Raw genomic sequence first — 57,671 nt, forward strand, 5'->3', positions numbered from 1 at the left:
GTCGGCAGGTTTGGCCATCATGGCCGACTTCATCTGGTTCTTGAGTAACGTGACCGCAGGAATTGCCCGGCGGTTTCGGGCCGCTCCGGGATTCCAAGGCCCGGAAAACCGGCAATTCCGCCCGCCGCACCTGCCGGGCGGCCCGCCGCACAGGCCGGCTGGCAAACAATTGGCAAACGTCCCGGCGCCGCCGGCGCGCGGATTCTGCCGCCGGATCGCCGGAACGCCCGCCGCGCCGGCAGCGAACGATTGGCAAAAAAACTTATGGAATTGCCTATAATCGTAAAAAATTATTTATATATTTACGCGATTATCCCGTAGCGACAAGTATCTTGTCAAGTCAGCCTGACTCCGCTCTAATGGCGGAATGGCGGATGACAGCGAATTTCGGGCATACCCCTATATCCTGAAGGTTCTGGGGGACCTTGGCTGGGATACCAAGTCGCCGCGCCGCGGCGGGCAAGTCTACACCCAGGGCGAGTTCCGCCGCCACGATAGCCTGCTGACCGACGCGCTGGGCCGGAAGGCCCCGGAGAACGTCGTCGTCATTCCGTGGGACGGCGGGCCGCGCTACTGGATCATCGAAGCGAAGCCGACGCACCGGGGCCTGAACAAGGCCCTAGGCGAGGCGCAGGGCTATGCCGACAGAGTGAACATCGTTGACGACCGCAGTACGGCGCGCTTCGCCACCGGGATCGCCGGGACGCCCGATCAATCCTTCTACGTCAGAACGACCTATTGGGACGGCAGCGCGTGGCAGGAAGTGGCAATCAACAACTTCATGGCGACCGGCTTCCTGACGCTTGAACAATGCCTCAACATTCTCAGCCAGAACAGCCCGCGCATTCTCGATTACGACGTCAATCTCGATCTGTTCCTCGCCAAGGCGAACGACATCAACAAGACGTTGCACGCCAATGCGGTTGCCGCCCGAGACCGGGCGAAACTGGTCGCCGGGCTGCTTCTGGCGCTGGCCGAAGACAGCACGCTAAGGATCAACCGGAGTCCGCGAACGCTGGTCGGAGACGTGAACTCGCGCATCGAGTCGCTGCTGGACAGGCACCGCAAGGTGGATTTCCTGCCAGAGGTCCAACTGAAACTCCCGGCGAACAACGAGAATCACCGCAAGTATTGGTCGGCCATTGTCGAGACGATGCAGCACCTCCGGGAAATGAACATTCGGTCGGCGATCAACAGCGGGACCGATGCGCTGGGCCAGTTCTACGAGACGTTCCTGAAATACGCGAACGACGCGAGCGAAATGGGGATCGTCCTGACGCCGCGGCACATCACCCGGTTCGCGGTGTCCGTGCTGCACATCCAGCATGAGCACGCCATCTACGATCCGACGTGCGGGACCGGCGGGTTCCTGGTAGCCGCGCTCGATACGATCCGGGCGAGCCACCACGGCACGCATCCCGATGTGTACGACCGATTCCGCAACGACTTTCTGCACGGGATAGAGCAAGCCGACGATGTTTTCGGCCTGGCACTGGTCAACATGATCTTCCGGGGCGATGGCAAGAGCCGCATTCACAACGGGAATTGCTTCGACAGCACATTCATTCGCCACAACGGCCGCATCGTCAGACTCCGCAAGGACGATCCGAGGCCGGAAGATGCCGTTCGGCCCTTTGCCCGCGTGCTGATGAATCCGCCCTTCGCGATGCCCGAACCCGAGCATGAGTTCGTCAATCATGCCTTGGAACAAACCCAAGCCGGGGGGCTGCTGTTCGCCATTCTCCCGAACGGCCCTATCACCGGGCAGACCGAAGGGTATCCGCAATGGCGCAAGGAGCTGGTGAAGCGGCACACCGTCAAGGCGGCGATCAAGATGCAGCGCAGCCTGTTTCACCCTTCGGCCGACAAAGTGACCTACGCGCTTATTCTCGAAGCGTGGCGCCCGCACAGGGCCGACGATGCTGTCTTTTTCGCGCATCTGTTCGACAACCTGAGCGCCAGCAGGCTGTCCAAGTGGGTCAACGTCTCGGAACGGCGGGACAACGTGGACAGGCTGACAGCCGAATTGCGGATTTTCATGGCCGGGTCCACGGAGAATGTGTCTGAGATTCCGACCGAAAGCGGCGTCGGGACGCTGGATCTGGAAACCTGCGACTTCGCGCCAGAAGCCTATCTGACCAACCCGCCCGACGCCGGGCCGACGCCACCGGAAGGGCTGTTCGTGGCGCTGACGCGGCGCGCGTTCCGATCCACTCGCGGCCCGATGCCAGTCCCGGAGCGGGTACAGGCATACGGACTCGATGACCTGTTCAACATCAAGCGCGGTGAGGTTGCAGCCGTCAAATACCTGCCGCGCGGAGACGTGCCGATCATTACGACGACCGAACAGGACAACGGCATCGAAGGGTATTACGCACTCGGAAGCACAGGTGTCATTCACCGCGACGCCATCACCATCACCGTCAACGGCTCCGGCGGAAAGGCTTTCTGGCACCCCTATTCGTTTGCCGCGGTCGGCGATGTGCTGGTTTGCCAATGGCGACCGGGCCTGCCGACCGACTCGGCGTTCAAATTGTACGTCTGCGACGCGATCAACCGCAACGCATGGCGCTTCTCTTGGAGCAGGAAGGGCACGTTGGGGCGGCTACTCACCGATGTCCAGGTGGTCTTGCCTATGAAGGGCGATCGGATAGATTTCAGTTACATACGCCGGGCAATGAAGCGCGCGCAGGGATACGACGCTTTGGTCGCGTTGTTGGATGAGGAATGACGATGGCGAGCAAGCCGCAGGCGGTCGCGCCGGACCCCAAACCGGCGAGCGAGGAACCGAGGGCAACCCCCAACAAGGTCGCCCGCGCCCTGCGCCAGACGGCGAGCAAATCGCAACAGGAAAACCGAGTAGATACGGGCTTGACCCGGCCCGACGGGAACCGGGACGCCTTCGCCGCTATGTTGCGGCAGGCCGTGCCCGACGAATCAGTTCCATCAGAAGCGGAAACATCAGATCGGGACGCTTCCTGACGTTGTGCCGAAAATCGAACTCCGCGAGATACTTGGGCAGATGCTTCGCCGACACATGGATGTGCGTTCCCCGGATCGAACGCTTTAGCTGCGCCCAATAGCCTTCGATGCTGTTTGTGTGCGAGCCGCCGCGCACCCATTCCTGCGCTCCGTGATGCACCGTCCGGTGTGTGTAGCCTCGCAGGTGCAGCCCGCGGTAGGCGAACCATTCATCGGTGTGGACGACCGAGCCCTGCCGGACGTTCCTGACAATCTCCGGCTCGATGGTCCGCCGCTTGGCGTCGGGAACCACCTTGCTCTTGACCGGACCCTGCCGCTGTTTCAGCCCGACGACGACCGACTTGCCTTCGGCGCCGCGGCCGCGTTTGCCGGGCCGCTTGCCGCCAACGTAGGTTTCGTCCGCCTCGACCTCGCCGAACAGGCCGGACACGTCCATGCCCGCCATCAGCTTGCGCAGTTCATGGCCTATCCGCCATGCCGTCTTGTAGGTCACGCCCAACTGGCGCTCCAGTTCCTTCGCGGCGACGCCATGCCGAGTCGTTGTGAACAGGTACATGGCAAAGAACCAGTCCCGGAGTGGCGTGCGGCTTTTCTCGAACGGCGTGCCGACGCAGGGGTAGACGTGCGCACCGCAGAACTGGCAGGCATAGGCCCGGCGCTTGGCGATCCGGTGATACTTGGTGTGCCGCTTGCACTCCCGGCAGAACGGGTTGTCGCCGTAGCGCAGTTCCATGATCTTCGCCAGGCAGGCGTCGTTGTCGGGATAATCGGCGTCGAACTGGCGGAAGGTGTAGGTCTGTGGCATGGTGTTTTCTCCCTTGCCACAGATATGGGGATTCGTTATTTACTTGTCAAGAAGGGATAATCGCGAAGAAGAAATGCATCTGATCCGGCGCGCGCCCTTCGATACGCCCCGGCCCAGGGGCCGGGGCTACTCAGGGTGAAGTGAAGGGGAGAGAACTCACTCCAAACCCCTCATCCCGAGCAGGCGCGCCAGCGCCGTATCGAGGGGCCGTATCGAGGGGCCGTATCGAGGGGCCGTATCGAGCAGGCCCGTTTTCACCTGGCACACAAATAGGCGAGACCATTATGAAATTCCTGACGCTTATCGCGCTTCTTTTGCTTTCGGCGACGGCCGGCTGTTCCGGCGGCCGTCCCGAGCCGCCGCCGATCCCGACCCCGACGCTTACGCCCGTCCCCCAACCGTTTCGCACGCAGACGACCTTCGTCGACAAAGTCATCGGCGTCGACGTGCGCTACCATGACGGCCGGACCCGCACACTCGATTCCGTCCGAAACCTGGAGCGGTCGTGGGGGCTTTACCTCCCCCGACCCGCACAACCCAATCATTCCAGCCGCGAATGGTTGCTCACGGAAAACCACTACGACGGCAAAATTCTGCTCTACGCGGTCGTCTCGTGGAACGACGACGACCCTGCCGACTACCTCGCGGCCGGATGGTGGCTTGTCTACCCACCGGGCGTACCCTACTGGGACTTCGAATCCGCCACGCGCGGCGTCTATCTCGACGGCCCGGAACTCGACCCCGCCAGACCTCCCGACCTCCCCCTGGCCGGCACGGCCACCTACGTCGGTGGCGCCGGCGGCCTGTATACCTACAATTACGGCCGCGCCTGGGGCGAGTTGGCCGGATCTTCCCAGATCACCGAATTCCAGGGGCGTCTCTCGTTGACCGCCGACTTCGAGCGCAACCGCCTCACTGGTTGCCTGGGGTGTGCCGCGCCGATAGGGACCGCACCCGGCCGCCACCTCTATCCGATCGTGTCCTGGCGGGACCCCGATGTCACCGCGTCGCCGGCTGACTACGACATCCGCTTTGCCGCCTCCTTCGGCGCCACCGGCGCATTCGAGGATACCGCGATCACCGTTACGCATCCCAAACGCACGGTCACGCGCGCCGCCGGGACGTGGCGCGGCCGGTTCTCGAACGTACCGGATGTCAACGGCCGCCCCCGCCGTGTGGTCGGCTCGACCGATGTTCACTTCGCCGAAGACGACGGCTCGCGCGGACGCTTTACGGGCATCTTCGATGCGCTTACGCCCGCAACGGTCAAGCCCGATGACGGCAACGGGGGCAACGCGGACTGAGTAAGGCAGCGAGGTGAAACGGGGCACCGCTCTCGAAATCTTCAAGCGCGAGAATTGCTTTTGACGCCGGAATCGCGCGTCCGGCCTTTAGCCCCGTTCTTCAAAGGGTGGGGGCCGGACAAGGAGTCGTCCAGCCCCCGGTCTTCCGTTTCGGTGTTCAATCGAAGAAGGAAGATAGATAATGTGAATTGCTGTCCCGATGCAGTCAATAAATTTCCTTCAAAACACAGGCTGCGGTTCTAGTACGTCAGCTGGATCGCGCCGTCCTGGCCGTTGGTCGAGGGCACCCCGGAGGGGCTCGACGGCGCCCCGCCTGCGCCCGCAGTTGATAAAAGGGAACGCGATTATCCCGTAGCGACAAGTAAAATCGGATTGCCCTTATAGCAAGTACCGTAGTCCTCCCGTTCCGCTTCAATGCGGGTATGGCGGGCGACAGCGAGTTTCGGGCCTATCCGTACATCCTTGAGGTGTTCAAGGGTTTGGGGTGTGACACCCGCAATCCGGCGCGGCGGGGGGGGGGGGGGCAGTCTACACCCAAGGCGAGTTCCGCCGCCACGGCGGAGCGGTACTTCATCGAGAAGCGATGGTCGAAGGGCGTCCGGTGCCCGCATTCGGGCTGCGGATCGGACAACGTGCAGAGCGGCGCGAAGCACGCCACCATCCCTTCCGCTGCCGGAAGTGCCGCAAGCGGTTCTCGGTCAAGACCGGGACTGTCATGGAAGCCTCGAACATCGGCTACCAGAACTGGGCGGTCGCCATCTACCTGTTCATGACCAGCCTCAAGAGCGTGTCCAGCATGAAACTGGCGCGGGAGCTCGGCATCACGCAGAAAGCGGCCTGGTTTCTCGCGCACCGCCTGCGCGACGCCTACAGGGCGGATACCGGCCTGTTCGGCGGGCCGGTCGAGGTCGACGAGGCATACATGGGCGGCCGGGAGAGCAACAAGCACGCGGACAAGAAGCTGCAGGCCGGCCGCGGCACGGTCGGCAAGAGCATCGTCGCCGGAGTGCGCGATCGCGTGACCGGGAAGGTCAGCGCCGAAGTCGTGCCGTACAACGACAGGCGGACGCTACAGAGTTTCGTGGAGCAGCGCGCCGTGATCGGCGCGAAGGTCTATACCGACGAGGCCGCGGCCTATCGGGAGATGCCCTATCATCGCCACGGAGCCGTCCGCCACGCCAGCGGCGAGTATGTCCGGGGCGAGGCGCACACCCAGGGCATCGAAGCCTTCTGGGCGATGCTCAAGCGCGCCCACAAAAGCACCTTCCACAAGATCAGCCCGAAGCACCTGCAACGCTATGTGGACGAGTTCGCCGGGCGCCACAACGTGCGCGAACTGGACACCGCGGACCAGATGGGCGATATGGTGGCAGGGATGGTCGGCCGGCGGCTCAAATACGACGAACTGACCGCGGACAACGAGCTGGCGAACGGCGCCCGAGGCTAAAACGTCAACTGAACCAGGGGCGATCATGAACAAATCCCTTGCCACTGCCTCGATCGCAGCGGTCCTCATGTGCGCCGCTTGCAGTGGCAGCGGATCGCCCGGCACGCCCCAGGCCGGCGCCATAGACCGCTCCGGCGCCGCCCGTCTAACCGCTGGCACGGCGCCGGTCGAGACCCCGAACGATCAGGAATCCCGATCCCCGGGGATTATCGCGCGCACGGACTCGCTCGTCGTCTCGACGCTGCACGGCCAGACCAATCATCGCCTCCTACCGACCTTCGAGGCCGCTGCGTCCTGCTCGCGAGTGTCGTGCACCTGGACGGAGCCGACAAGCGGCTACAGCCCGGAGGCCAGCGTCGACGACTCCGTTGCCTCTAGCGTCGATGCGACGGCCGTGGTGACGAAGAACGGCGTCACGATGCTGGAAAGCCGAGACGCCGATTTCCGAAACTACGGCGCATGGCTGAACCACAGCGCATTCGGCGTCACCGCGCTCAATTTCTCCGCTACCATCGCCGGAACCGGGATCAAGGGCATTGCCCGGTTTGCGACCGCGGGCGGCGACCTCAGCAGATCGCGCCCCGGCATCGTCGTGACCTGGAGGGGGTTGATGACCGCGATGCCCGTCTCCGGCGGCGCCAGAGGCAATGTCCTGCAAGGCGACGCGCTGCTCACATACAAGACCGCGGGCAACTTGCTCGATGCCGAGTTCTCGAACATCGTGAACCTCGACCGCGGCCGCGCGCATGACGTGCCCGGCTTCCGGTTCCTCGGCGTGCCTGTCTCGGGCACCGGCACCTTCGCGGCTGGGAGCAAGGGCAACCGGATTCAGGGCGGGATATACGGCCCCGGCCACGCCGAGGCGGCAGGCATCGTTGAGCGAAGCGGGGTGATTGGCGCGTTCGGCGCGAAGCGGCAGTAGACGCAAAAGCGCCCCGCGGTTTGGCGACCGGGCGGGGCGGCGGTGCATCTGGGAAATGTAGCTTTATCCTCAACGTTTATACCCGAGGACAATACCCACGTCTACTGTTTTGTCACGTCGGAAGGCAGGTTCTCCAACCGATTCGGATCGCGATACAAAGCGACAAAGAGCCGGTAATACTACCGCAGTTCCATCCGTTCCTCCCTCGACATCGGATGCCGAGCTGCTGGATGCGAAGCTCGCTTTAGACTTTCCTCCATTTCTTTGGGAATTATGTGGAAAAGTGCCGAAATAGGCTGGATTTCTCGACAGCACCGGCGCTCAATTCGGCTTCGGCCGTTCGACGTACCGGATGCTAACGGGCTTCGTCAGCGCGTCGACCGCTTCCTCGAAGGTCGCGTCCACCAGCACATCTTCTTCCAGTTCAGCCTTGCTCGGCTGATAGGACGACTTCACGATCTCGACTTCGCGGGGCTGGGGCTTTGGCATGGTCTGTCCTCCATCGAGCGCAGTACCTTGCCGTGATGGACTCGCCGCGGCAACCGCAGTAGGGTTGTCCGGCGACCATACCACAGACCCGAATGTCGGGTCGTAGTCGGGGCCGCTCACAATGTGTGGATGGTCGCATGGCTCGGCACCAACCCCATATCCGGGTGCCATGCGAACCACGGGGGATCAACACATGACATCTTCGGATAGACGATTGGCCCGAACGGCGACCCTGGCCGTTGCAGCAACATTCGCCCTGCTGACCCTTGCTGCCTGTGGCGGTGGTGGAGGCGGATCCACCTCGATGATGCCCCCCGGCGACGGGTCCGCAAACCCCCAGCCCACACCTGTAGTGCCGGTTAGCATTCTGGGACGGAGCATCGACGTGATCCACCTAGAACGAACAGACCTACACTCAACGTTGCGAAATTTTCCCGGGGTACTTCCCGTTCAAGGCACCGACCTTAGGGTCGACGGGAATGGTCCCTTGAGACGAAACTTAACTTGTCCAGGAATACCGCCAAGAGGAAACGAATGTACTCTTACGCATTACACATTCGATGCAGCCGGAGGCGCAAGATACGCGGCCCGCGAGCATCCAACCGTCAACCTCGACCGTTCTATCGGCGACGTCATCCGTAACGAACTCAACAATCTCAGACCCGTGAACGCGCTTCACGGAATCCGGATGTACGAAACAGACGTAACGGGAATAGGAATCCAAGCCCCAACAGAATCCTACGGAGGCTATGGCGAGTGGATGTCCTTCCACGTAATCGGGCCAACACCGGCCGTGGCGGCGTCAGTCTTGACTAACGCAGGTCTCTTCACCATCGGCGCCGCCTCGTACGGAAACCTATATGTCGACCCCTCCGGCGACAGCAGACCGAAAGACTCCGCCATTTACGAAGGATCGATGGTAGGACGCGAACATGGGTGGCTAGGCGCCAAGGAGGTTCAAGGGAAATCCCAGGTCGCATACGATTTTTCTGCGGCCACAGTTGATGTTCTCCTAACTGAAATAGTCTACCGCGACACCCTGAGACCGACAGCGCACGATCAAAACGTGAGTTGGTTGAACATTCCCGTGAACAGGGACGCCTCTTTCTACATTCCTGGCCACGGCAACCACGCGGACAATCAAAATCCACATCCAAGCCGAGGCTACATAGACGGCGACTTTTACGGACCACAAGGGCAGGAGGTTTCCGGCGTATTTGAAACCAAATACATGGTGGGGGCCTTCGGAGCCAAACGGGGGAATTAGCCCAAGCCCGGTACGCATCGTGATATTCCGAATTGCGTTGGTGCCTGCTGCTTCCTCTAGCGCCGTCTGGAAGCCGCGCGGCGGTTTGGGGACTGTCTCCTCTACAAGTGGGTGGTTGCCCCACCGCTCAAGCGCCGCTCGGGCTAAATACCGGTTGCAACACGGCTTTCATCGCCCGACGGCTTGAGCGGTCAGGAAGCGCGATTAGGACGCCCCTCGGGGCGGAGCGGCAGTAGAGTGTGGCGGAGCCTGACCGGCGATTGACGCATCAGATATTGCGCCTAGATTCGCCTCAGCCTCAAAATGCATGAAGCCGCGCCGGCGGCCCGGTTGCCCCGGTGGGTCAACAGGCACCTCCCACGCGGCTCCGCTCCACGTATCGCGGGGCGCTACGCGGAGCCGCGCGAGGCCCTCCTGTTGACTACCGGGACAACCTCCGCAGGAGTCAATCTTCGACGCCGATCAGGGGTCAACTTTGAACGCCGATTGACATTCTACTGCCGCCGCGCCCCGAACGCTGCGGTCAGATCGGTGCGTTCGACCGAACCGGCGACGCCTTGGTGCGCCGTGCCGTAGAATTGGCCGGTCACCGTGCCCTCGTCGCCTCCGGTGCTGTGCAGGTAATTGCCGTTCACCGAAACCGTGTAGCCGAGCTGGCCGGTTTTCCACTCGACGCCCGGCGTCGCGCCGAAGGCCGTTCCGTCCCGAGCCTGCGTTTCCGACCATGTTTGCAGGTTCGTGAAGTCCGCCCGACCAGTAAGCGTGCCCATGTTCACCGTCACTCGCGCGTCGCCGCCGATGACGCGCGGGCTCAGATCCACCTGAGCGGCACCATACAACTTGCCGTCCCAGGCCGCAGTGCCGGCGAGCGCCCGGTTACTGGCGAGGGCTGTGCCCGGTTCAGGACCCTCGGCCCAGGGCACGGGGAAGCCGTTGGTGTAGTTGACGCCGAACCGAACCGTACCACCACGCGTCGGCACGGTGCCGATCAGGTTGTGCGAGACGGTTGACCACACGCCTAGACTTTCGGCAGACAGGTCTTCAGGCTCTGCACCGTTGTCGAGGCGGGTGTAGGCAGCCCGCAAGGCCGCGCCGTCGATGTCCGGCAGGTTGCTCTCGATCGTTTCGTTTGTGTGTGCCAGGACCGACTTCGGGAACCTGTCGGCATCGGGGTGCGCGTACAGACCTAGTGCGTGCAGAAGTTCGTGAACGACAACGCGGAATTTCCATTCTGGCGACGACAGATCGCGTGCCACCCATGCCCCAGACGCCCGCAAGCCCGTTCGTTCCCACCGCTGTTGAATCTGGTCGTAACGATGGTCGAAATCGAGAAGGGCAAGGCCGGCAGCCCCTTTGGCGTATCTGTCGCTGGGCGGAACTGGCTCCCCCACAAAGGACACAGCGATCTGTCCCTTGGGCAACCGGTCCACCGCATCATGCAGATGATCGATAATCTCTTGCTCAGTGACAGGAACTCCACCCGCCTGTGGCAGGTCGCTGCCAATCTTCACATGCCAGGCATATGGCAAATGCCGGTTGATCAGTCCAACTGCGTGGCGCAGCATCGCGCGCTCCCGTTCGGTGGCGCCGCTCAGGAGTCGCACGGTTGGCGGCGCGTCGAACCTCGCCAAAGTAGTGGGGTGCCCGCGCTCGGGGTCGGGATCGTCATGGGCGCTCTCCCACAGATAGCGCGCGACCCTGGCCGCGCTCGGATTGTCGGCTTTTTGGTGCAAAGCCACGGTGATGATTGGCCCAACGCCGGGCGTACGACCCGTGCTGCCACCTCCGCCACCGCCGCAGGCAGTGAGGGCAATCCCGGCAACGGCAAACAGCGCAATCGTTAGGCCGAATTGACTTGTTCTCATCGGTTTTCTCCGTCGATTCCCGGCACGGATTCGTGAAGGATGTCCGATGAAATAGGCGGTCATTCCCTCCCCTCCGTCCGGCTGCGCGGTCAGCAGCGAATTCCCGATAGACGCTTTCCCGACAGAAGCGCGCTATGATTATAATGTCGTATCACGCAATAGCGGAGCGACCCGCTCAGGAAAAAGCGTTCCACCCACATTTCGTGCCTCCTGCCACGGATCATTGTGCCTCCCGTCTCCGTGAGAGATCCGCTTCCGCCTTTCCAGCTCACGGTACCCTTGCCCACGGCGACACCGCCTGCGCACGCCCCCGACCGCTTCAGCTTCGCCGTTGGAAAGTAGGTGAAATTGTGCTTATAGCAGCCGGGCTTGTTGGCGAGTTCGAGCCAGCAGTCGGCGCGCTGCCTGCCGGCGCATTTCGGCGACAGGTGCGCCACTGAACCGGAGTCCTGCTGTACCGGATCCTGGGAGCCCGTCCCGCCCTCCGGCTCGTGGCGTTCCGGTTCGCCGTCTTCCTCGACGACCGTCGCCGTCACCGTGCAAGCGAAGCCGGTGAAATCCGCGATCCGCACCGGGCCGGAACCCTGGCACTTTTACGCCTCGCTGCGGAAATGATCGACGCAAACCCCGGCCTGCTGCCGGAAGATCGGCAGGCAGCCCGGATACTTCCGGTCCTCCGTGTTGCTTACGAAGCTCGTATTCTGGCGGCACAGGGCGATCTTGTTCCTGATCGCCTGCCGGCAGGCCTCGCGGACCTGCGAGAACTCGGTGTAGTAGACGCCGCCGATATCGCCGAATTTCGGCTTCAGTTCCTTGGCCAAGGCCGCCGGAGTGAACAGGGCGATAACCGGAACGACTGCAACCAATGGAGCGCAAATTCGAAGCATTCTCATCTTCCGCCTCAATCGGTTAGCAAATTCTCGACGCGGCAACCGTACCGGCGCCGGCGCATGCGATGCAACGGTGCCGTCGAACTGTAGCGGTCGCCGGCCACCCGCGGCGGAACGCACACTCCGCTTCCGCTTTGCCCGCCCCTCTCCTCGACCCTCTCCCCCGGCCGGGAGAGGGGACCTCGTGCGTCAAACGCGGAACCCCTCCCTTAGCGGAGGGGGGCTATCAGGCCTGGCTCAGGGGAGGATTTTTGCTATCGGCGAGGGACAGGCCGCTTCTCCTCACAGGCTGGCGTAGACCGCCTCTTCGTAGGCGGCGTAGGTCGCCATGAAGCGGTCTTCGACGAAGGGCAGCGACTGGGTCATGATGACCCCGGCGATGCCCTTGGCCGGATCGAGCCAGTAGTGGGTGTTGCACACGCCGGCCCAGCCGAGCGAGCCGGCGCTGCGCCGGTCGGGGATCGCCTCCTCGTTGCGCATGAAGGCGAAGCTGTGGGTCACCCGCGTGCCGGGGAACGGGTCGAAATCCGCCGTCACCGGCGGCGCGATCGTCACCATCTTCTCGAAGGCCAGCCCCTGCATGTGGTCCGCCGTCATCTCCGCGACCGCCTTCTTGGACAGGATGCGGTTGCCGTTCAGTTCGCCCCGGCGCAGCACCATGCGCAGGAAGCGCAGATAGTCCGGCGCGGTCGAATAGAGGTTGTGCCCCATGCCGTACATTTCCGGCTGCGACGGCGGCGCCAGCTCGAACGGGGCGAAGACGCCGTCCTCGCCGCGCGCCATCAGCTCGCACAGGTTGCCGGTCATGGCGTCGTCGAGCTCGAAGGCCGTGTTGGCCATGCCGAGCGGCTCGAAAATCTCCTCGCGGCAGAAGGCGTCGATGCGCCGGCCGTCCACCGCCTCGACGGCCTGGCCGAGCCAGTCGATGCCGACGCCGTAGCCCCAGCGCGTGCCCGGATCCGTCATCATCGGATAGAACAGCGACGCCTTGAGGCCGGACAGGATGGTCGGATGGCCGGTCGCCTCCATGTAGCGGGCGACATCGCCGTTCCAGAACTCGTATTCCAGGCCGCTGGTGTGGGTCGCCAGGTGGCGCAGGGTGGCCCGGGTCTTCGGCGCGCGCATGACCGGCGTGTCGCCGTCGAAGCGGTCGAGCACCTGGACGTTCGCAAATTCCGGCAGGATGTCGTCGACCGGCGTGTCGAAGCGCATTTTCCCGCGGTCGATCAGGATCGTCGCGGCGACCGCGCCGATCGCCTTGGTCATCGAGAAGATGCGGAACACCGTGTCCTCGCCGGCCGCCCGGCCCGGCGCGGCCTCGCCGACGGCGCCGCTGTAGCGCACCCCGTCGGCGTCGCCGACCATGCCCACGGCGAACGGCACATCGTCCTGCGCCACCGCCCGTTCCAGAACCCCGTCCATGCCCGACATGCCGTTTCCTCCGCTTTGCCCGTTCCGCCGCTGTGGCGGCACCCGGCTACCGTACGACGAAAGCGCCGCCGGGGCGAGAAGGAAGGGGCGAGGGGGAAGGGATGGCGGCAGCCACAGGGGCCGGGGCCGAGGAGGCAATCGGGCCTTACGCCGTCACGATCTCAGGCGCGTGCGCTACCGGGAAATTCACCGAGCGGGCGACGAAGCACATCGCGCCCGCCTTTTCGTGCAGACGCTCCGCCGCCGCCGGGTCGCTGTCGCCGGTAATCGCCACCCGCGGCCGGAGCGTGACGCCGGTAAACTCGCCGGCGCCGTCGGCCTGGGTCTGCATCCTGCCCTCGGCGCGGTCCTCGTAGGCCGTGACGACGACCCCGGCGCTGGCGCACAGATGCAGGTACCAGAGCATGTGGCAGGCCGAGAGCGCCGCCACCAGCAGGTCCTCCGGATTGTGCCGGTCGGCATCGCCCCGGTAGGCCGGATCGGCCGAGCCGCGGAGCACCGGCTTGCCCGGGCAGGCGATGTCGTGCTCCCGGCCGTAGCCCCGGTAGCTGCGCGTGCCTTCGCCCCGGTTGCCCGTCCAGGTGACAGTCGCTGTGTATTTGTGGTCCTTCGACATAGGTTCCCGCCCCCGCAATCAACCAAAATTCAAATTCTTCCGTGGATTCAATAAGTTAAAGGTGTAGGTGCTAATCACCTGCAACCAACCACAAATTCGCGTTGCCGTCCCCGGACGCCGGGCAGCCCGTCAAGCCGCTGTCTGGTCTTCACCATCCGAACACTTGTGGCCCGTTCGCCCGAAGGTGCCTGCGTTCGTCTCGAATAAACATGCAGCATTGATTGTTTGTTGAGGCGCGCATAAGATGCCGGCGCGCCGTCTCGGTGGCAGGCGGCGGACCGAGGCACTGAAAAACGGGACCAGACATGGCAGCACTGGACAAGCTGAGCGACCTCCTGATGCTCGTTGCAAAGCTGCTCGTTCTGGTCATGGCCCTGCACATCGTCGTCGATATCCTGATTCGCGCATTCACGTCGATCTCCTTCGAAGGGACGATCGAGATCGCGTCCAACTACTATATGGTCGCCGTCATCACGCTACCCATTGCGATCGTTCAAAGGAACAGGGGACACCTGATCGCCGAGGTCTTCACCCAAAGCCTGTCGGAACGCGCCAAGCAAGGCCTGGAGGCCGCGGGAAACATCCTCATGGTCGTGTTTCTGTCCTTCATCGTCTGGCAATCCGCCCTCGATGCCATCGAAGCGACCGCCTACCGGGAGTATGTCGAGCTGACATACGTCTTCCTGTACATCTGGCCGACCAAGTGGTTCGTGCCGCTGGGTTTCGGGCTGATGACGGTCTATGCCTTCCTACAGGCGATTTCGGCTCTTGCGGCGCTCGCTGCCGATACCGACAGGCCAGGCTGAAGCGTAGGGCGACGGTACCGTGTCGCCGTTGCTCCTGGGGCTGCTCGGTCTCGCGCTTATCCTGCTGCTGATCGCGCTACGCATCCCGATCGGTCTGGCGCTCGGCGTGGTCTCGTTCGGGGGGCTTGTTTCGCTGATCGGGTTCGATGCAGCGCTGGCGCTGGTCGGCCGCACGCCGTTCGAGTTCTCGGCGCAGTGGACCTTCACCGCGATCCCGATGTTCCTGTTGATGGGGACGATCGCCTACCGTTCCGGGATGACCGAAGCGCTCTACAGGGCGGCCCGGCTGTGGCTGGCTTTCCTGCCGGGCGGCCTTGCGGTCGCGACCAACTTCGCCTGTGCGGGCTTTGGCGCCGCATCGGGTTCGACTCTGGCGACCACCGTCGCAATGGGCCGGATGGCGATCCCGGAAATGCTGCGCTATCGCTACGACCCGGGCTTGGCCTGCGGCGTGTGCGCCTGTGCGGGGACGCTCGGTTCTATCATTCCGCCCAGCATTCTCATGGTGCTCTACGGGATTTTCGCCGAACAATCGATTTCCAAGCTGTTCGTCGCCGGGATCTTCCCCGGTCTTCTGACCGCCGCGATCTATGCCGCGATGATCATCGGCCGCTGCAAGCTCAATCCGTCGCTCGCGCCGTCGGTCCAGGAAACGATCACCCTTGCCGAAAAACTCGACGCACTGAAGGAGGTCTGGCCGCTGCCCGTGCTGATCCTCGGCGTTATGGGCGGCATCTATGGCGGGCTGACGACGCCGACCGAGGCCGGCGCGCTGGGCGCCGCGCTCGCTTTCCTGATCGCGCTGTTCCAGAAGCGCATGTCGATCAAGGTGCTCAACGACAGCGTGACCGACGCCATACTCTCCACCGCGACGATCTTCTTCGTCGCCCTGGGCGCGATCGTGCTGACCCAGTTCATGACCTTCAGCGGCGTGCCCGGCGCCATAGCCGATGTTGTGGGAAGCTGGGCGGTCAGCCCGCTGCTCCTGGTGATCGCCGCCTCGGTCATCTACCTGATTCTGGGCATGTTCCTGGATCCCCTGGGCATCCTGTTGCTGACCATCCCGGTTCTTCTGCCCCTGTTCAGCGCCTTCAATCTCGACCTGATCTGGTTAGGCATTCTGGCGATCAAATATATCGAGATCGGCCTGATGACGCCGCCGATCGGTCTGAACGTGTTCGTGGTGAAGTCGCTGGTCGGCGACCGGGTCGGCATGGGCGTCATCTTCAAGGGGGTGATGTGGTTCCTGGCCGCCGAAGCGGTCATCATGGTCCTCCTCATCGCATTTCCCGAGATTTCCCTGTTTCTGCCCGGACTCATGGACTGATTTCGGCCGCGCCTCCTGTCGGCGTGTTCACAGGCCCGTTCGAGAGTCCGGACTTGCGGGCAGGTTTTTATGGCTTCGCGCCCACGTCATTGCGCCTGCCGCGGGCCCTGGCGTTGGCGTCGTTGAACGTGCCTTCCCTGGGCGCACCCAGACGCTCCATTTCCTTTTCGACCACGTCGCGCAGTTGTGGCGACAGGCCCTCGACCATGTCGAGGCCGCGCTCCAGCGCGGCCTTGCCGATATAGCCGAGCTGCGCCCTGGTCGAGGCGCTGCTCCTGGCCACCTCCGGCGGCAGGGGCCGAATGCCGTGGCCCAGCATGAACCGGTTCATCCAGTTGAAGATGCAGCAGACGGCGATGGCGTCGTGCAGGGCATATTCGTCCCATCCCGCCTCGAAGACCGCGTCGGCATCCGCCTGAGTCATCTTCGTCGGAGTCTCGGTCAGCTTGCGGACATAACGCAGAATCGGCTTGAGCTTGTCGTCGACCGGTGCGGTGTCGAGGTCCTCGAACAGGGCCGTGAAGACTTCCGGCTCCACGCCGTATTCGGCAGCAACTGCCTCATGGGCGCCGTAGCAATAGCCGCAGGCGTTTACGCCGGAAACATACGCACCGATCATCTCCCGCTCGGCGATGGTGAGCGGCGAGTCCCCGCGCATGATCCCATGAGCCAGAAAGGGCCAGACCCGGTAGCGTTCGAGGTGAAACCCCCACACGTGAATATGCCGGGCATCTTCCGGCAAAGACGGAAAGAACGCCATGGTGCAACTCCCTTCTGACAGATGTGCAGAAAATACGACAATGTCGTTGGACAGACACTCCTGACAACAAACTGCTTGAACGAACGCCGGAATTGCTTCCGAGCAAAGCCATCGCGTCCCGGCGCGCCTGTTCGCCTTCGATCGGACGGTGCGTTCGGAAACCGGTTTTCACACGCAATCGTTCGCGATATAAAAACATTCCATCGAACCTGAATGTTTTTCAGGCGGATGCCAAGGGAGGAATCCATGACTTTTCGTTGGAGATGCGCGATTGCCGGAACGGCGATCGCCGCGGCGGCGATATCCCCCGCGTCGGGGCCCGCTTTCGGCAAGGAACTGCGGTACGGCACGTTCGTGCCGTCCATCACGACTTTCGTCAAGGAAACCGTCAAGACATTCGACGGGATCGAGAAGGCGACGAATGGCTCGCTCTCTTTCAAGACTTTCCCGAACGGCGAGGTTGTCAAGTTCCGGACAGCGTTCAAGGGCATCGCGAGCGGAATCGTCGATATGGCTCACGTCGTGTGGGTGATTCACCCGACGGAGATGCCCCGGGCCAGCCTTGCCGCCCAAGCCCTGGCGTTCTCGGACAACGCCATATCCGCCGCGGGAGCGGTCGCCGAGTTTCACATGGTGACCTGTGAGGGCTGTCAGAAGGAATACGCGAAGGCCAAGGTGATGCCGCTCGGCGGCGAGGCCGCCGCCCGCTACGTCCTGATGTGCTCCAAAGAGTTCAAGAGCGTCGACGATCTCAAGGGTGTTCGGGTACGCGCGGTCGGCGCCATGGCGCGCTGGGCGAAAGAGCTCGGCATGATCCCGACACGGATCGCCTCCACCGAGGTCCTCCAGAGCATGCAGCGCGGCGTCATCCAATGCGCGCTCGGCCTCCTGCCCTGGCTGAGCGCGTACAGCCTGAAGGACGCCACCAAGCACATCATCGATACCCGCAAGGGCGGGGCACTCGGCGGCAGTTCGTGGTGGATCAACACACGGACCTGGGCGAAGCTGAGTGCGGCGCACAAAAAGGCGATGCTCGACGCTATGCCCGGCCACATTTTTCGGCTGGTGTCGCTCGGCATGGTCGCCGAGGCCGAGGATGCGCGGGAGAAGGCGGTCGCCGCCGGCATCAAGGTGACCGACGGCGGTCCGGCCTACCTCGCGAAATGGAAAGCGTTCGGCGCCAAGGAACGCAACACCCTCGTGGCGCTGGCCAAGAGGCGCAAAATTGCGAATCCGGAGAATTTCGTCGATTCGATGATCGGCGTTTTCGACACCTGGAACAAGCTGATGGCCGGCAAGAAAAACGATCGGGCGCACTTCGAGAACCTGATCCGCACCCGCGTCATCGCCAAGAGCCCGCTGCTGAAGTGATCGACGCAACGGGCGACGAACCCGGTCTCCGGGCCGGTTTCCTGCGGTTCGCGGAAGCCGGCCCGTCAGCCGGAGCACTGGAACGGGACGCTAACCGATGCGGCGAAGCACAGAAAAGATCCTGACCACCCATGCCGGCAGCCTTCCGGGAGACGAGCCGCGGGACCCTGGCGCAAAGGACTACGAGGAAAAGCTGAAACCCTGCGTCGAGGAGGTCGTAGGCCGGCAGCGCGAGACCGGCATCGATATCGTCAACGAAGGGGAATACACCAAGGGCGGCGACTGGCTGTCCTTTATGGACGGCCGCCTGGGGGGCTGCGAGGTCCGCACGGACCAGCGGATCGAGAATCCCGCCCTGCTGGGCAAGGACCGGGAAGAGTTCGCCGAATTTTACAAGTACGCCACCGAGACGGGCACCATTGCCGGCTACATGCCCGGCCGCAGGGCCGGCGGCCCGCGCCGCACATGGTTCTGCATCGAGCCTTTCGCCTATATCGGTCAGGCGGCGCTGCAGCGGGAGCTTGATATCGTGACAGCGACCGCCGGGACGGAAGACGTGTTCCTTACCTCCACTGCGCCGGCCAGTCTGGAGCCCTTCTATCGGAACGAATATTACGAGTCCCAGGAGGCTTTCCTGTTCGGCATGGCCGAGGCGCTGAAGACCGAGTATCGGGCCATAATCGACGCCGGGTTGATCCTGCAAATCGACGATGCTTGGGTGCCGGTCGCATGGGACCGCTGGGGCATGCCCATGGGGCTGGACGGTTACCGGGACTGGTGCCGTATCCGCATCGACGCTCTGAACCACGCGCTCGAAGGAATTCCCGAAGATCGTGTCCGCTACCATTTTTGCTGGGGCAGTTGGCGCGGGCCTCACGCCTTCGACATCGAGCTCAAGTACATTGTCGACATCATGCTGTCGGTGAACGCCGGGGCCTACCTGATCGAGGCTGCCAATCCCCGGCATGAGCACGAGTATGTCGTTTGGGACGATGTGAAGCTGCCCGAGGGCAGGATCCTCGTCCCGGGAGTGGTCGCCCATTCGACCGACCTCATCGAGCATCCGGAGCTTGTTGCCCAGCGCATCCGGCGGTTCGCCGAGCGGGTGGGCAGGGAAAATGTGATGGCGGGAACCGATTGCGGCTTGGGAGGCCGGTCCCATCCGCAAATCGCCTGGGCGAAGCTGAAATCCCTGGTCGAGGGGGCGGCACTGGCCTCCCGGTCGTTGGGGTATTGATTTGTGGCGGTCCCGAGCAGCCTCCACCCGTCTTAATGTTCGGGGCCCGAGCATGCTTCGAAACGGCGATCTCAAATTTTTGCCAGGGCCCGTTTCCGTGGTAAGGGCCGATTCGGCGCCGTCCGGCGCCGACGGTCGGACACGTCCGATGCGAGAGGAATCCTGACGCCTATGGCAGAAGCGGCGACACGGCTGGAACCGGAAAAGAAAATCCGGCTGACCCAGGTGGAACGCAGCAGCCGCACCCGCGCGAAGCTGATTGCCGCGACGCTCGACTGCGTGCGCGACCTCGGCTACGCGAACGTGACGACCACGGCGATCGCCGAGCGCGCCGGCGTTTCGCGGGGCGCCATGCAGCATCAGTTCTCAACCCGCACAGAGCTGCTGCTCGCGGTCATGGACGAGGTGGTGGATCAGCTGCAGCAGCCATTGGCGGCCGGTCCCGGCAGCTCCGCGACCCTGGAGGAGCGGACGGCTCTGATCGTCGACCGTTACTGGTCGGTCTTTTCGAGCGGGCGCCTGCAGACGATTGTGGATATCTGGCTGGGCGCGCGGTCCGACCCCGAGTTGTTCGGCCCGCTACGATCGCACATGCGGGCGATATTCCGGGCGCGGGACCGGTACTGGCACGAATTTTTCGCGGATCTCGACATACCCAATGATCGTCTCTCGGTCGCGCACGAACTGACCAGCGCGACTGCGAGGGGCCTGGCGCTACGCAAGACGTTCGACGAAAGCAGGACACGCGTGGGAACCCCGGTCGAGATCGAAGCCCTCAAGCTGTGCATCGTTGCAATCCTCAAGGGCGACGTCGCAATCGGGACCTGATGTCTCTCGCCCGGCGTTTTGCCTATCGAAGCGGTCCGATGTATCTGCGGAGGAACGCGTTCGATTCCCGATTGACCTCTTTCTCTACATCATCGTCCACAAAGCCGTGCGCCTGACATTCGCAAATTCTTTGCGAAACCTCGACTCCAGCGTCGCGAAGCCGATTGGTATAGGCCGTCATCTCGTCCCTGAGAATTTCGAACTCTCCGTTGACGATCCGTGCCGGGGCGACGCCGCGAAGCGACGGCGCGAGGATCGGTGAGGCCTGCCACTCGAAGCGCTGCTCGGCGAACTCGAGATACTCTCCGATCACATAGAGATTCGAATCCCGGGTGAGGAGATATCCGTTCTGGAACTCGAAATGCGAGGCGTAATCGCAGCGCAGGTCTACAATCGTGAAATACAGGAATTGCACGGCGAGCGGCAGGCCGGCATCGCGGCACATGATGGCCATGACCGCCGAAAAATTGCCGCCGGTACAGCCGCCGCCAATTCCGATCCTGTTCGCATCGCCCCCGATCGCGTCGGCGTTTTCGAAGACCCACTGCGTTACAGCCCAACAATCGTCGATCGTCGCCGGGTATTTGTGCTCAGGTGCAACGCGAAAGTCGGGATGGACGACAACGCAGTCCAGTTCGCTGGCGCGCGTCCTTGCTTCGCTCAGATCGCCGAGGCCGCTGCGGCCGATAAATCCGCCGGCATGGAGATTGATATATATGCCGAAAGGCCCGTCCCCTTCCGGCGCGATCACCGCCGCGGGGATAGGTCCCGACGGGCCGGGTATCTTGATCGTTTCGACCGAACGGTTTTCCGGACCGCCCGCCGAGTCGACGGGCGCGTCGGCGTACGGGCGCAGGAGCTGCGGCCCCAGCTGCCTCAGGGCCCGCGGGTTCCGGAGGCTGTCCTCATACCGTTTTTTTCCCTCCGGCGTACACCGGGCGAGGTTCGCCTCGCGTCTTTCCGCCGAGGTCAGAATGCTGAAATCGGAAAGGTCGGCCACAGCGCGTTCTCCCCTGCAAATTTTTCCGGTCTCATTATCGCTCGCGAAATCGCGGGCACACAGGCGCGCCCGCGGAATTTGTGTGTGTCCGGACCAGGCGAACAGCAAACATACTGATCGGTCCAACCCGCGCCCCGCGGCATGGATTGGGGACGATCTTTCATCGCCGCCCGCGGTTTGGTTCCGAAGGGCAAGCATATCCGAACGGCTTGACACCCGCCATCCAAGAGCATAGCAACATCCAATCAGTATTGCTTGTTTTTAACATTGTACCGCTTCGCCGTTTTGTCCGGCAATCGGCGATTGCGCGGTACAGCAAGGGATCGGCTATGCCCTTTGCAGCGTCGGGCGAAGCGAAAATCTTTTACGACGTCGATGGAGACGGCCCGCCGCTGGTCTTTCTTCATGGCGGGGGCAGCAACGGCGCCGGATGGTGGCGGCAGATCGGGCATTTCCGGCAGACCCGTCGTTGCATCGTGATCGACAACCGGTGTTTCGGCCGGTCAGAGCCGGTCGACCCGTCGATCTACTGGCCGAAGCTGTTCGTCAACGACGTCCTGGCGGTCCTGGACCGGTTGGACATTGCCGCCGCGCCGTTCGTCTGCCAATCGCTCGGGGGCTGGACCGGGCTGCGCCTGGCGCTGTCCCATCCCGACCGGATCACCCACCTGGTCGTCAGCAGTTCGCCGATGGGGATCGACAGCCGGGAGGCCATGGCCGATGCGCAGCGTTTTGCGCGGAGCGTCGGCAAGGAAGGGCAGGATATAGAAACGGCGGCGCTGGGTGCTTCGTTCCGGCAGCAGCATCCGGAACTGATCTGGCTCTATCGCCAGATCAGCGCCTTCAACCGGCTCAACGATCGCGGCGACGGCGGGCCGTTGCCCGTGCATGAACGAACCCGCCGCCTCTTTGCGCCGGACTATGTCGTCTCGAAGGAACGGCTTGCCGAGGTCGTCTGCCCGACGCTGCTCATCGCTGGCGCCGAGGACCGCATCGTCACATCCCGGACGGCAAAGGGCTTCGCTGACCTGATCCCCGGCGCCGAGTATGCGCAGATCGAAGGCGCGGGGCATTCGCCCTATTTCGAGACCCCGGAACGCTACAACGAAATCGTCTCGTCCTTCCTGGCGCGCCACGCGGCGACGGATCGAGGAAGGTTCGAAGCCGACGTGGCGCCGGAAAGGGGAACCGAACAGGCGTGACCGGCAACAGCATCCGTAAGATGATGGGCGCGCGGTCGATCGCGATCGTGGGTGCTTCGGAGCGCAATCCGTGGAGCACGACGATATTCGAGGGCCTTCGGACGACGGGATTCCCGGGCCCGGTGTTCCCGCTGAATGCGAATCGGGACGAGGTGTGGGGTGCAAAATGCTACCGCGCTTTCGCCGATCTTCCCGAAACTCCCGACCATGCCGCAATTTTTCTGCATGCCGAGGCGGCGATTGAGCAGGTGCGGTACGCGGCTGAGGCCGGCGTGGGGAGCGCGACACTCATTGCCGCCGGGTTCGGCGAGGCCGACGACGAAGAAGGCAAGGCCCGGCGCGAAGCGTTGCGGGCTGCCTTAGAGGGCCGGGACTTTCGCCTGTGCGGCCCCAATTGCATGGGTTTCGTCGCCCCGCGCGAGCGTATTCTGACCTTCCCGCACCCGCGCCTGGCCGGCGAGATCGTTCCCGGTAACCTGGGGTTCGTTTCTCAGAGCGGCGGCAACTTGCAGTTCTTCCTGCTCGCCGGCGCCGAACGCGGGCTCGGCATCAGTTATGCCGTAGCGAGCGGCAACGAGCTTGATCTCGATCTGGCCGATTATCTGAACTTCATGATCGAGGACGAGGCAACGGCCGCGGTCTGCCTTTTCATCGAAGGGGTGCGCCGGCCTGCGGAATTCCTGCGGGCGTGCAAAAGAGCCTACGCCCGCCGCAAGCCGATCATCGTGCTGAAGACGGGACGAACGCAAGAGTCGGCCGAAGCCGCCCGCTCTCACACTGGTGCGGTGGCCGGCGACGACCGGGTGTTCGACGCCGTTTGCGACCGGTACCGGCTGATCCGCGTCGATTCGCTGGACGAGATGCTCGAGATCGCCCTGTGCGTCGCGCACGGCCGGCTGCCGCGCGGTAAGCGGACGTTTTTCGTCACCCTGTCGGGTGGCATGAAGGAACTGATCCTAGACGAGACCGCGCGCCGGGACGTGGCGATGGCGTCGATCGCGCCGGCAACGGGCGTCGAAATCGCGCCGCGGCTGCTCGAAGACACCGCGATCGAGAATCCGCTCGATCTCGGCGCTGCCGGTTTTCGCGACGAAGGGAATTTCGCGGAAATCTGCCGCTCGATCGCTGCCGACCGGAGCGTCGATCTGTTGGCGGTGCACGGCCTGCTGCCCAGGGTGAAGAACGAACCGCCGGTACAGGATCCGAAGACTTTCCGACAACTGGTCGAGACCGCGGACATTCCGGTCATCGGCATGTCGCGGATCGGACACTCGGTCAACGACCGGGGGCGCAAGTTTCGTGAGGCGGCGGGGATGCCGTTCCTGCAGGGCATTCCCGGCGCGATGTCCGCGGTCAAGGCTCTCGCGTCATACAGTGTTGAACGTGAAATTCCCGACACGCTTCAGGGGCGGGGGGAGCCGTCCGGTCCGCCGCCGTCCAAGGATGAATTGCGCAGGCTTCTGGTTGACCATGGCGTGCCGCTGCCCCTCGGCGGAATCGCGACGTCGGCAGATGAGGCTGCCGAGATCGCCGACCGGCTCGGCTATCCGGTGGCGGTCAAGCTGGACTCGCGAAAGATCCTGCACAAGACGGAAGCCGGCGGTGTCGCATTGAACCTCCGGTCGGACGTTGAAGTCCGTGCCGCCGCGTCGTCCATGTCGAAAAGGGCGGCGGCCGCCGCCGGCGCAGATGCGGTTGACGGTTTCCTGATTCAGCGGATGGTCAAGGGTCTCGAAATGATGATCGGCTTCCGCGAAGACCCGCAATTCGGCCCCTTCGCACTGATCGGCTTCGGCGGCGTCCTAGTCGAATTGCTCGACGATGTTGCGCTGCGCCTCCTGCCGCTGTCCGAGGCATGTGTGCGCGACATGTTGCGCTCGCTGAAAGGCGCCAAATTGCTGGACGGTCATCGCGGAACGGCGCCCAGGGACACCGACGCCCTCGTCCGTACCGCCCTGGCGCTCGAACGGGCGTTTCTGACGTGCCGGAATACGGTTCGGGACCTGGAAGCGAACCCGGTCATCGTCGGCGAAGCCGGCGAGGGCGTCTGGGCGGTCGATGTCCGCGCCACTTGAAGCGTCTTCGGATTTTCCTGCTGGCACTGGCCAGAGACCGCCTCGTCAATTACCCCGGTGGAGCATGATCGCATCTGAACCGCCCGCGCTCACCCGCATCGACGTCCATCACCATGTCGTGCCCGATTTCTACGTCGAGGCTTTGGCGCGCGTTGGGGTGACTGGAGGCGGCGGCGCGCCGTTGCCTGTGGATTGGACAGCCGACAGAGCATTGGAGGTGATGAATCGGCACGGTATCGCGATGGCCATCGCCTCGATCTCGGCGCCCGGCGTGCATTTCGGCGATCCAGCTTCGGCGCAGCAGCTGGCGCGGCGCTGCAACGAGTTCGTCGCCGAACTGGCGGACCGGTATCCGGGCCGATTCGGCGGCTTCGCAATACTGCCCCTGCCCGACGTCGACGCGTCTCTCAAAGAGCTCGAATACGCGCTCGACACGCTTCGCCTCGATGGCGTTATCCTGCTGTCGAGCATCCGGGGCGGTTACCGGCCCGCCGCGCCGCGCTTCGCGGATCTGTTCGACGAGCTCAATCGTCGGCGGTCAATCGTCTTTCTCCACCCGGACCGGCTTCCCGAAGACCAGGATGCGCACAGCCCGGTGCCGCCGTATTTGGTCGATTTCGTTTACGACACGACCCGGGCGGTGGCGGAGCTGATCTATTCGGGCACCCTTCACAGGACACCCGAAGTCGACCTGATTGTCGCCCATGCCGGCGGGACCGTGCCCTACATCGCCTGGCGCCTGGTCCAGCTCGAGAAGCGGCCGCAGTATCGCGACCGGTTGCCCGAAGGCGTGATGCACTATCTGAGACGGTTCTACTACGACACCGCCCTGTCGGCGTCGCGCTACCCCCTGAGTTGTCTGCGAGAACTCGCGGGGCCGTCCAAGATACTCTTCGGTTCGGATTATGCCTTCGTTCCGGAAGCGGTCGTTGAAGCAAGCGTTCGGCGCCTGAAAGAATATCGAGGATTCGACGATACCAGCCTCGCCGATGTCGAGCAGGGTAATGCCAAGCGGCTGTTCCGTCGGTTCGATGCCGGGTAGGAGCCCCACGGCGTTCGGCAGCCGCACCTAGCCCCCACGGATCGAACGAAATCAAGAGTAGGCTCACTGAGCAATTTCAAGGCGGCGTGCCGAACGACGGCTGAGAATCGCTGATTGGACCTGTTCGGCAATAGCGGCACATACTCATGCGCTGTCCTTGTTGAACGTGGAGAACCGGCGCAGTCATGGGCTAACTCGTGGGCGCAATCGACAAGCCCGGAATTTGATGAGGGGTTCACAATTCCTAGGGCTACAGACGTTCGAGGCATCATCGGGAAGTCTGGTGGCGATACATCCAGGATACAATAACTTCATTAATCATACTGTTAAAAAGGCTCAGATTAGGATCTCAATCAATTGCCGGTCTCCGTGGTTGCGAGCCCCCGCTCAAAAGGTCGTAACGATCTCGCGGACCGTTCCTTGCCCAACAAAAAATAGTCGTGTTGGGCAAAACTGCCCCTTGGGCCGCTCCTGGCCGCTGAGCCCGGTGGGCGGGACCGCGTGAGCGTCTTGCGGGCCGCCGATCGGCCCGGCAAATCTTTGGTCATGCTTGACCCAGAGGGCGCAGATCTGATCGCCGGGCATCGGCCCGGGTGACAGTCGTGGTGCAGGTGCGGTTCCTGCCCGTGACCCCGTCTCCACGCTCAGAACGTCGCAACGATCTTGCCGAACACGTCGCGGTTGCGGAGGCGTTCGATAGCGGCCGGGAAGTCCGCCAGGGCGATCTCGCTGTCGATGACGGGCAGGAGGCCGGCCGCCATCTTGTCCAGGCTCTCCCGGCAGTTGCGAACCGACGAGCCGAACGAGCCGATGATCCTGAGCTGCTGCTGGAACAGCGCATAGAGGTTGGTCGGCGCCGAGATGCCGCTGGTCGAGCCGCAGGTCACCAGCCGGCCGCCGCGCTTCAGCGAAAGCAGGCTGCCGGGCCAGGTGTCCGGCCCGACATGCTCGAACACGACGTCGACGCCCTGCCGGCCGGTCAGCCGCCGGACCCGGCCCTCGAAGCGCTCTTCGCGATAGTCGATGACATGATCGGCGCTGAGCGCGGCGGCCTTCTCGGCCTTGTCCGCGCTGCCGACCGTCGTGATGACCGTGCAGCCGATCGCCTTCGCCATGCGGATCGCGGTCGAGCCGATGCCGCTGCCGCCGGCGTGGACCAGGATGGTCTCGCCCGGCTCCAGCTGCGCGTTGTCGAACAGCATGTGCTGCACCGTGGCGAAGGTGACGGTCGTGCAGGCCGCCTGCACTGCGCTCACGCCGTCCGGGACCTTCAGCACCCGCGCCGCCGGGGCGACGAGCCGTTCGCGGGCCAGCCCGTCGACATGGAAGCCCATGATGCCGCCGATTTCCTCGCACAGGTTTTCCTGCCCGGCCCTGCAGCGCCGGCAGGCGCCGCAGAACAGTCCCGGATAGACGATGGCGAGATCGCCGGGCCGGACATGATCGACGCCGGGCCCGACCGCCTCGACGACGCCCGAGCCCTCGACGCCGACGATCAGCGGCAGCGCCCGCTTGGCGAAGGCCATGCCGCGCACGCCGAACAGGTCGATATGGTTGAGCGACAGGGCCTGCATGCGCAGCAGCACCTCGCCGTCGCCGGGCGGCGGCGGATCGGCGACCTCGTCGAAGCTCAACTGCTCTTCCTCGATCAGGCGCAGGGCACGCATCCGTATTCCTCTAATGGTGGACCGGTCGTGGATGTGGCGGCGACCCGACGGACGGGCAATGGCTGCAATTGTCACGAGGCCGGGACGAGATCGGCCCGGTCGATCTTCTGCCGGATCATCGCGTCGACCGCCGACTCGGAGATATGGCCGTAATGGAGTTCCGTGGTCATGCTGGAATAGTGGCCGAGCTGCCGCGCCACCACCGCCGGCGGCACGCCGCCGGCGGTCAGGAAGCTCGCATAGGAACTGCGCAGGGCCCGGAAGGTGACCGGCTCCGGCCAGCGGATGCGGTGTAGTTCCTTCCTCAGCTGGTTGCCGGCGCGCTGCACGGTCCAGGGCGCCCCAAGCGGATTGCGGAACACCGGCGCGCCGTGGGCCTTGCCCTCCGCATGGCCGGCGAAGAATGCCGTGCCGCGGCTTGTCAGCGCGACCCCGCGGGCGGTCCGCTTCTTCGTGTCGATGACGACGATCTTGCGATGGTCGGCCAGGACCCGCTCCGGGGTCAGGCCGACGATCTCGCCGATGCGGGCGCCCGAGTGCCAGACCGCCTCGACCAGATGGCGCACCGGCGGATCGAGCGCACCGATCAGCATCTCGATCTCTTCGGGCTCGAATACCGGCGGCCGGTAGCGGCCGAGGTATGGGAGAAGCCGGACGCCGCGCCAGCCGATCGAGGAGTCGATCAGGCCGTGCAGATGGGCATGGTCGAGCGCGTTCTTGAGCGCCACCAGGTGATTGTCGGCCGTCTTCCTGCGCCTCCGGATCGCCTCGAACAGTGCGCTGCCGGTCTCGACTTCGCTGATATGCGGGAAGCGGACGGCAGAGTCCCAGGCCGGTGTCGCGGCGATCCGGTCGCGCCACCGGACGATGTCCCGCTGCTCGAGCTGGGCGAGCGGCAGGGACCCGAGCTCCGCACCGAGATAGCGCCGGTAGGTCGTGCGGTAGGGATTAAGCGGCAGACCGGCCCTGCGGCGCCACTCCAGCCAGTCCCAGAAGGCGTGACGCACCGTATAGGCGCCGCCTGCCTCGGGCGGCGCCAGAGGGGGATGCCGGTGCCGCCGCCAGTCCCGGCCGGTGGCCTGGGCTTCGGCGCACCACAGCTTGACCCGGCCCAGCGCCTGGTCGAAGGTCAGGCGCTCGAGGCCGGGCCGGTCGCAGGGCGAGTCGGCGGCGACGCCGACGATCTTCCTGCGCCTCGCGCCGTCCGGCCACTGGAATCGGGCGTGCCAGGTCCAGGCGCCCCGCTTGGCGAAGCCGATCGACCGGTGACTGGCGAAGGTGAGCCAATAGGGATCGGGGCGCGCGGCGAGTTTCCGCCGGACCGCGCGGTCCGCGATATCGAACTGTTCTTCTCTCATGCCGCAGACGCTCTCCTCCCGGTGACCAAACGGCACGCTTCTCCGGCTCCGCGCGGCAGGCGCGTGCGCACCGCTGCGGTCGATCTCTCCGATCCCTGGGAGATCGACTCGCTGCCGCCCCGGACCGAACCCTACTGGATGGCGCTCGGCCGCGGCCGCGCCCTTGGCCTCTCGATCTGCACCGGGACCGGGCGTCCGCTGAAATGGCATGCCCGCCTCCGCCTGAAGGACGGCGGCGGCTACCGCAAGAAACGACTCGGCCCCTACGGCTTCCTGTCGCACGAAGACGCGACCTGGCTGGCCCGGCGCTGGTTCGAAAAAGAGGCCGCATCCGCCGTTCCGGAAGACCGGCCCGAACCGGCCTTCCGGCTCCTGGACGTTCCGTCGGGCGACGATGCCTACAGGGTTGCCCACGCCCTCAACGACTATCTCCGCCGCCATGCACCCTCGGGCCGAACGTCGAGGAACGAGTTCAACATCGCGAAGCGGGTCGCCCGCCATCTCGGCGCTGTCCCGCTGTGCAATCTCCGGGCCGAAGACATCGCGCGCTGGCTGTCGACGGCGCTCGCCAAACCGGCGCAGACGAAGCGTAACCAGGACCTTCATCCGCTCGAGCGGGTGCGCCGGCGCAAGGCGACCCTCAACCGCCAGCTCGCCCTGCTGCGCGCCGCGCTCACCCTCGCCTTCGTCAACCGCCGGATCGACTCGGACGCCGAATGGCGCCGGGTCGGCTACTTCCGGCACGCCCAGGCCCCGGCGCCGAAGGCGATCTCCCCGGAGGCCATCGACGTCCTGCGCGGCAACGCCCCGCCGGAACTGCGGCGGTTGATCGACGCTGCGCTCCATACCGGATGCCGGTTCGGCGAACTGTCCAACCTTCGCTGCCGGGACCTGATCGCAGCGACACGCAAGCTCGTCGTGCCGCCGGCCAAACGCAGCCCGGGCCGCACCGTCGTCCTGTCCGAAGCCGGATGGCGGTTCCTGGAGGCGCTCAGGGTCAACCGGGCAGAGGACGACTGGCTGGTCCGGCGCGCCGACGGCCGCAAATGGACCCGCTCCACCATGTGGGGACAGCTCTACGCCGCGGCGCAACAAGACGAACGCACCAGGGGGATCAGCTTCCACAGGCTGCGCCATACCTACGCCACCCGGATCCGCGACGCCGGCATGCCGCTCCAGTTGATCGCCCGCCAGCTCGGCCACAAGTGGCTGCGCACCACCGAGCACTACTATGTCGGCGTCGACCGGGAGATCGCCGATGAGGTCATCCGCAAGGTGCTGTCGGAACTCTAGCCGCCGGCACCCGGACGGGTCAGATCCCTGAGCGGCACATCCGAGGCGGCGGCACGCCCGCTGCGCATCCGGGGACATCCAGACCGACGGTTCGGAACCGATTATTGTCAATTCATTCTATTCAGACTGAATTGATTGCTGCTCGTCCCCGATTGCCATCGGGACTGCCGCCAGCTCTTCCCGCCCTTCCGTCGGGAACTGCCCTGGGGTCCGATCGGATACCTTGTCGACGCAGGCCGGCAGTCAGCGAACTCCCACTAGATTCAGCCCCGTGCTGCGGCGCGGGCTTCGCGGTGGCGCTCCCAGCGCGGCTGGCGGCAGATGTTGCCGAGGAACTCCAGCACCGTGTGCGCGGCGAGGTAGGAAGTGACGCCGGTCCCGACGTCCAGGGTCGGATTGACCTCGACGAGATCGAGCCTGCCACGGTGCAGTGCTCGGCGATGGCGGCGAGGGTGTCGCGGTTCGGCGGGGGCGGGCCGAGCTGCGGGGCCGGGGCGCTGCAGGGGCGGGCAAGAATTACCCAAAGTTTGGGTATTTTGGGTTCGGCGCGCCGGCGACGGCGCACCAGGTTTGGGGCGGGGCGGGGTTGGGGTCGGGCGGAATTCCCAAAGTTTGGGAAATCTCCCGGCCTTTGCGGGTGGCCGGGCGGGGGGCTGCCTGTTCGCCCGTCAAATTGGCGGAATCCTGGGTGCGGGATTGGGTCGGGGACAGTGCGCCAAGTCGGGACGCGGGCGGGGGTCAATTTCCCACGGAGCGCCGCCCGGCCCGGAACCGCAATCCGGCCCTCTCACAGCGCAGCCAGCCTTTTCCCGACGCCCAGTCCCGGCCGATCGGACCGCCGCGCCCTTGGTCGCGGACGCCGGCGCCCCGTTTTCGGGCACAGAGAGAGGAGGTCCAGCCTGCCGGCGGAGTGAGGCCGGCGCCCGGTGAGGGCAACCGCGCCGCGTTCCCGTCCTTCCGGAACACCAGATGGCCGACCCCGACACGATCTCCGCCGACTACGCGCTGTGCCCGAGCGAATTCGCCGAGTCCTAGGTGGTGGGTAAGTATGAAACTCGTTTCTTGTAGGGCCTGCGTGGGCCGGGCTTCGGGGCAGCGTCCTTGATCAACCGCTTAAGGTGGACGCCGATCTCCTTGAGGTCCTCCCGCGGCACCCGCGACAGCGCGACCTCGAGCGGGTTGTCGACCACGTCTTCGTTCTTGTAGAGCCCCTTGAGGCGCGAGATCAGGTCGATGATCTTGCTCTGGTCGATGAAGCCGAAGTTCCAGGATCCGGAGTTCTCGTTGAAATTCAGCCGAATCAGCGCGCCGGTCGGCGCCCCCGGCCAATTCTCCGGCGCCTTTACCGTCTTGGCCCTCGAACATGTCGGCATGCCGGACGTTGAGCACCCCCTGAAGCCGCTCCACCATCGTCTCAACATCCGCCGACGAACTTGTGCGGCCGACAAGATCCGACATCAGGCCGTCAAGGTCGGTACGCTGGTCCGTGGCTGAATATCTCCGCCATACCCAGGGCGCGATCGAGCCGCGCCCGGGTGGCGCCCTCAGGGCCGGCCTCCCAAAGCCCGGCGATCTCGCGCCAGGTCATCCCCTCCGCCTTGAGCCCGTAAGCCCGGACGAAACGCTCGATCAGCGACGTCTCGGCCGCCGAAAACGGCACCAGGCGCTCGCCGAAGCGATCGAACATGTCGTCGACCAGAAAATTGGAAATGTTGTCGTCGTGCCGGGCATGGGCCCGCCGCCGGCCTTCCCGCCGGTCCGCAGTCGCGCCGCCCAGCTCGTTCTTGTTGCCCGCTGGCGCCCCGAACCACGGAAGCATCATCGCCAGCCGTAACGCATAGCAGGTCGAGATCCGCATCGGACGCTTCAAATCGGTCTCGGTCCGATCCGCCTTCCTCTTGTTCACCTGCCTCGTATATAGCGCCGGCACTCGCACCCGCAGATACTCGTCCGGCCAGACGTACTGGCACTGCCGCCACAACTCCACCTCGTCCAGCGCAAGCAACACATCGAGGTCGTCGCAGGCCTCCGCATAGCCGTCTTCGCCATACTCCGTCGAAGCCAGCCCCATCGCCGCCGTCACCGAGGCCGCATACACCGGCTTTCCGAAACTGCGGTGGCCGCCCAGCCGGCGCAAACGGAACGGCAGGAGACGGACCGCCCCGGGCTGGCCCTGGAGAAGATCGACCCGGTGCTCCTTCCGCATGATGCGATGGCGCCGGTGAAGCTGCCGCAACACAGCCCCGGCCGCGTCCGGAGAAAAAACCAGACCCTCCACCCGGCCCGGGAACCAGGCGCCCGAACCCGAACCCGACCGCGGGTCGCTCTCCGCAACCTCCGTCACAACCGACCAGGGCAGAACCGAACTCAACGCCCGCCCCCGATCAACGCATCCCGCCGCACCTGAGCCTCCCGGGCCTCACGCTGCAAACGAGCCGTCCGCGCATCCTGGCCCTCCTCCAAAACGGACAATTTGTCCGTTTTCGACGATGCCGAAAATCTCTTCAAGTGACGATCCACCACCGCCTCAACCACCGCCGACTTCGTCACCCCAAACCGGAACGCCGCCGCCTCGACACGCGATACCAGCCCCTCCGAAAGCGTCAGATAAACCCGGGCCTTCTCAGCGCTGATCGCCATCCCCAATCTCCCGTCCCCGGGGTGTCACACCTATGGGGTGTCACACCCTGGAACCTCCGCGCGCGAGGCCGTCCCGAAGAGGGATGCGGGGAGACCATGGGTCCCTCCGCTGGAAAATCCGAATTCCGGCATCCCCCCGCCCGGCGCCGGTTTCGCTGGTCCCATTTTGGCCTTTTCCCCACCGTGAGCGGCGGCAGTGCCGCGGTCCATATGCGCGCTAATGGGGCTTATCGCTCATTTGTCAAGCCTGCCGACCGCGCGGCGCGCCTTCATTTCGCGCCGCGAAGCCGCTCCCCTCGCCCTCCTCGCCCTATTCAGCCCTACAGGCGTGGGGACAGTGTGAGTTAGAGGCGGGGGCAGCGTGGGGATGAGCGGGGCGAGCGGGTTGAGCGTGGGTTGAGGCGGTGGCGGGGCGGATGTGGGTGGGGATGAGGCGGCGTTTTCAGGGGATGGGGACTGGATTGGTGGGGAGGTTTGACCGGGCCGGCCACGGATGGGCGGGGGGTGGGTGGGATCGACCGGACCGGATCGGCGGGCGGGACCGGGATGGGGCGGGGCTGCGGCCGAGCTGCAGGCGGACGAGGCGAAAATAGTTCCAAATTGGAACTATTTTTGGTTTGGGGCGTGGCGTAGATTGTGGACTTGGCGGGTTTGGGGGTGGCCGGCGGGCGGGTTCGGTTTCGGGCCGGAGGCGAGGCGGGCCGACCGGATCGGCGCGGGGCGGGACAGAAATTCCCCTCGATCTGGGGAATTTTGGTTACCGCGACCGGGCCGGGGGACGGTGCGCTAGGTTGGGGCGCGGGTGGGGGTCAATTTCCCACAGAGCGCCGCCCAGCCCGGAACCACATTCCGGCCTTCTCGCAGCACAGTCGACCTCTTCCCGGCTCAGTCGGAGTCTGGCGTGCGGTGTCCATGGCCCCACCCCACCCCGATTCGGCCGCCCGCGCGAGGCCCGGGAAGGGAGACGCGGGGAGACCATGGGTCCCTCCCACGACCAAACCGAAATCGGGATCGCCCCCCGCCGATCGCCGGCCAAATGGTCCCATATTCGGGTTTTCGCCATCGGGGATGCCGGCTTGGTGCAGTCCGCCCGGTTTCGGTGGCGTCGCCGGGGTGGCAGCGGGCGGAATCGGGGCGGATCGGTCTGGGACGGGCGGTCCTGCCGGTGCTGTCGCCGCCTTCGCGGTCGATAGCTCGTGCCGTGACCCACGATCGAGGCTAGAGCGGCCGTCACGCGGTGGGAGATCGGGGGTTGGCGGGCGGATCGGGCCGGTTTGTGCGTCGCCTGCACCGAACCGGGAGGGCGGACCGGCCGTCAACGGTGCGCCGGGCGTGCCAGCGGCGGCGCAGGACGGCCGGAACGGCGTTCCGACAGTGGAAGATACCCTCGAAACCCCGCACGGCGGCTCAGCGGCGCTGAATCGGGGCGCTGGCGCGGTCCTGTGGCACTGGGCCGGAGGAGCTGATCGACCGGGGTAGGGGAAGCGCGCCCCGGCAGAGCCGAGTTCGGCTACGGAAGCCGCCCGAAGGCTCCACCGCGGTTCATGCTCGCCAACCGGGACCGGCGGCACCGGTCGCGGCGGCGCGTATGTTGTCGGGACGCGGGCCGGATGAAGCACGGTCCGACCGGCGCGTCAATGCCCTACCCCACCCCGCAGCGGAGGCGCCCGAGCCGGGGCCGGGTGTCGGTCGGGAAGCGGACCAGGGCCGGGCGCAAATCGGCGCAAACCAGCAGAAAACCGCCGAATTTGGACTCCTTTCAGTGGTTCTCGTCGCCTTCGCGGCCGATTGCCTGTGCCGTTGTCCGCGAGCGCGGCCAGAGCAGCGCCGGAAAAGGAAGGGGCGACCGGAGCTGCCCAATTCTCTACCCTACCCCATCCAGATACGAGGGGCAGTTCTCGATAAGTGGCGTGGGTGTGCCGTCGATGACGGTCTTGGGGTGCTGGCCGTCGAAGGTTCACCGGGCGCGGCCGGCAGCGGCTTCACGGCGCAGCACCGCCAGCACGGCGGCGGTCGCGGCCGAGTCGAGCGTCCAGAGATTGATGACCCGGTGATGATCGGCCGGATCGTGCAGTTCGAGGCAGAGGCCGTCCCGCCGCTTCATCGGGCCGGCTCCAGTCTGGCGTTGATCGCCTTGATCTGCGCCAGTGCATCGGCTGTCGCTTCGGCCGTGTCGGCATGGTGCGCGACCGTGGCGAGCGCCACGATGCGGTGCGCATCGGGCAGGGTATGGCCGAGGGCGACCTGTTCGGCGACGCGGTTTCGAGTGCGCTGCATGGGGATTCCCTTCGGTCTAGAGGTATTTGGCGACGGCGCCGCGCTTGGCCTTCGCACCGGCAGCGTAGTGCGCGACCATCCGGGCGGTCTTCCATCCGCCGGACAGCATGACTTCGGTTGTTGACGCCCCGCGCGCCGTCAATTCGCTGGCGTGGCCGATCCGCCCGGAATGGGCCGTCACGCCCTCGATGCCGGCAGCCCGCGCTGCGGCGGTGAAGCGGCGGCCGATGGATTGGGCGTTCAGGCCAGCGCGACCGCCACGGCCGCGCCCCGTGCCGGTGACGAACACCTTGTCCGTTGGCGCCGCGTCTTTCGGTCGGATCGCAGCGAGCGCACCAGCCGCGCCGTTCTTGACCAGCCGGATGTCGGTTTCCTCGCCGTTCTGATCGGTCTTCTTGCTTCGGACCCGAATGAGCATCGCGCCGGGGACATCGGCTGCCGGCTCGATGTCGCGCCATTCGAGCGCAGCGGCTTCCGAGCGCCGCAGCGCCGCCTGAAACAGCACGCCGGCGATTGCTGCATCCTTCGTCCGTCCTTCCTTGCGGGCGATGGCGATGATCTCCGCGACCTGTTCGGCGGTGATTGCCCGCGCCCGGCCCCTGCCTCTGTCGGCATGGTCGCGGCGGGCGATCCTGAGTGCGTCGGCCGTCATGGAGCCGCGCGGGCTCGGCCAGCCGGCGACCCTGGCGAGGAAGGCGGCGGCGGCGGCGGCCTGTCCTATCGAAGCCGGAGCCATGCCGTCCGCGGCGAGCGCCCGGACATGCTCGGCAAGCGTCGCATCGGTGAGTGGCCGGCCATCAAGGAAGCGTTCGAGGCGGGCGAGTGCCGACCGATAGACTCGGCGGGTGCTCGGTGCGCGGGCTTCAAGCGCCAGCGCAGCGGCCGTGCGGCGGTCGGCAGGCAGGGTCGCGAGGGCGAGAGCGGTTGTCATGGTATTGGCTCTATCAACGATAACTGTAATTATCGGTGAAATTTAGAGTCGCCCGACCCGTTGTCAAGATGCATAAAATGTTCAATATTGGTTCTAGTGTTTCATGTTGACCCCAAAGGGGCGGAAATGACGGCTGATGACCGAAAACCGCGACGACGCAGCGGGGTTTTGATGCCGGCGCCGCCAGCCAACGACAACGGCGCCCCGATGATCCTATTCGCCCGGGTCTTCGAGCGGCAGGCCGCGCGAGCGACCAGCCCGTACGAGCGCAACCTGAAACTGAAACTGGCCGCGAAGGCCCGGGAGCTAGCCGGCACCCGCGGCGCCGAGGCGGGGGACCATGCCGAGTAGCCTGCGGCACCGATGGACTGCAGCCGCTCTCGCGGTGCTCGACGGGCAGATCGTCGATGTGCTTGCCGCCGATCACCCGCAAAGCGTTCGACATGTCTTTTACCGCATGACCGATCCCAGGTTGGCGGCACCGGTCGAGAAAACCGAAAATGGCTACCAGCGCGTGCAGCGCCGCTGCCTGGCGCTCCGGCGCTCCGGTTCCATCCCCTACGGCTGGATTGCCGACGCGACGCGGCGCGGGTTCCATGTGTCGACTTTCAACGGCCAGGCCGACTTCATCCGGCGGATGCAGGGGCTTTACCGGCAAAACCTGTGGACCGACGACCTGCCGCGAGTCGAAGTGTGGTGCGAATCCCGGTCGATCGCCGGCGTGCTTCAGGACGATTGCCAAGCCTTGGCGGTCTCACTCTTCCCGAGCGGAGGGTTCGCTTCCGCAACGCTTTGCTACGAGGCTGCGGAAGACATCAACTGGCGCCGGCCGCCCCGGGCAGTGGTCATCTATGTCGGCGACTACGATCCCGCCGGCGTGCTGATCGATCGGTCGATCGAGATGGAACTCCGCCAACATCTCGAGGTCGAGCTCGATTTCCGGCGCGTCGCGATCAACGAGGGTCAGATTGCCGAATACGACCTCCCGACGAAGCCGCGGAAGGGAACCGAGCGGCGGCGTCTGGACATCGCGGCGACAGTCGAGGCCGAGGCCATGCCGGCAAACGTGCTGCGCGGGATCGTCCGCGACGCGGTTGAAGGCTACCTGCCGGCGGGCGCACTGGACGTCGCCCGCGAAGCCGAGGAAAGCGAGCGAGAGGGGTTGCAATTTCTCGCCGATGCGATCGAGCAGGCCGAGGAGGAGGGCATTTTATGAGGCAGGCCCGTTATAGCGGGCCGGCGCCGGCGCTTGGCCTGAAGCGCCGCGGCCGCGAGCTTACCGGCCTGTGTCCGGGGAGCGGCGGTACGGATCGGTTCCGGGTCCACTTGGACGACCGGCGGGCCGGACAGTTCTTCTGCTGCCGGTGCTGCCCGGACGGCACGGCCGGCGCCGGTTCGATGCGCCGGTTCGTCCTTCGTCGCGCGGCGCTTTTTCGGCCGCCGCCGACCCGCGTGATTCTGGGTGTCTGCCACTTTCATTCTCACAGCCAACTCGTCTCGATTGCCCCTCCGAAACCGGCCCAGACCGTGTGGCAACGGTGTCGGAAGCGACAAGACCGGAGAGAAAGGTTGGACGGTGAGCGTCGGAGCGGAGGCGCACGGGATCTATCCCGGCGAGGAGCCGGGACAGATCTTCGCCGAGGATAGGCCGGACGGAGCCGCGCCATCGCTTTCGGCGGCCGGGGCGCAAGGACGGTATCGGTCCTTCGGTTCGCCCCCGGCTTGCAGTTGCTTCAACGGGAACCTCCCGCCGTGTCACCCGCTCTGCACCGCCCGCCTTCGCGATCGCCGCTTGATGCTGTCGCTCTCGTTTCGGCAAGTTAGATCTCGGGCCGGCCTTTGACACATCCCCTGGTGGGCCGATACTTGCATCCCACACGCCAGCGTCTTATGACTGTCCCGTTCCCGACAGCACTACATCCCGCCCATGTGGGTCGCGGCTGGCCAAGCCGGTCAGGCCGCGGCCCGCACCCCCGCGGAAAGGTTGGACAACCCGCGAAATTCCCCTTTGTTTTCAAAGGGTCGATTTTGGGGGTTGGACAAGCTAAGTGCTTGAAGGCAAAGGAAACCGCCACTCCATGGCGTTCTCCCATAGATCGCCCCTTTCCGCCCTGCCTAGCCGCCATCCCCGAACCGGCTTCGATACCGGCACACCGACCGGGCCACATACCGGCACACCGACCGGGCCACGGACCGGACGCGGCCCACCTTCAACGGTTCGCACAACAGCCCGTTCAATCGCTCCGCCTCCCGGAATACCGCTGCATCCGGCAATTGCCGCACCGCTCGAAGCCCGGTCCAAGCCATCAGCGAGTCGAACAGGCCGGTGGTGTTGCGCGGACCGACCGCCTCGGGCAGCCGGGCGGAAGGCGGAGGGCCTGAAGCGGTCTGCGTGTTCCAAGAAGGTTGACGCAACACCCGGGGGAGCGACCGGCGCAGGGCGGTCCAAAATCCGCGGCCGCCGCGGGCGCGGCTGGCAATTCGCGAAATGGTCGAGGGGTTGAGGCCAGTATGGCGCGCGACCTGGCGAACGGTGTAGTGCCCCCGGTTGATCCAGCGCGCGATCCGCGCGTCGCGTTCGTAAGTCCGGTGTCGGCGGACGCATCCCGATTTCACGCCGCGCCGGTGCTGGGCCAGCGAGCTGGTATCGAGCCACCAGGGCCGACGGTACGGCGAGGGAGCCGGGACATACCCGCCCGCCGGGGCACCCCTGCTCGCCGGCTTGGCCTTGGCGACGATGGCGGAAAGCATCCGGTCCTGTCCGGCGGTCGTTCCCCGCTCGCTCCAATGGCGGGCGATGGAACGGACGCATCCGGCGTCCCGATCGCTCAAGGCGCCGCGCTCGACCAAACGGACGGCGGCGGCAACGAGGTCGTAGCCTCGCAGGCCGGCGCGCGAGCGGATGTTTCCGCCCGATTCGCGGGATTTGGCGGGCGGTGGATTTTTTGCTATCCTGACCATTGATGACGCTCTCTATTGGGGTGGGCTGTCCTCTAAAGATTGCCCCGTCGGTCGATGCCGGCGGGGCGTTTTTTGTGGGCCGCGCCGTCTGTATGAGATTGCGGAAGGGACCGAAAAAGTTTAACAGTCCGCCCGCAAACCCTTTATTTTCAATGGGCGCATTTGAGGCGGAATTTGTAAATCCGCTTTGAAAACAAAGGAATTTGCGCCGCCTCTTAATCAGCGGGTCCGGGGTTCGAGTCCCCGATCGTCCTCCAATGTTTTCAATGACTTAGGTGGCACTCTCTAAGCTCTGAGTGTTTCGGGTAAGCAACGGGTAAGCAGCGGGTAAGCATTGTCGGGTGCACCAAGTGTCGTCCCGAAGGCCAAAGTCGGCGGCCTGATAGTCGGCCGCTTGCTGGCGTAATCCTGCAGAGGGCCCCTTGGGGACGGACTGCTCCTGGCGGCTGACCTGACCGCCAAGCGCAGTCACATCCGGTGCAGGGACGTCAAACAACAGCATCAGCGTGCTCAGCTTGTGCAGGAGGGCGACCGGCTGCATCGCCTGCACGTTGGCGAAGTTTAGGACAGACGCCGGGCGATGATGCCAGAGAACGGTGGGCGCAGGTCTGCATCGACGAGTTTCGACCTCGCCGTCTCGACCGAGATCTCGGGCCTGGCGACCGCCTCGCTCTGCGCGGCTACCTCGTCCTTCAAGACTCTGGAGCGGGCCTTGAGCAACTATTGCTGCCTACGCGGACGTTCGCATATATGCGAGTTACAGCAGTATGGTCGCGGCCGTCCAAGAGAATCCGCCTAACTGATTGATCCATTTGACTTTCCCTAATTGCTTCGCACCGATCCTGGCGCGTCCGTCATCGTGCCGCAACCGATCGAATTCAGCCTCGCGACGACGCTTGGAATTTCATGACCTCGTCAACGGAATTTCGGCCTCCACCTAGGACCCGCCGGTCACGGATCCCAGACCACAGAAACGAACACTAAACGATCTACGGCACAGTTACGCCAGCGGCGGCCTGCTGGTCGGCGAGGGGCTGTTGATGATCGGCAAGTTGCTGGGCCACACCGACGTACACATGACGACTCGCTACGCCCAATTCGCCAACGACCCACTCAAGTCCGCCGTCAACCGGATTGCGGATGTCGCCGGGTAGTCGAAGCCCCATACCGGATGGCCTCCTCGAAGGCGGAAGGAGTCCACGAGAGAGCCTCGAAGCCAGACGACGACAGTCGACAGGCGATCGCAGGCCACAGGATCAGCCCGCAGTCGCGCAAGTAGTTGCCGGTTTCCCGCAGGCACCTTGCGAAGACTTCGACGACGCCATTCCGCTTGGCCCCGTCGGCCGGGAGCGGACCGGACCGCGCCACCCATCTCCCGATATGTTCGGTTCGAGACGCCTGACCGCCCGTGCAACCGCCATCAGGTCGTCCCGCCTGTTTTCGTGCGCCATGACACTGTCGAACTCGTCCGACATCGACGTCCCCACGTCCGTCACCGGCAATCAGTCTTCAGCAATGTCTTCTGCCCAGAGTTCGGGCCGTTCCTCGATGAACCGGGTCATGAGGGCGATGCAGTCCGGATCGTCGGCAACGATCACCTCGACGCCGCGTTCGCGCAGGAACGCCTCGTTGCCGCCGAAGGTGGCATTCTCGGCGATAACGACCCGGGGTATGCCGAACTGGACGATGGTGCCCGCGCACATCATGCAGGGCGAGAGCGAGGTGTAGAGGGTGGTGTCGCGGTAGGTCCGTTGCCGGCCCGCCTTGCGCAGCGCATCCATCTCGCCGTGCGCGATGGGATCGCCCTGCTGCACACGCTGGTTCCGGCCTTGCGCGACAACCCTTTCGCCGCGCGCCAGCACGGAGCCGATCGGGCAGCCGCCCTCGTCGAACCCGGCCTTGGCTTCCTCGTAGGCGATACGCAGCATCCTGCGGTCGGTGTCGGTCAGGCTCATTCCTGCGGTCCTTCATGGTGGGGAAGCTGTTCGGGACGGATGTCACGGCCTTGGGCGGAAAGGACGTCCAGTTGATAGGCGTCTCCGGTCAGCCTTCGGCCAGGACGTGGCCGGCATCGGCCGGCCAGCTGAGATGGAACCGGCCGCCGGCGTCCAAGTTGAGGTCGCCCAGCGCACGTTCCGGGAGCTGGGCCTTCAGCTCGGTCCCGTCCGCCGCTTCCAGAAACAGGGTCACCGTCGCACCGACGAATTCCTCGGAAATCAGCGTGCACGGAATCGCGCCCTCGGACGGCGTACGGCCGATCCGGACCAGGTCGGCGGCGACGACCAGGGTCGCAGGTTCATCCACCGCCGGCAGGCCGGCGGCAGGGAAGGTGCCGAGCGCCGTTTCGATCGCGTCGCCGCGGCTGGTGCCGCTCAGGATATTGTTCCGGCCCACGAACTCAGCGACGAAGCGGTTCGCCGGCGCCCGATAGATCTCACGCGGCTCGCCGACCTGGACGATGCGGCCCTGGGACATGATCACGACCCGGTCGGCAAGGGCGAAGGCCTCGGATTGCGAATGCGTGACGTAGACGAAGGTGATGCCGAGTTCGCGTTGCAGGCGCGTCAGCACGCCCTGCATGCGAATGATCAGATGGGCGTCCAGCGCCGACAACGGCTCGTCGAGCAACAGGATCTGCGGCTCCGTCACCAGCGCGCGCGCCAGGGCCACGCGCTGGCGCTGTCCGCCCGACAGGGTCTCGACATTACGGTCGGCGAATTCGCCGATCTCCAGCCGTTCCAGCCATTGCACCGCACGCCGCCGCCGCTCGGCGGCGCCGATCCCGCGCATCCTGAGCCCGAATTCGACATTCTCCCGCGCGTTGAGGAACGGAAACAGTGCCAGCGACTGCCAGACCATCGGCGTATCGCGCTCGTGAACCGGCACGGCATTCATCAGCCGTCCGCCGATGCGAACCTCGCCCTCGGTCGGCACCTCCAGTCCGGCGATCATCCGCAGCGTCGTCGTCTTGCCGCAGCCCGACGGGCCCATGATCGCTACGAATTCGCCCGCTGCAATTTCCAGGTCCAGACGGTGCACGGCCGTGAAGTCCCCGAACCGTTTGACCACGCCTGAGAGGATGACGAGCGGCTCTGTCATGTGCGGCTGATCCGGGAGATGAAGAAGACCTGGGCGAGGACCACCAGCGTGATCGAGGTCAGGAACACCAGCGACCCGATGGCGTTCACCTGCGGGTCGATATTGCCCTGAACGATCTCGAGGATGATCACCGGCACGGTCTTGTTCAGACCGCTTACGAACCACGCGACCACGAACTCGTCGAAGGAAACGGCGGCGGTCAGGCAGGCGGCGGAGATAATGGCCGGCCGGCAGAACGGCAGGATGACCGACCGCAGCGCTTTCCACTCGGAAGAGCCCAGGTTCCAGGCCGCCGCTTCGAGGTTCGGATCGATCTGGTTCAGACGCAGGCGGATGATCGCCATGGCGAAGGGCGCCGTCAGGACGGAGTGGGCGATGATAATCGACCAGAGCTGGCCCGACGCCCCGATCCAGGACAGCCAGGCCAGCATGGCGAGCGCCATGATGATCAGGGGAATCGTCGGCGGCAGCAGGATCAGCGCCAGATACGGCCCCTTGAAGCGGAAGTTGTAGCGATAGTCGGTATAGGCGGTCGCGAAGCCCAGTGTCGTCGCGATAACGGAGGTCGAGAGCGACACGACGATCGAGGTGCGGGCGGCCTCGCCGATCTCGGGGTCCGCAAAGATCGTGTCGTACCAGCGGGTGGTGAACGAGCCCAACGGGATCGTGGGAAACCGGTCCGAGTTGAACGAGAAGACGACCGAAGCGAGGATCGGCGCGAAGATGAAGACGAAGACCAGCAGCAGCCAGCCGAGCAGAAGGGCGGTCGCGATCCGGGCGCTCATGCCGCCGACCTCTTGCGATAGGCCAGCCAGATGGCGGTCGCCGCGATCGCGAAGAGCGTGAGCATCATCATGACGGCGACGACGGCCGCACGCGGCCATTGCTGACCGGATTTCGTGGTGTCGATGATCAATATCGGCAGCGTCGGCGGTTTGGACCCGCCCAGGTAATAGGGCGCGACGAAGTCGCCGAACGACAGGATGAAGCAGAACAGCGCCGCGATGATGAGCCCGGTCATCGCCAGGGGCACGATCACGGCGAACAGCGTGCGCGCGGGCGGGCAGCCCAGGTTGCGCGCGGCCTGGACCAGGTTCCGGTCGATGTTCGCCAGGGCGATGGTCTGCAGGATTACGACCAGCGGCAACAACAGGGTCAGATAACCGACGATGGTGCCGACCGGCGTGTTGAGCAATGTGTACGGGCCAAGGCCGACGGTGCCGAGACCGGCGTTGATCACCCCCGATTCCGCCAGGATCACATACCAGGAGAAGGTGCGCACCAGATAGGAGGTGAAGAACGGGATGATGAGAAGAAAGATCGCCCAGCGCCGCGTCGCCTCCGAGACCCGGAAGGCCAGGGCAAAAGCCGCGGGAAATGCGACCAGCGTCGCCACCACCGTGACCGAGGCCGCCAGGCCCAGCGTGTACCAGTAGCTGTCCCACACATAACCCCGGGTCAGCATCCGCGCCCAGTTCTTGAGCTCGAACGCCTCCTCCATGCGATAGTTCTTCACCAGGAAGAAACTCATCGCGATCATGAAAAACAGGGGGCCGAGGAAGAAGAGCCCCTGCCACACGATGATCGGAAGCCGGAAGGCGAGCGCGAACCGGTTCATGACGCGCGCCCGGACATGCGGAAGGGGCGTTGCGGGTTCAAGGCCGCCACGCCCTGGCCGAACCGCCCGCGGATGATCTCGGCGGGCAGCCCCTCAATTGTAGCGTCCGGGACCCGGCCGGAGGTCCCGGACGCGACCGCTCCGAAATCAGGCGTTCTTGTATTCGGACCAGAAGTCGTTCCAATCCTCGAGCGACTGTTTGACCGGAATGTTGCGGTAGTGGATGCGGCCGTTCTTGATCAGGGCGATCGGGTCCATCGGGTTCCCGTTCACCTGGTTGGTCCGCTCGGCCTCTGCCCGATCCGCGGCAACCAGCGCCGCGCGGCCGCCCTTGGTGATGCAGTTGGCAGGATAGGCGGCCATCTGGGCCGATTTCACCTGGCCCTCGGGGCTCAGCATGTACTGGATGAATTTCTTGACGATGCCTGCCTTGGACGAGCCCTTGCCGATGCAATAGCTCTCGGTCCACTGGATGCCGCCCTCCTTCGGAATGACCGAAGCGACCGGTGCACCGTCTTTTTGCAGGACCCCCGTGATCCAGTCGCCGATGCCGCACATGGCCAGCATCTCGCCGTTCTTCAGGCTGTTGAAGGTGCCGCCGTAGTCGAAGAAACCGCCGACCTGCGGGCGCAGGCTCATGGTGGTCTTCTGCACCGCCTTCCATTTCTTGTCGTCGAGATCCCAAAGTCCCGCACCGTTGCCGTTATAGAGGCTCATCATGCCCAGAGTGGGAAGGTGCCAGTCGAAGTGTCCGACCTTGCCCTTCACCTCGGGCTTCCAGAAGCACTTGTAACTCATCGCTTCTTCGGCCGAGATCGCCTTCGTATTGTAGCTGACGCCCAGGTGCCCGAACCGCACCATCATCGAGAACAGCTTGTCGCCGTCCCAGTGTCCCGGGAACTTCGTGAAGTCGTCGTGCAGCATATCGTCGAACGGGTAGTCGTTCGGGTCCAGTGGCTCGATGTAGCCGGCCGCGTTCAACTGCTGCACGAACTCGGCGTCCGAGAGGATGACATCGTAGGTGCCCGGGGGCGACTGGGCGATCAGCGCCAGCATGTTGTCGCCACCGGCGTAATATTTGGGCTTGAACTTCACATTGTTGGCTTTCTCGAAAGCGCCGACAATGTCGGGCTCGCCATGACCGTACCATGCGAGCATGTTGACCTCGGTCGGCGCCGCCGATGCCCGGCTGACGACATACGGCGCCGCCAGCGCACCGCCGACCGCAGCCGCTGTTCCATGCAGAAACCGCCGGCGGGTGACGAGGGTTCTCGAGCTTGGATTTCGCTCTGACATATCGCCATCTCCTGTCTGATTCGTTGGAGGCACCGATACAACCCGCTACGAATGTTGGTAACGACGGAACCTCCTTTGTTGCAGGATATGGGCGACCCTTGTATTCTAATAATTTATTGTCCTAATGCTGCCATTAAGGACATTTATGATATTCCGGCCGGGCCCCGATTTCGGTATCCCGTTAGCGAATCGGGGCCGCTGTCGGGGCGGCCCTAGCGGCGCTCGGCCCGTCTGAAATCCGGTTCTCCGGCGTCGTCCAGGCTGGAGATGATGTGGTTGACCAGGCGAACGCCGGCCTCGGTCTGGCGGGGGTGCTTGTAGTAGAGGCCGACCCGGATATCGGCGAGCGCGGGGAAACCGTCCCGCTTCGACAATATCTTCATGCCGTCGAGAAAGGTCCTGTTGGTCAGCGCGCTCACGCCCAGCCCGGCCAGAACGGCGTTCTGAAGACCGGATATGCCGGGGCTGCAATAGGCGACCTGCCAGTCGCGCTGAGCCGAATTCAGGGCCTGCATGATCCGGTTCCGGTACTCGCAGCCCTCCGGGTGCACGACGATCGGAAGCGGTTGCCTCTTGTGTACGGTGCTTTTCGCGGCGGTCACCCAGATCGGCCGTTCCACCCACGCCCTGGCAAGGTACTGGGCAACCCCCTCGCTCGTCATGGCGATGACGATGTCGAGCTCGTCCTTCCTGAGATCGTCGAGAAGTTCGCGGCTCAACTCGCAGCGGATCTCCAGCCTGACCTCCGGGTGGCCGGCGGCATACTCGGTCATCATTCTCTGAAGAAACGCCACCGCATAGTCGGTCGGCAGTCCGACCCGGAGCGTTCCCGCGGCGTTCCGGCTTGTGAACCGGGCGACCGCTTCGTCGTTCAGGCAAAGGATCTGGCGCGCATAAACGGCCAGCATTTCTCCCTGCTCGGTCAGCTGCAGGTTGCGGCCGACCAGATGAACGAGCTTGGCGTCGACCATCTGCTCGAGGCGGCGCATCTGCAGGCTGATCGCGGGCTGCGTCCGCCCCAGGACCGTGCCGGCCTTGGTGAAGCCGCCGAGGTCGATGACCGTAACGAAGGTGCGGAGCAGTTCGGTCGGAAGGTTCGGATTGCCCAGGACTGCCTCCCGGCATGATTTGGCGTGCAAATGAACTTATAAGAACTATAAATTTCGGTGATCGATTTCTCAAGCCTATCCTTGCCGGCGTCGGCGTGTCGATGTGCAGGGATGATCGATGTCAGGGCAAAGCGTATTCGCCTACGAGCTGACGTGGCCCGAATACGACCGTCTCGTGCGCGGCGGGGACACGCCCATGGTGATCCCCGTCGGCGCGCTCGAACAGCACGGCCACCATATGCCGATGCATGTGGATGTGCTCCTGCCGAACGAGTTCGCGCGGCGCGTCGCGGAGAAGGTCGGTGCGCTGGTCGCCCAGCCTTTCACCTACGGCTACAAGTCCCATCCGAAATCCGGCGGCGGCAACCATCTGCCGGGCACGACCAGCCTCGACGGCGCCACGCTGGTGAGCGCCCTGAAGGACGTGATCAAGGAGTTCGTGCGCCACGGGGTCCGCAAGCTGGCGATCATGAACGGGCACTATGAGAATTCCTGGTTCATCGTCGAAGGTGTGGACATTGCGCTGCGCGAATTGCGCTGGGACGGGATCCGGGACGTGAAAATCGTCGTCCTGTCGTACTGGGACTTCGTCACCGACGCGACGATCGAGCAGCTCTACCCCGACGGTTTCACGGGCTGGGATCTGGAACACGGCGGCGTCCTGGAGACATCGCTGATGCTGACGCTCTTTCCGGACCTCGTTCAAATGGACAAGATGGTCGATCACGCGCCGGCGAGCTTTCCGCCCTACGACGTCTATCCGGTCAACCCGGACTGGATCCCGGCCAGCGGAACGCTCTCCTCGCCGAAGAATGCGAGCAAGGAAAAGGGCGACATACTGCTTGAGGTCTGCACCAGGGGCATCGTCGAGGCCCTGACCGCGGAGTTCGCCCTCGAGCCGAAGGCAAGAGCCTCAACCGCCTGAAGCCGCGAGCGCGCTGCGGCTTCGATGGCGGGGTTCCGGCCGCCGTCGCGGGCGCCATGTCCTGCAAGCCGCGCATGCACCGGCTCCCGGCGCCGCGCCTTGTCCGGGAATTCAGTTCCGGATGATGTTGTGTTCCGGGCCGAAGGGGAAGCCGGTGATGTTCTCGGCGCCGTCTTCGGTCACGACCAGGATGTCGTGCTCCCGGTAGCCGCCGGCGCCGGGCGCGCCCTCCGGAACCATGATCATCGGCTCCATCGACACGACCATGCCGGGTTTGAGCACCGTCTCCACGTCCTCGCGCAGCTCCACCCCGGCTTCGCGGCCGTAGTAGTGGCAAAGCACCCCGAAGGAGTGGCCATAGCCGAATGAACGGTATTTGAGCAGGTCGTGGCTCCGGTAGATCTCGTTGAGTTCCTTCGCGATCTCGCCGCAGCGCGCACCGGGCCCGATCAGCGCGAGTCCGGCGCGGTGGACGTCGCAGTTGATCTCCCACAAGCGCAGATGCTCGTCCGAGGCGCGGTCGCAGAACAACGTGCGCTCCAGCGCCGTGTAATAGCCGAAGATCATCGGGAAGCAGTTGAGGCTCAGGATGTCCCCCGGCCGGATGACCCGGTTGGTGACCGGATTGTGCGCCCCGTCGGTGTTGATGCCGGACTGGAACCAGGTCCAGGTGTCCATCAGCTCGACGAAGGGGAAGCTCCTTGCGATTTCCCGTATCATCGCGTTGGTGGAGGCGATCGCCACTTCGTGCTCGGGCACGCCGGCCTTGATCGTCTCGGCGCAGGCCCAGCCGCCCACGTCGCAAATTCGCGCGCCCTCCCTGATGAGCGCGATCTCTTCGTCGGACTTGACGGTCCGCGTCCACATGGATTGCGCGCCGGCGTCGACGAACTCGACGCCCGGAAGCGCTTCTTCCAGTTGCCGCCGGTAGTCGAGATGGATGTGATCGAACTCGATGCCGAGGCGCTTGACCCCGTCGGTGAGTTGCCGGATGGCGCGGAAGAAGTTGTCGCGCCGCCAGTCGGTGTAGGTGATGTTGCGGCCGAAGCCGCGGCGCCAGGGCTGCCCGCCGTCGATTCCGGCGGAGATCGTCGTCGCCGTCTCCTGGTCGATGACGAGGCCGTATTTGCGGCCGAAATAGCAGTAGAGCCAGCCGGAATAGTAGTTGATGCAGTGGTGGGAGGTGAACAGAACGGCATCGACATCGTTGTCCGCCATCCAGGGGCGAATCGAGTCCTGACGCCGCTGCATTTCGGCGTCCGAAAACGGGGAATACTCCTTCTCGCCGTTGTGCCACTCCATGACGTGCAACATGTCGTCAGACATGGCTATCCTCCGTCGTTTCCCCGGATACATCGCGACCGGCGGCCGGGCGGAATACTAGTGCGCCGACATGCATCAGATAAATTTATTCCTGAAATGATTGCATAAGCGAATGACATGAAAACCCTTCAACTCCCCGCTGCCTCCATACCCCAGCGGCAGCGGACTTGTGCCCCGCGCGCAACGGCACGCGGTCCGGGCGCGGCGCCCGAAGCCCGATAGTCTCGCTAGCATCATCGATGCGGTTCCGGAGACGGACTCAGACCGTAAGCGATGGAGTGGACGCCCCTCCCGACGGCATCGCAATGTGCCAAGTTGACGGTGTCGTAAACGCCAAGAGAGGAAAGGGGCGTCCATGGAACAGGTTAGCATGATCGGGGTCGATCTGGCGAAGAACAGCTTTCAGCTTCACGGTGCGCGGCCCGATGGATCGGTTGCGTTCCGGAAGAAGCTGAGCCGGGCGAAGATGCTGGAGTTTCTGGATTCGCAGCCGCGCTGCGCGGTGGTGATGGAGGCCTGCGCCAGCGCTCATTACTGGGGGCGGGAGATCGGCGCTCTGGGCCACTCGGTGAGGCTGATTCCCCCGCAATATGCCAAGCCCTACGTCAAGCGTCAGAAGAACGACGCCGCGGATGCCGAGGCGATCTGCGAGGCGGCGTCGCGTCCGACGATGAGTTTCGTTGCGGTCAAGACGGCGGAGCAGCAGGGTCGGGTGATGCTGTTCCGAACCCGCGATTTGCTGGTGCGCCAGCGCACCCAGACGATCAACGCGCTGCGCGGCCATCTGGCGGAGTTCGGCGTGGTTGCGGCCCAGGGTCCCGCTCATGTCGACCGCCTGGCGTTGGCGCTCGAGGATCCGGACTCGGGCCTGCCGGACGCGGTCCGCGAGTTGGGCAGCCTGCTGTTCGAACAGGTCGCCGGCTTCAACGCGAAGATCGAGGGCCTGGAGAAGGAAATCCATGCGAGCGCGCGGCAGGATGCTGAGGCGCGGCGCCTGATGAGCGTGCCGGGAATCGGCCCGATCACGGCGATGGCAATCCAGGCTTTCGCACCGCCGATGGAGGGCTTCCGGCGCGGCCGGGACTTCGCCGCCTGGCTCGGCCTGGTGCCGCGCCAGCACTCGACCGGTGGCAAGCCGCGGCTGGGCAAGATATCGAAGATGGGCCAGCGCGACTTGAGACGGCTCTTGATCACGGGCGCGATGGCGGTCGTCCGCTGGGCGGTTCGGCGGGGCCGGACGAGCGACCCGTGGCTCGCCAGGATGCTGATGCGCAAACCGCGCATGCTGGTCGCCGTGGCGCTGGCCAACCGGATGGCGCGCATCGTGTGGGCGCTGATGACGAAGAAGGAGAGTTACCGAGCTCCCGCAGCCGCTTGAGAGGCGGCAAAGCGGGTAGCTGTCGGGGACGCGGGCAGGTCTTAGGAAAGGCAAGGGCAAACGGTCAATCGAGACGGGATCGGGAAAACCAGCTTCCGGATGCGGAGCTTTCGAGCTCGCGTAAGCGATATGGACCCGGTCCGCGCATCTCCATGAGGGCCCGCGGCGTGTGACGTGCCGCATTGAGAGGCCGGACACACGACAGCACCTGACCGCATGCGCTGAGCCGACCGAAGAAAATGCTTGCGTCAAACGGGGCGTCCACACACGACGCCCTTTTGCCATTGCACCCTCTACCGCGCCATCCCCAGGTTGAATTCGGCGAGGCGGCGGTCGAGGTCGGTGGGCAAGGCGGTGAGGTCGCCTTCTCCTGCAGGATCCTAGCGCATTCCAGCGCCCGGTTCGTCAAGGCCTGTCACCGGGAAATGATTAAGACTTTCTTCGACGGCAATGTCAGCGCATCCGCCCATTTCGGCAGGGCCCCGCCTTCGGTGCAGTCATGTTCTACAGGTAGAGTCGAGGACTGGCGCGCCAGTTGTAGGGTCCCGTGGCAGTTCCGTCGCTTTCGCTCCGGGCCTCAGTCCGGCTCCCGTGACCGCGTTTCCAGTCCCCGCTCATCAAACCGGACGTGCGGATTTCCCGCATCCGGCTTTCGGACGAGATCATGCCTTCGCACTCGGAAAGCTCACCGTCTTCCGCGTCAGGTGCACGAGGCCGTACTCGTTCCACAGCCTCTCGTCCGGGAAGCGCACAAAGCCCCCGGACCGCACCTTATGCTTTCGACAGAGCCACTGGCGTAGCCGCCTGACCGCATGCTGGTTGACCGCGCTGTAGGCCGGGCTGACATGTCCGAGGCTGAAGTAGTTCGCCCAACCGACGATAGTCCGGTTCAGGCGTTCCACCATGTCCTCCGGCGACCTCAACCCGTAGCGTGGCGTTGTCAGCTCGCTGACTGTGCGGCAGATGCTTTGGACGCTCGCCTTGGTGGGTCGGGTTCCGATGTAGGACCCCTTCCCGGTCGGGCGATAGATGCGTCCGATGCGGTAGCCGAGGAACTCGAACATGTCCTCCGGGCACCGCACGCATCGGGTTTTCCGTTCGTTGACCGGGAGCTTCAGACCCGCCATGAGCCGCTCGACCGCCGCCAGCATTTCCGCCGCCGGGGCCTTGCCGAGCACACAGAGAGCGTCGGCGTAATTCACGATTTCCGAACGGAAGCGCCGGGCGAAGCCCAGCGCCTTCCAGCCCAGTATGAAGCGCCGCATGTAGAGGTTACTGGCCAGCGGCGAGACCGGCGCCCCTTGCGGAGTGCCTTTGCGCTCTCTGCGCGCCCGGTTCGTGCGGCGCTTGCCGCCCTTGCCGTCGTCCTCCTCCACCGGCATTTCCAGCCACGCTTTGATGAGCTTGAGCATCCGCCCGTCGCTGATGCGCCGGGCGAAGCTTTTGAGAAGCTCGGCATGGGGGATTTCGCCGAAATAGTTGGACAAATCGCAATCGACCACCTCGTTGTGCCCCCTGTGTAGGAGGCGAACGACACGTTCCACCGCGTCGTGGGCGCTCCGCCCCGGCCTGTAGGCGTGCTGCTCCGGTTGCAGGTCCGCTTCGAAAATCGGCTCAAGCACGAGCAAGGCCGATGTCTGCGCTACCCGGTCCCGTATGCAGGGAATGCCCAAGGGCCGGAGCTTGCCGGGCTGCTTCTTCGGGATGAGCACCTGCCGTACCGGCTTCGGTGTGTACGTCCCATCCTTCAGTTCCCGCGCCAGTTCCCCAAGCCAGCGCCCCACGCCGTACGACTCGATGGCCGCAAAGGTCTCTCCGTCCGCCCCGGCGGACCCGCCATTCCGGCGGACCCGCCTCCAGGCTTCGGCGAGAAAGTCCTCGCGCCACACCTTGTCGATCAACGCATGGAAACGCCGGTCGGGTTCTTCCTTAGCTTTCGCATGTAATACGGTCTGGAGTCGCCGGACCTTTTCTGACCCTGGTAGGCTTTCGCCAGTGGTCATGCCTTTCCTCCTTCACGCATTGCTCTCGAACCAGGGCTCCTTCCCTCCACCGGCATTACCCGGCTTCCGCGGTAATACGAGCCCATCCGCCACCCTGCCGGCCCGGCCTGCCCCTCGCGGGGTTCCGGTTGGCGCGTGCACGCCACCGACAGGGCTTCCCGTGTTGCTACCGTTCCCCTCTTCCATGCGTGCCGCCGCCACTACCCCGGCGGAACCGGCCGGTGCTCGCGTCGCTCGCTTCCCGTCCGGTGGCAGCCTTCCCCGAAAAACAGGCGGGTCGGCTTCCGCATTACACGTTTCGAGGCCTGCTCAGCGTTCACTCGCGTTGCGGCCCGCATGGTCGCTGGGTCGCCCAAGGCGACCCGTTACATCGGAGTGCTTCAGGCCATGTCGTTGCCTCCATCACCCGCTCCGATTGCTTCCGGCTGGAGCGACAGTTGCCGGGCGGGATTCGCACCCGCTGGGGAGCGGCGCCTTTCCACGGCGCACTGTTTTATTTCAGTTCGTCGGGATCGCGTCGGTTCCAGGCGAGGCACGAAAAGCCGTTCTTGTTCAGCGCGTTACGGCAGTGCGCACGCTGCCGGTCTGTACCCGGTCTTCATCCCGGAAGCGGATGAATGCAAACTGCTGGGCACGACTGACCTTGTATGACCTTGTCGGCGGAATGTGGAGCACCCCCGGCATTTGACCCGACGCTGGTCTCGCGGTGCAAGAGTTGCCTTGGCTATCCCCGACGAAATCGGTGTGATCGATTAGCTGGATGGCTTCAAGAGCCGGTATCGGTCGCCCCGCAAATCCTGCGATGTGTACTCTTCAAGCAACGTGGCCATTCCAAACCAGCGGCTCGTTCGTTTCGGAGTCCATGACTCCGTCCAGAATTGGCGGAGACCCCGCGTCAGCCTTTGCCTGATCGAGTTGATGTTGTGTTAAGCCGCGAGCCGGAGATGCAGAACCGCGCATCCAATCGTGCGAAAAGTCAGTGCCGCTCAAGATGGCATTGACAAGATTCGCGCCGGTCAGATCTGCCTTACCGAGATTTGCGCCTGCCAAGTTTGCCTTGGTCAGCTCGGCCCCGTGCAGGTCCGCACCTGCGCCGCCGAGATTGGCGTTGCTCAAATCGGCTCCGCCTAGCTTTGCATCTCTCAAACTTGCCGCCCTGAGATCCGCTCCACTCAAGTTCGCACCACCAAGATGAGCAGCATCGAGCTTGGCGCCCCCCATCGATGCCCCGCGCATGTCCGCACCGCCCAACTCCGCTCCTCGTAGGTCCGCTCCTTCCAATTGAACACCCACCAATCTCGACGGGAACAGGCTTCCCTTCCAAAGATTCTGTCCCACAAGATCGACGAGACCGAGATTGGCATCTCGTAGATCCGCTCCGCCCAACCTAGCGGCAGATAAGTTGACCCGCCTCATGTCGGCGCCGCGAAAATTGGCGCCATGCATGTTGGCGGCTGACAAATCAGCGCCTGGGAGAACAGCGTTGGCGAAACAGGCTTGCCAGCCCCGTACACGCCGCAAATCCGCCATTGTGAAGTCGAAGTTCGAAAAGTTCGCACTGTGGAAGATAAGACCGGGCAGGCAGGCATCGGCGAGATTCATCCTGAACCCCTCCGCGCTTTCCAAGGCGATCTGCGCTTCGCTCCGCTGAGCAATCTGGCTCATCACCGCCTCGATGTCTTTTGCCAGTTCGGGAACTGGTCCGACTCTCCGATCGGCGACGAAGAATGGACCGTAATGCTCTGCTGGCGCTGACTCGAACCATGGCGCATCGTCCTGGCCCGTTTCATCTTCATCCTCTTCAGCATCGCCCGCATCGCCCACATCTGGTTCGCGCTGTTCTTCATCTTCGGGCGTTTCCGAATCTTCCGGTGATCCGACGCGTTCCTCCGCTTCTCCTCTAGTCCGGTCGACGACAAACGCCGAAAAGAGCTGCATGATCGGTATGTGCAAACTATCCGGATATTCCCTTGCGAGGCGAGCCAGTGCGTGAATGCCACCTATGCGGACCGACCCGATATCGGCATTGCCCAGCATTTCGGCACCCTTCTGAAACCGGTCGTTCAACAACATCTGCACCGCGGTATCCGACTGGCGGCGTGTCGCATCCGCTTGATGTTCGGCCACGGTGCTGCGCCAAATTGCAAGGGGAAGGCCGATTGCAGCAGCGAGGATCAAGCCGAGGTTGCGAAGCGTTGTACTGGCGGACTCCCCGCCGGTCAGCCATACAGGACAGGTAACCCAGACAACGCCCGTTGCGATGATAAAAACCACCGTCCATGCCGCAATCCACCACGGCAACGGAATCCGACTGAATAAGCTGCGCATCTGTCTCAATCGCGTTACGCCTCCGCTCTAGGCCAACACTTGCTGATATTGCCGTGAATCGGAAATCCGGTCATCTCACTTCCTGCGATGTCCCCGCATCTCGTCACCCGTCGCGCGCCCTTCCCTGGGCATCCATTTCGCTTTCCCCTGTCCCAAAGATGCCCTATTTCGGCCGCTGCCCAAGACGCTTCGCCACAACAGGCCCAGACGCGTTCAACCCCCAGCCCCTCAACTTCAGATCCCGACACAACCAGCACCGAACGTCCAACCTGGACCCTCGCAGAAGAAACCGACAAACGCTGCCCAGTTTCAACAACTCGATCTAACACTCTCTTCTTTCCATCTCGTCAGGGACGAGCATGGTTGGCTCTGTCGTTCCCACTATTCACTAGGATGGCGAAAGAACAGCCGACTCAACTCAGAGATCACGGCGGGATACGTGCCCAATGTGCGCCCCGCTTCTGTAGCCTGTAGCTCACGCTCCGCCATTTCCGCATTGGGAACAACGTGAAACACGGAATTGCGGAAGTGTCTGTGCGCCACTTCCCTTCCCGGAATGGCCAGATATTCTTCCAATGCTTCGCTTCTGAAGTCTGGGTTCTTTGCTGCCGCTTCACGATACAACCTTAGCGGTTCGTAAAGTAACGCCATCATGGAGGTAAGCGGTGCAAGCAATTCCTTCGCCCTCTGCAAACCTGCAATTTTACGTACATCACCTAGGGGCACCATCGGAGCATCCGGCGCCACAATACCTCCATGAGGAAATGTTCGGAACACATGCACGGTTTCATTCAAAAGCACATAAGTAGCAAACAGCAATCTCGTGAGCGGATACATCGCTCTGAACAAGTGGGCTTCGTGCCTGCTTCCAAGATCTAGGGATTGCGGTCCTTCTTCAAAGCCCGGCTCTGCGAGCTTCAATACGAGCGCAGAGCCAGGAAACGGGGTTTGGTTTTCTTCTGGATCTATAGGAGGATAATACCGTTCGGGCGCGGAAGGGCTAATCTCATAAGTGCACTGTGCGATACGGAGTGCAGCATCGTGCTCCTGTTTGTTGGGTCTCCATGAACGGATAGCCTCCGGAATTTGACCTATTCTATGTGTAAATCTGTCTATCGACTTCTTCCACTCCTTCATTCCATCTGGGTCGTGGCATTCTGTCATACGTTCCGCAACCCATGGAAATGCCCAGAGGGCGCAGTACATTCTTTGCACTTCCGGAAGTCTTGCTAGCTCCTGCTGGAATAATGCGATGAGCTTTTGCCGTATTCGTTCCAAATAAGCGTCGAACTCCACTTGTATTTCGAATGTGACGTTATACGAGTCCTTTGTCCTTAAGAAGGCTCTTTGTGCTACTTCGTGGTTGCCGGTCGGGTGCAAAAAAGAATCTCGAAACTCACCGAGCGTGGCAACGACATCCGCATGCCGCGCGATGCAATCGTCCATATCTTTGTCCTTGTAAAACGTCCGTTTCGAGCTTGTATCCTGATAGAATTTTATGCTAGCGTAGAATAGACACAGATAAATCTGTATTGGTACAAAAGTTGCAATGACCAAGGTGTTTCTGTTGACCTGAGAATTCTCTAGCTTCTGATCCTCAAGCATTTTAGTTGCGACATCTTCAAATCCATCTTCGGTTAGACCTTCCGAATAGCCGCAGGATACTTTGGCCCGATGTCGATGCGCTAAATTGCGAACAGCTATCTGTCGTATGCCTTCAACGAACGTATTCCGGTGATACAGTGCGTCTCGGTATGGCGCTGTAGCAGCTTCAAGTCCCGCAATATCTAAGTCGCAAATGTCGGTCATGTTGGCTCCACTCATTTTCCTGAACCACTTGTCGTTGCTTTCAAAAGCGTTATACAATCGAGCTCATCGAGTCATCCCAATAGCGCAAGCAGAATGGAGCGAATTCCTGGTACAGGTTGTATACGCAGAACGCGGATATCTGAGCTCTGTGCCGTGTACAATGTCATTTATTCGAGGTTAGTTTTTTTGAAGCTGCTCTTGCGTCTCGAATCGCAATCTCCACTTCTTCAAGATTTTCAAGTCTGATCTGGGCCCTAGAGGGAGAAAGCTCATTGAGATCAAGGTTCATCCGTTTAACGAAATAGTAAGCTAGTGCCAGGCGAACTTCGATCTCTCGAAGGCCATCTCGCATATCGTAATCCCTTTGAACTGCCTGGCTCTGTTCTTCCGTCAAGCTTGGGTGAGGAATAAGCCTCAACTTGATCCTCTCGCTCCATTCGAGATCATGCTCGGCTTGAAACGTGACCGGCTTCAATCTGCCCAGTCGCTCAATCCGAGTTAGCACAAAGTCCCGAAACTCCTGCCGCTCGCAGCACCATGCACGGGCGTGCCATCGATGGCCGTCGAATGCGATGGCGTGCGGGGCGATGTTCCGCCAGCGTGAGTTCGTCAACGACTGGTAACGCACCGATAGTGCCCGATGTGACCGGATGGCCTCCAAGACCCTCCGCAGTACCTCGGCACGAACATCTCTGCCGATTTCGGGCGCAATGTCTGCAGCCGGCATTTCACTGAACCAAAGGTTCTCGCGTCCAAGTACGCCGCTAGCCCATGCACGGAGCTGAAGCAGCAACTGATTGGCAGAGACGTTAAGAAATCGGGGCTTGATATCCTTAGAAGCGATGTATCGCTTTTGCGTGGCGTCGTACTCGATGTTGCCGCCCGCGAGCTCCCGGTAGTGCCGCAGGTCTACGGAGGCCTGTGGCGTCGATATATCGAACCGTTTTTCGAGATCGTTCCGGTTGAGGCGGCCCTCCCAGAACAACCGCCATTCGATGAACTCAAGCCGCGGTATGAGGTTCCGACCTGGCTGCTCAGCGGGATCGGGCATGGTATGACCCCTATTGCTTCTTGACGGGTATAGCAGCTATACCCATATACTGTCTATACGGTCAATGCGACTTGCGGACCTCAGCCTCGGGTCAACTCGCTGTCGCGACCATCCGGGATTCTGGAGACCCAAATGAGCCGGGACCACATATCGCATCGCGAGATCGCACAGTTTGCCGCCGATCGCGTCAACCTGCCAAGGGCTAAGGCGCAAGAATACCGCGCGCAAGCACGCCGATTGCGAGAGAAGCTCGAAGACTACCTCGACGAGCATCCCGACTTCACGCTGCGGAAGATGCTGCTCTCCGGAAGCCTGGCAAAGGGAACCGCACTCCGCTCCCTGAACGACATCGACGTCGCCTGCTATGTGAGCGGGGCCGAAGCGCCTACGGACGTCGAGGAGCTCCTGGAGTATATCGCCGAACGCCTCCGCAAGGCATTTCCCAATTTCTCGCCGGATCAGGTGCAGCCCCAGACCTACTCCGTCACCGTCTCCTTCAGGGGTACAGGGCTGGACGTCGACGTCGTGCCGATCCTCTACGACGGAGACCCACAGTGGTACGGCAATCTCGTGAGCCAAGACGACGGCTCGTTTCTGAAGACCAGCATCCCGCTGCATCTCGAGTTCGCCGGAAAACGCAAGAAAGCGCAGGAGACACACTTCGCGCAGGTCGTTCGGCTCGCAAAGTTCTGGACTCGTCGTATGAAGCTCGAACAGGACGGGTTCCGCTTCAAGTCTTTCATGGTCGAGATGATCCTAGCCAAGCTGTGCGACGACGGTTTGGACTTCAGCGACTATCCCGAGGCGTTGCAGCACTTCTTCACCTACGTCACCCGCTCTGATCTCCGCGAACGCATCGTGTTTCCCGATTATTACAAGCCCTCCACGGTGGGCCACCTCGACGATGAGGTCCAGATCATCGATCCGGTGAACGCCGAG

General features: G+C 63.7%; 49 protein-coding genes (1 of these 49 running past the window's edge). 20 read left to right on the plus strand and 29 right to left on the minus strand.

The annotated features are described in order from the left end of the window. Together OXM58_05675 and OXM58_05680 are read left to right on the plus strand one after the other, a co-directional pair. A partial coding sequence (locus OXM58_05675) for a hypothetical protein (protein ID MDE0147840.1) occupies window positions 1-280 on the plus strand: 280 nt, incomplete at its 5' end. A gap of 87 nt (window positions 281-367) precedes the next feature. Then, window positions 368-2,731: an N-6 DNA methylase gene (locus OXM58_05680; GenBank protein ID MDE0147841.1), complete on the plus strand. Its 2,364-nt coding sequence runs from the start codon at window positions 368-370 to the stop codon at window positions 2,729-2,731. 177 nt (window positions 2,732-2,908) lie between these two features. Here the strand turns inward: OXM58_05680 and OXM58_05685 are convergent, their stop codons facing one another. Further along, window positions 2,909-3,787: an IS1595 family transposase gene (locus OXM58_05685; protein MDE0147842.1), complete on the minus strand. Its 879-nt coding sequence runs from the start codon at window positions 3,785-3,787 to the stop codon at window positions 2,909-2,911. A gap of 284 nt (window positions 3,788-4,071) precedes the next feature. On the opposite strand from OXM58_05685, the gene OXM58_05690 reads away from it, so the two are divergent. The 3 genes from OXM58_05690 to OXM58_05700 all read left to right on the plus strand — a co-directional run bounded on the left by OXM58_05690 (window position 4,072) and on the right by OXM58_05700 (window position 7,460). Beyond that, window positions 4,072-5,091: a hypothetical protein gene (locus OXM58_05690; protein MDE0147843.1), complete on the plus strand. Its 1,020-nt coding sequence runs from the start codon at window positions 4,072-4,074 to the stop codon at window positions 5,089-5,091. Between the two features lie 601 nt (window positions 5,092-5,692). Then, a complete protein-coding gene (locus OXM58_05695; GenBank protein ID MDE0147844.1) occupies window positions 5,693-6,538 on the plus strand; it encodes an IS1595 family transposase in 846 nt (281 codons plus the stop codon). A 25-nt stretch (window positions 6,539-6,563) separates the two neighbouring features. Beyond that, window positions 6,564-7,460: a hypothetical protein gene (locus OXM58_05700; protein ID MDE0147845.1), complete on the plus strand. Its 897-nt coding sequence runs from the start codon at window positions 6,564-6,566 to the stop codon at window positions 7,458-7,460. Between the two features lie 321 nt (window positions 7,461-7,781). On the opposite strand, the gene OXM58_05705 is transcribed toward OXM58_05700, so the two are convergent. Continuing rightward, window positions 7,782-7,949 carry a hypothetical protein gene (locus tag OXM58_05705; GenBank protein MDE0147846.1) on the minus strand — a complete coding sequence of 56 codons (168 nt, stop codon included), beginning with the start codon at window positions 7,947-7,949 and terminating at the stop codon, window positions 7,782-7,784. A 688-nt stretch (window positions 7,950-8,637) separates the two neighbouring features. Between OXM58_05705 and OXM58_05710 the strand changes: the two genes are divergently transcribed. Then, a complete protein-coding gene (locus OXM58_05710) occupies window positions 8,638-9,216 on the plus strand; it encodes a transferrin-binding protein-like solute binding protein (GenBank protein MDE0147847.1) in 579 nt (192 codons plus the stop codon). Window positions 9,217-9,710: 494 nt separating this feature from the next. On the opposite strand, the gene OXM58_05715 is transcribed toward OXM58_05710, so the two are convergent. The 5 genes from OXM58_05715 to OXM58_05735 all read right to left on the minus strand — a co-directional run bounded on the left by OXM58_05715 (window position 9,711) and on the right by OXM58_05735 (window position 14,018). Then, window positions 9,711-11,144, minus strand: a complete 1,434-nt coding sequence (locus OXM58_05715; protein ID MDE0147848.1) for a hypothetical protein — start codon at window positions 11,142-11,144, stop codon at window positions 9,711-9,713. 26 nt (window positions 11,145-11,170) lie between these two features. Continuing rightward, entirely contained in the window at window positions 11,171-11,653 is a 483-nt protein-coding gene (locus tag OXM58_05720) for a hypothetical protein (protein MDE0147849.1), read from the minus strand. Between the two features lie 21 nt (window positions 11,654-11,674). Next, a complete protein-coding gene (locus OXM58_05725; protein ID MDE0147850.1) occupies window positions 11,675-11,947 on the minus strand; it encodes a hypothetical protein in 273 nt (90 codons plus the stop codon). 306 nt (window positions 11,948-12,253) lie between these two features. Next, window positions 12,254-13,402, minus strand: a complete 1,149-nt coding sequence (locus OXM58_05730) for a serine hydrolase (GenBank protein ID MDE0147851.1) — start codon at window positions 13,400-13,402, stop codon at window positions 12,254-12,256. 145 nt (window positions 13,403-13,547) lie between these two features. After that, window positions 13,548-14,018 (minus strand): OsmC family protein, encoded by a 471-nt coding sequence (locus OXM58_05735; protein MDE0147852.1) that lies wholly within the window; start codon window positions 14,016-14,018, stop codon window positions 13,548-13,550. Between the two features lie 305 nt (window positions 14,019-14,323). Between OXM58_05735 and OXM58_05740 the strand changes: the two genes are divergently transcribed. Further along, complete coding sequence (locus OXM58_05740) at window positions 14,324-14,824, plus strand: TRAP transporter small permease (protein ID MDE0147853.1); 501 nt, start codon at window positions 14,324-14,326, stop codon at window positions 14,822-14,824. 19 nt (window positions 14,825-14,843) lie between these two features. Further along, window positions 14,844-16,151, plus strand: a complete 1,308-nt coding sequence (locus tag OXM58_05745; protein ID MDE0147854.1) for a TRAP transporter large permease subunit — start codon at window positions 14,844-14,846, stop codon at window positions 16,149-16,151. A 67-nt stretch (window positions 16,152-16,218) separates the two neighbouring features. On the opposite strand, the gene OXM58_05750 is transcribed toward OXM58_05745, so the two are convergent. After that, entirely contained in the window at window positions 16,219-16,911 is a 693-nt protein-coding gene (locus tag OXM58_05750; GenBank protein ID MDE0147855.1) for a peroxidase-related enzyme, read from the minus strand. Window positions 16,912-17,157: 246 nt separating this feature from the next. Between OXM58_05750 and OXM58_05755 the strand changes: the two genes are divergently transcribed. The 3 genes from OXM58_05755 to OXM58_05765 all read left to right on the plus strand — a co-directional run bounded on the left by OXM58_05755 (window position 17,158) and on the right by OXM58_05765 (window position 20,347). Further along, complete coding sequence (locus tag OXM58_05755) at window positions 17,158-18,282, plus strand: C4-dicarboxylate TRAP transporter substrate-binding protein (GenBank protein MDE0147856.1); 1,125 nt, start codon at window positions 17,158-17,160, stop codon at window positions 18,280-18,282. Between the two features lie 97 nt (window positions 18,283-18,379). Then, entirely contained in the window at window positions 18,380-19,519 is a 1,140-nt protein-coding gene (locus tag OXM58_05760) for a hypothetical protein (GenBank protein MDE0147857.1), read from the plus strand. A gap of 171 nt (window positions 19,520-19,690) precedes the next feature. Further along, on the plus strand, window positions 19,691-20,347 hold the full coding sequence (locus OXM58_05765; protein ID MDE0147858.1) for a TetR/AcrR family transcriptional regulator: 657 nt from the start codon (window positions 19,691-19,693) through the stop codon (window positions 20,345-20,347). 22 nt (window positions 20,348-20,369) lie between these two features. On the opposite strand, the gene OXM58_05770 is transcribed toward OXM58_05765, so the two are convergent. After that, a complete protein-coding gene (locus OXM58_05770) occupies window positions 20,370-21,098 on the minus strand; it encodes an alpha/beta hydrolase (GenBank protein MDE0147859.1) in 729 nt (242 codons plus the stop codon). Between the two features lie 578 nt (window positions 21,099-21,676). Here OXM58_05770 and OXM58_05775 point away from each other — a divergent pair. The 3 genes from OXM58_05775 (at window position 21,677) to OXM58_05785 (ending at window position 25,666) form a co-directional block, all read left to right on the plus strand. Next, window positions 21,677-22,549 (plus strand): alpha/beta hydrolase, encoded by an 873-nt coding sequence (locus tag OXM58_05775; GenBank protein MDE0147860.1) that lies wholly within the window; start codon window positions 21,677-21,679, stop codon window positions 22,547-22,549. After that, window positions 22,546-24,624 (plus strand): acetate--CoA ligase family protein, encoded by a 2,079-nt coding sequence (locus OXM58_05780; GenBank protein MDE0147861.1) that lies wholly within the window; start codon window positions 22,546-22,548, stop codon window positions 24,622-24,624. Before OXM58_05775 ends, OXM58_05780 begins: the two co-directional genes overlap by 4 nt. Window positions 24,625-24,688: 64 nt before the next feature. Beyond that, on the plus strand, window positions 24,689-25,666 hold the full coding sequence (locus OXM58_05785) for an amidohydrolase family protein (GenBank protein MDE0147862.1): 978 nt from the start codon (window positions 24,689-24,691) through the stop codon (window positions 25,664-25,666). A 644-nt stretch (window positions 25,667-26,310) separates the two neighbouring features. Here the strand turns inward: OXM58_05785 and OXM58_05790 are convergent. After that, window positions 26,311-27,333, minus strand: coding sequence for a zinc-binding dehydrogenase (locus tag OXM58_05790; GenBank protein MDE0147863.1), 1,023 nt, complete (start codon window positions 27,331-27,333; stop codon window positions 26,311-26,313). Between the two features lie 71 nt (window positions 27,334-27,404). Continuing rightward, the gene (locus tag OXM58_05795) at window positions 27,405-28,691 is read right to left on the minus strand and encodes a tyrosine-type recombinase/integrase (protein ID MDE0147864.1); all 1,287 of its coding nucleotides are present in this window, start codon (window positions 28,689-28,691) and stop codon (window positions 27,405-27,407) included. Window positions 28,692-28,712: 21 nt separating this feature from the next. Here OXM58_05795 and OXM58_05800 point away from each other — a divergent pair, with 21 nt between their 5' ends. Then, the gene (locus OXM58_05800; protein MDE0147865.1) at window positions 28,713-29,984 is read left to right on the plus strand and encodes a site-specific integrase; all 1,272 of its coding nucleotides are present in this window, start codon (window positions 28,713-28,715) and stop codon (window positions 29,982-29,984) included. A 1,031-nt stretch (window positions 29,985-31,015) separates the two neighbouring features. Here OXM58_05800 and OXM58_05805 read toward each other — a convergent pair. The 6 genes from OXM58_05805 to OXM58_05830 form a co-directional block, all read right to left on the minus strand. Beyond that, window positions 31,016-31,357 carry a hypothetical protein gene (locus OXM58_05805; GenBank protein MDE0147866.1) on the minus strand — a complete coding sequence of 114 codons (342 nt, stop codon included), beginning with the start codon at window positions 31,355-31,357 and terminating at the stop codon, window positions 31,016-31,018. Between the two features lie 92 nt (window positions 31,358-31,449). After that, window positions 31,450-32,190: a hypothetical protein gene (locus OXM58_05810; GenBank protein MDE0147867.1), complete on the minus strand. Its 741-nt coding sequence runs from the start codon at window positions 32,188-32,190 to the stop codon at window positions 31,450-31,452. A gap of 161 nt (window positions 32,191-32,351) precedes the next feature. Further along, the gene (locus OXM58_05815) at window positions 32,352-32,624 is read right to left on the minus strand and encodes a hypothetical protein (GenBank protein ID MDE0147868.1); all 273 of its coding nucleotides are present in this window, start codon (window positions 32,622-32,624) and stop codon (window positions 32,352-32,354) included. A gap of 1,957 nt (window positions 32,625-34,581) precedes the next feature. Then, window positions 34,582-34,728: a hypothetical protein gene (locus tag OXM58_05820; GenBank protein MDE0147869.1), complete on the minus strand. Its 147-nt coding sequence runs from the start codon at window positions 34,726-34,728 to the stop codon at window positions 34,582-34,584. After that, window positions 34,725-34,901 (minus strand): hypothetical protein, encoded by a 177-nt coding sequence (locus OXM58_05825; GenBank protein ID MDE0147870.1) that lies wholly within the window; start codon window positions 34,899-34,901, stop codon window positions 34,725-34,727. The genes OXM58_05820 and OXM58_05825 overlap by 4 nt, the downstream gene beginning before the upstream one ends. 16 nt (window positions 34,902-34,917) lie before the next feature. Further along, the gene (locus OXM58_05830) at window positions 34,918-35,832 is read right to left on the minus strand and encodes a tyrosine-type recombinase/integrase (GenBank protein ID MDE0147871.1); all 915 of its coding nucleotides are present in this window, start codon (window positions 35,830-35,832) and stop codon (window positions 34,918-34,920) included. A gap of 207 nt (window positions 35,833-36,039) precedes the next feature. Between OXM58_05830 and OXM58_05835 the strand changes: the two genes are divergently transcribed. Together OXM58_05835 and OXM58_05840 are read left to right on the plus strand one after the other, a co-directional pair. After that, window positions 36,040-36,183 (plus strand): hypothetical protein, encoded by a 144-nt coding sequence (locus OXM58_05835; GenBank protein MDE0147872.1) that lies wholly within the window; start codon window positions 36,040-36,042, stop codon window positions 36,181-36,183. A gap of 34 nt (window positions 36,184-36,217) precedes the next feature. Beyond that, window positions 36,218-37,048 (plus strand): hypothetical protein, encoded by an 831-nt coding sequence (locus OXM58_05840; GenBank protein ID MDE0147873.1) that lies wholly within the window; start codon window positions 36,218-36,220, stop codon window positions 37,046-37,048. Between the two features lie 899 nt (window positions 37,049-37,947). On the opposite strand, the gene OXM58_05845 is transcribed toward OXM58_05840, so the two are convergent. The 7 genes from OXM58_05845 to OXM58_05875 form a co-directional block, all read right to left on the minus strand. Next, complete coding sequence (locus OXM58_05845) at window positions 37,948-38,793, minus strand: helix-turn-helix domain-containing protein (protein ID MDE0147874.1); 846 nt, start codon at window positions 38,791-38,793, stop codon at window positions 37,948-37,950. Window positions 38,794-40,295: 1,502 nt separating this feature from the next. Then, window positions 40,296-40,748 carry a nucleoside deaminase gene (locus OXM58_05850; GenBank protein ID MDE0147875.1) on the minus strand — a complete coding sequence of 151 codons (453 nt, stop codon included), beginning with the start codon at window positions 40,746-40,748 and terminating at the stop codon, window positions 40,296-40,298. Window positions 40,749-40,836: 88 nt separating this feature from the next. Then, a complete protein-coding gene (locus OXM58_05855; GenBank protein ID MDE0147876.1) occupies window positions 40,837-41,892 on the minus strand; it encodes an ABC transporter ATP-binding protein in 1,056 nt (351 codons plus the stop codon). Further along, complete coding sequence (locus OXM58_05860) at window positions 41,889-42,677, minus strand: ABC transporter permease (protein ID MDE0147877.1); 789 nt, start codon at window positions 42,675-42,677, stop codon at window positions 41,889-41,891. Before OXM58_05860 ends, OXM58_05855 begins: the two co-directional genes overlap by 4 nt. Next, window positions 42,674-43,510, minus strand: a complete 837-nt coding sequence (locus tag OXM58_05865; GenBank protein MDE0147878.1) for an ABC transporter permease — start codon at window positions 43,508-43,510, stop codon at window positions 42,674-42,676. The genes OXM58_05860 and OXM58_05865 overlap by 4 nt, the downstream gene beginning before the upstream one ends. A gap of 147 nt (window positions 43,511-43,657) precedes the next feature. Continuing rightward, entirely contained in the window at window positions 43,658-44,806 is a 1,149-nt protein-coding gene (locus tag OXM58_05870) for a spermidine/putrescine ABC transporter substrate-binding protein (GenBank protein MDE0147879.1), read from the minus strand. A gap of 212 nt (window positions 44,807-45,018) precedes the next feature. After that, a complete protein-coding gene (locus OXM58_05875) occupies window positions 45,019-45,945 on the minus strand; it encodes a LysR substrate-binding domain-containing protein (protein MDE0147880.1) in 927 nt (308 codons plus the stop codon). 88 nt (window positions 45,946-46,033) lie between these two features. On the opposite strand from OXM58_05875, the gene OXM58_05880 reads away from it, so the two are divergent. After that, window positions 46,034-46,840 (plus strand): creatininase, encoded by an 807-nt coding sequence (locus OXM58_05880; GenBank protein MDE0147881.1) that lies wholly within the window; start codon window positions 46,034-46,036, stop codon window positions 46,838-46,840. 111 nt (window positions 46,841-46,951) lie between these two features. On the opposite strand, the gene OXM58_05885 is transcribed toward OXM58_05880, so the two are convergent. Further along, window positions 46,952-48,166: a M24 family metallopeptidase gene (locus tag OXM58_05885; protein ID MDE0147882.1), complete on the minus strand. Its 1,215-nt coding sequence runs from the start codon at window positions 48,164-48,166 to the stop codon at window positions 46,952-46,954. Window positions 48,167-48,518: 352 nt separating this feature from the next. Here OXM58_05885 and OXM58_05890 point away from each other — a divergent pair, with 352 nt between their 5' ends. After that, window positions 48,519-49,541: an IS110 family transposase gene (locus OXM58_05890; GenBank protein ID MDE0147883.1), complete on the plus strand. Its 1,023-nt coding sequence runs from the start codon at window positions 48,519-48,521 to the stop codon at window positions 49,539-49,541. Between the two features lie 662 nt (window positions 49,542-50,203). On the opposite strand, the gene ltrA is transcribed toward OXM58_05890, so the two are convergent. The 4 genes from ltrA to OXM58_05910 form a co-directional block, all read right to left on the minus strand. Then, window positions 50,204-51,544, minus strand: a complete 1,341-nt coding sequence (gene ltrA, locus OXM58_05895; protein MDE0147884.1) for a group II intron reverse transcriptase/maturase — start codon at window positions 51,542-51,544, stop codon at window positions 50,204-50,206. A gap of 813 nt (window positions 51,545-52,357) precedes the next feature. Then, window positions 52,358-53,872, minus strand: a complete 1,515-nt coding sequence (locus OXM58_05900; GenBank protein MDE0147885.1) for a pentapeptide repeat-containing protein — start codon at window positions 53,870-53,872, stop codon at window positions 52,358-52,360. A gap of 381 nt (window positions 53,873-54,253) precedes the next feature. Beyond that, a complete protein-coding gene (locus OXM58_05905; GenBank protein ID MDE0147886.1) occupies window positions 54,254-55,681 on the minus strand; it encodes a hypothetical protein in 1,428 nt (475 codons plus the stop codon). Between the two features lie 163 nt (window positions 55,682-55,844). Continuing rightward, a complete protein-coding gene (locus OXM58_05910) occupies window positions 55,845-56,732 on the minus strand; it encodes a WYL domain-containing protein (protein MDE0147887.1) in 888 nt (295 codons plus the stop codon). 132 nt (window positions 56,733-56,864) lie between these two features. Here OXM58_05910 and OXM58_05915 point away from each other — a divergent pair, with 132 nt between their 5' ends. Beyond that, window positions 56,865-57,671: the 5' portion of a CBASS oligonucleotide cyclase gene (locus OXM58_05915; protein ID MDE0147888.1), read on the plus strand. It continues 159 nt past the right edge of the window; only the first 807 of its 966 coding nucleotides appear in the window; it begins with the start codon at window positions 56,865-56,867; the stop codon falls past the right edge of the window.

Source organism: Rhodospirillaceae bacterium (assembly GCA_028819475.1).
Classification (GTDB): Bacteria; Pseudomonadota; Alphaproteobacteria; order Bin65; family Bin65; genus Bin65.

What these genes read in the sequence shown, in the direction of transcription:
- OXM58_05680 (MDE0147841.1), top strand. Translation starts at nt 368, where the DNA reads ATGGCGGATGACAGCGAATTTCGGGCATACCCCTATATCCTGAAGGTT.
- OXM58_05685 (MDE0147842.1), bottom strand. Translation starts at nt 3,787, where the DNA reads ATGCCACAGACCTACACCTTCCGCCAGTTCGACGCCGATTATCCCGAC.
- OXM58_05690 (MDE0147843.1), top strand. Translation starts at nt 4,072, where the DNA reads ATGAAATTCCTGACGCTTATCGCGCTTCTTTTGCTTTCGGCGACGGCC.
- OXM58_05700 (MDE0147845.1), top strand. Translation starts at nt 6,564, where the DNA reads ATGAACAAATCCCTTGCCACTGCCTCGATCGCAGCGGTCCTCATGTGC.
- OXM58_05705 (MDE0147846.1), bottom strand. Translation starts at nt 7,949, where the DNA reads ATGCCAAAGCCCCAGCCCCGCGAAGTCGAGATCGTGAAGTCGTCCTAT.
- OXM58_05710 (MDE0147847.1), top strand. Translation starts at nt 8,638, where the DNA reads ATGTACGAAACAGACGTAACGGGAATAGGAATCCAAGCCCCAACAGAA.
- OXM58_05715 (MDE0147848.1), bottom strand. Translation starts at nt 11,144, where the DNA reads ATGACCGCCTATTTCATCGGACATCCTTCACGAATCCGTGCCGGGAAT.
- OXM58_05730 (MDE0147851.1), bottom strand. Translation starts at nt 13,402, where the DNA reads ATGTCGGGCATGGACGGGGTTCTGGAACGGGCGGTGGCGCAGGACGAT.
- OXM58_05735 (MDE0147852.1), bottom strand. Translation starts at nt 14,018, where the DNA reads ATGTCGAAGGACCACAAATACACAGCGACTGTCACCTGGACGGGCAAC.
- OXM58_05740 (MDE0147853.1), top strand. Translation starts at nt 14,324, where the DNA reads ATGGCAGCACTGGACAAGCTGAGCGACCTCCTGATGCTCGTTGCAAAG.
- OXM58_05750 (MDE0147855.1), bottom strand. Translation starts at nt 16,911, where the DNA reads ATGGCGTTCTTTCCGTCTTTGCCGGAAGATGCCCGGCATATTCACGTG.
- OXM58_05755 (MDE0147856.1), top strand. Translation starts at nt 17,158, where the DNA reads ATGACTTTTCGTTGGAGATGCGCGATTGCCGGAACGGCGATCGCCGCG.
- OXM58_05760 (MDE0147857.1), top strand. Translation starts at nt 18,380, where the DNA reads ATGCGGCGAAGCACAGAAAAGATCCTGACCACCCATGCCGGCAGCCTT.
- OXM58_05765 (MDE0147858.1), top strand. Translation starts at nt 19,691, where the DNA reads ATGGCAGAAGCGGCGACACGGCTGGAACCGGAAAAGAAAATCCGGCTG.
- OXM58_05775 (MDE0147860.1), top strand. Translation starts at nt 21,677, where the DNA reads ATGCCCTTTGCAGCGTCGGGCGAAGCGAAAATCTTTTACGACGTCGAT.
- OXM58_05785 (MDE0147862.1), top strand. Translation starts at nt 24,689, where the DNA reads ATGATCGCATCTGAACCGCCCGCGCTCACCCGCATCGACGTCCATCAC.
- OXM58_05790 (MDE0147863.1), bottom strand. Translation starts at nt 27,333, where the DNA reads ATGCGTGCCCTGCGCCTGATCGAGGAAGAGCAGTTGAGCTTCGACGAG.
- OXM58_05795 (MDE0147864.1), bottom strand. Translation starts at nt 28,691, where the DNA reads ATGAGAGAAGAACAGTTCGATATCGCGGACCGCGCGGTCCGGCGGAAA.
- OXM58_05805 (MDE0147866.1), bottom strand. Translation starts at nt 31,357, where the DNA reads ATGCCGACATGTTCGAGGGCCAAGACGGTAAAGGCGCCGGAGAATTGG.
- OXM58_05810 (MDE0147867.1), bottom strand. Translation starts at nt 32,190, where the DNA reads ATGCGGAAGGAGCACCGGGTCGATCTTCTCCAGGGCCAGCCCGGGGCG.
- OXM58_05815 (MDE0147868.1), bottom strand. Translation starts at nt 32,624, where the DNA reads ATGGCGATCAGCGCTGAGAAGGCCCGGGTTTATCTGACGCTTTCGGAG.
- OXM58_05820 (MDE0147869.1), bottom strand. Translation starts at nt 34,728, where the DNA reads ATGAAGCGGCGGGACGGCCTCTGCCTCGAACTGCACGATCCGGCCGAT.
- OXM58_05825 (MDE0147870.1), bottom strand. Translation starts at nt 34,901, where the DNA reads ATGCAGCGCACTCGAAACCGCGTCGCCGAACAGGTCGCCCTCGGCCAT.
- OXM58_05830 (MDE0147871.1), bottom strand. Translation starts at nt 35,832, where the DNA reads ATGACAACCGCTCTCGCCCTCGCGACCCTGCCTGCCGACCGCCGCACG.
- OXM58_05835 (MDE0147872.1), top strand. Translation starts at nt 36,040, where the DNA reads ATGATCCTATTCGCCCGGGTCTTCGAGCGGCAGGCCGCGCGAGCGACC.
- OXM58_05845 (MDE0147874.1), bottom strand. Translation starts at nt 38,793, where the DNA reads ATGGTCAGGATAGCAAAAAATCCACCGCCCGCCAAATCCCGCGAATCG.
- OXM58_05850 (MDE0147875.1), bottom strand. Translation starts at nt 40,748, where the DNA reads ATGAGCCTGACCGACACCGACCGCAGGATGCTGCGTATCGCCTACGAG.
- OXM58_05855 (MDE0147876.1), bottom strand. Translation starts at nt 41,892, where the DNA reads ATGACAGAGCCGCTCGTCATCCTCTCAGGCGTGGTCAAACGGTTCGGG.
- OXM58_05860 (MDE0147877.1), bottom strand. Translation starts at nt 42,677, where the DNA reads ATGAGCGCCCGGATCGCGACCGCCCTTCTGCTCGGCTGGCTGCTGCTG.
- OXM58_05865 (MDE0147878.1), bottom strand. Translation starts at nt 43,510, where the DNA reads ATGAACCGGTTCGCGCTCGCCTTCCGGCTTCCGATCATCGTGTGGCAG.
- OXM58_05870 (MDE0147879.1), bottom strand. Translation starts at nt 44,806, where the DNA reads ATGTCAGAGCGAAATCCAAGCTCGAGAACCCTCGTCACCCGCCGGCGG.
- OXM58_05880 (MDE0147881.1), top strand. Translation starts at nt 46,034, where the DNA reads ATGTCAGGGCAAAGCGTATTCGCCTACGAGCTGACGTGGCCCGAATAC.
- OXM58_05885 (MDE0147882.1), bottom strand. Translation starts at nt 48,166, where the DNA reads ATGTCTGACGACATGTTGCACGTCATGGAGTGGCACAACGGCGAGAAG.
- OXM58_05890 (MDE0147883.1), top strand. Translation starts at nt 48,519, where the DNA reads ATGGAACAGGTTAGCATGATCGGGGTCGATCTGGCGAAGAACAGCTTT.
- ltrA (MDE0147884.1), bottom strand. Translation starts at nt 51,544, where the DNA reads ATGACCACTGGCGAAAGCCTACCAGGGTCAGAAAAGGTCCGGCGACTC.
- OXM58_05900 (MDE0147885.1), bottom strand. Translation starts at nt 53,872, where the DNA reads ATGCGCAGCTTATTCAGTCGGATTCCGTTGCCGTGGTGGATTGCGGCA.
- OXM58_05905 (MDE0147886.1), bottom strand. Translation starts at nt 55,681, where the DNA reads ATGACCGACATTTGCGACTTAGATATTGCGGGACTTGAAGCTGCTACA.
- OXM58_05910 (MDE0147887.1), bottom strand. Translation starts at nt 56,732, where the DNA reads ATGCCCGATCCCGCTGAGCAGCCAGGTCGGAACCTCATACCGCGGCTT.